47 protein-coding genes and 1 pseudogene (1 of these 48 cut by a window edge) are annotated in these 49,618 nt (G+C 33.0%); 19 read left to right on the top strand and 29 right to left on the bottom strand.

The genetic code is table 11. The features are described 5' to 3' along the window. Positions 1 to 98: 98 nt before the first annotated feature. The 4 genes and pseudogenes from BN863_RS11365 to BN863_RS11350 all read right to left on the bottom strand — a co-directional run bounded on the left by BN863_RS11365 (position 99) and on the right by BN863_RS11350 (position 4,969). A pseudogene (locus BN863_RS11365) lies at positions 99 to 1,296 on the bottom strand (IS256 family transposase). Positions 1,297 to 1,404: 108 nt separating this feature from the next. Then, a complete protein-coding gene (locus tag BN863_RS11360) occupies positions 1,405 to 1,995 on the bottom strand; it encodes a serine O-acetyltransferase (protein WP_038530662.1) in 591 nt (196 codons plus the stop codon). Between the two features lie 395 nt (positions 1,996 to 2,390). Further along, the gene (locus BN863_RS11355) at positions 2,391 to 3,626 is read right to left on the bottom strand and encodes an O-antigen ligase family protein (RefSeq protein ID WP_038530660.1); all 1,236 of its coding nucleotides are present in this window, start codon (positions 3,624 to 3,626) and stop codon (positions 2,391 to 2,393) included. A gap of 23 nt (positions 3,627 to 3,649) precedes the next feature. Beyond that, on the bottom strand, positions 3,650 to 4,969 hold the full coding sequence (locus tag BN863_RS11350; RefSeq protein ID WP_038530658.1) for a flippase: 1,320 nt from the start codon (positions 4,967 to 4,969) through the stop codon (positions 3,650 to 3,652). Positions 4,970 to 5,355: 386 nt separating this feature from the next. Between BN863_RS11350 and BN863_RS11345 the strand changes: the two genes are divergently transcribed. From BN863_RS11345 to BN863_RS11330, 4 genes are all read left to right on the top strand, one after another. Further along, positions 5,356 to 7,890 (top strand): hypothetical protein, encoded by a 2,535-nt coding sequence (locus BN863_RS11345; protein WP_038530656.1) that lies wholly within the window; start codon positions 5,356 to 5,358, stop codon positions 7,888 to 7,890. Beyond that, entirely contained in the window at positions 7,887 to 8,546 is a 660-nt protein-coding gene (locus BN863_RS11340) for a hypothetical protein (protein WP_038530653.1), read from the top strand. Before BN863_RS11345 ends, BN863_RS11340 begins: the two co-directional genes overlap by 4 nt. Positions 8,547 to 8,563: 17 nt before the next feature. Continuing rightward, on the top strand, positions 8,564 to 10,129 hold the full coding sequence (locus BN863_RS11335; protein WP_038530651.1) for a T9SS type A sorting domain-containing protein: 1,566 nt from the start codon (positions 8,564 to 8,566) through the stop codon (positions 10,127 to 10,129). Positions 10,130 to 10,352: 223 nt separating this feature from the next. Beyond that, positions 10,353 to 10,799 carry a protein-disulfide reductase DsbD domain-containing protein gene (locus tag BN863_RS11330; protein WP_038530649.1) on the top strand — a complete coding sequence of 149 codons (447 nt, stop codon included), beginning with the start codon at positions 10,353 to 10,355 and terminating at the stop codon, positions 10,797 to 10,799. A 103-nt stretch (positions 10,800 to 10,902) separates the two neighbouring features. Here BN863_RS11330 and BN863_RS11325 read toward each other — a convergent pair whose 3' ends face one another. The 6 genes from BN863_RS11325 to BN863_RS11300 form a co-directional block, all read right to left on the bottom strand. Further along, on the bottom strand, positions 10,903 to 11,979 hold the full coding sequence (locus BN863_RS11325) for a M28 family metallopeptidase (RefSeq protein ID WP_242404026.1): 1,077 nt from the start codon (positions 11,977 to 11,979) through the stop codon (positions 10,903 to 10,905). 10 nt (positions 11,980 to 11,989) lie between these two features. Beyond that, entirely contained in the window at positions 11,990 to 12,358 is a 369-nt protein-coding gene (locus tag BN863_RS11320) for a hypothetical protein (protein WP_038530647.1), read from the bottom strand. 143 nt (positions 12,359 to 12,501) lie between these two features. Then, on the bottom strand, positions 12,502 to 13,917 hold the full coding sequence (locus BN863_RS11315; RefSeq protein WP_038530644.1) for an efflux transporter outer membrane subunit: 1,416 nt from the start codon (positions 13,915 to 13,917) through the stop codon (positions 12,502 to 12,504). Between the two features lie 4 nt (positions 13,918 to 13,921). Continuing rightward, positions 13,922 to 17,065 carry an efflux RND transporter permease subunit gene (locus BN863_RS11310; RefSeq protein ID WP_038530641.1) on the bottom strand — a complete coding sequence of 1,048 codons (3,144 nt, stop codon included), beginning with the start codon at positions 17,063 to 17,065 and terminating at the stop codon, positions 13,922 to 13,924. 13 nt (positions 17,066 to 17,078) lie between these two features. Further along, positions 17,079 to 18,209, bottom strand: coding sequence for an efflux RND transporter periplasmic adaptor subunit (locus BN863_RS11305; RefSeq protein ID WP_038530639.1), 1,131 nt, complete (start codon positions 18,207 to 18,209; stop codon positions 17,079 to 17,081). Positions 18,210 to 18,232: 23 nt separating this feature from the next. Further along, positions 18,233 to 18,730: a GbsR/MarR family transcriptional regulator gene (locus BN863_RS11300; protein WP_038530636.1), complete on the bottom strand. Its 498-nt coding sequence runs from the start codon at positions 18,728 to 18,730 to the stop codon at positions 18,233 to 18,235. Positions 18,731 to 19,139: 409 nt separating this feature from the next. On the opposite strand from BN863_RS11300, the gene BN863_RS11295 reads away from it, so the two are divergent. The 12 genes from BN863_RS11295 (at position 19,140) to BN863_RS11240 (ending at position 30,162) form a co-directional block, all read left to right on the top strand. Beyond that, positions 19,140 to 20,207: an aldose epimerase family protein gene (locus tag BN863_RS11295; RefSeq protein ID WP_038530633.1), complete on the top strand. Its 1,068-nt coding sequence runs from the start codon at positions 19,140 to 19,142 to the stop codon at positions 20,205 to 20,207. Between the two features lie 108 nt (positions 20,208 to 20,315). Beyond that, positions 20,316 to 20,948, top strand: coding sequence for a Crp/Fnr family transcriptional regulator (locus tag BN863_RS11290; RefSeq protein WP_038530631.1), 633 nt, complete (start codon positions 20,316 to 20,318; stop codon positions 20,946 to 20,948). A gap of 140 nt (positions 20,949 to 21,088) precedes the next feature. Beyond that, complete coding sequence (locus tag BN863_RS11285) at positions 21,089 to 21,889, top strand: sulfite exporter TauE/SafE family protein (RefSeq protein ID WP_038530629.1); 801 nt, start codon at positions 21,089 to 21,091, stop codon at positions 21,887 to 21,889. A 57-nt stretch (positions 21,890 to 21,946) separates the two neighbouring features. Next, entirely contained in the window at positions 21,947 to 23,359 is a 1,413-nt protein-coding gene (locus BN863_RS11280) for an MBL fold metallo-hydrolase (RefSeq protein WP_038530627.1), read from the top strand. 126 nt (positions 23,360 to 23,485) lie between these two features. After that, positions 23,486 to 23,782, top strand: coding sequence for a thioredoxin (gene trxA / locus BN863_RS11275; protein WP_038530625.1), 297 nt, complete (start codon positions 23,486 to 23,488; stop codon positions 23,780 to 23,782). Positions 23,783 to 24,059: 277 nt separating this feature from the next. Continuing rightward, complete coding sequence (locus tag BN863_RS11270) at positions 24,060 to 24,278, top strand: hypothetical protein (protein WP_038530623.1); 219 nt, start codon at positions 24,060 to 24,062, stop codon at positions 24,276 to 24,278. Between the two features lie 8 nt (positions 24,279 to 24,286). Further along, entirely contained in the window at positions 24,287 to 24,577 is a 291-nt protein-coding gene (locus tag BN863_RS11265; protein ID WP_038530620.1) for a hypothetical protein, read from the top strand. Continuing rightward, complete coding sequence (gene mutL, locus BN863_RS11260) at positions 24,577 to 26,460, top strand: DNA mismatch repair endonuclease MutL (RefSeq protein WP_038530618.1); 1,884 nt, start codon at positions 24,577 to 24,579, stop codon at positions 26,458 to 26,460. The genes BN863_RS11265 and mutL overlap by 1 nt, the downstream gene beginning before the upstream one ends. A 21-nt stretch (positions 26,461 to 26,481) precedes the next feature. Further along, positions 26,482 to 27,240, top strand: coding sequence for a rhomboid family intramembrane serine protease (locus BN863_RS11255; protein WP_038530615.1), 759 nt, complete (start codon positions 26,482 to 26,484; stop codon positions 27,238 to 27,240). Between the two features lie 3 nt (positions 27,241 to 27,243). Next, positions 27,244 to 28,125 carry a rhomboid family protein gene (locus tag BN863_RS11250; RefSeq protein ID WP_038530612.1) on the top strand — a complete coding sequence of 294 codons (882 nt, stop codon included), beginning with the start codon at positions 27,244 to 27,246 and terminating at the stop codon, positions 28,123 to 28,125. Between the two features lie 2 nt (positions 28,126 to 28,127). After that, entirely contained in the window at positions 28,128 to 29,153 is a 1,026-nt protein-coding gene (locus BN863_RS11245) for an endonuclease/exonuclease/phosphatase family protein (protein ID WP_038530610.1), read from the top strand. 271 nt (positions 29,154 to 29,424) lie between these two features. Beyond that, positions 29,425 to 30,162 (top strand): hypothetical protein, encoded by a 738-nt coding sequence (locus BN863_RS11240; protein ID WP_038530608.1) that lies wholly within the window; start codon positions 29,425 to 29,427, stop codon positions 30,160 to 30,162. An 18-nt stretch (positions 30,163 to 30,180) separates the two neighbouring features. Here BN863_RS11240 and BN863_RS11235 read toward each other — a convergent pair whose 3' ends face one another. The 7 genes from BN863_RS11235 to BN863_RS11205 form a co-directional block, all read right to left on the bottom strand. Further along, positions 30,181 to 30,489: a DUF6122 family protein gene (locus BN863_RS11235; RefSeq protein WP_038530605.1), complete on the bottom strand. Its 309-nt coding sequence runs from the start codon at positions 30,487 to 30,489 to the stop codon at positions 30,181 to 30,183. Then, positions 30,489 to 31,109 (bottom strand): WbqC family protein, encoded by a 621-nt coding sequence (locus BN863_RS11230; protein ID WP_394331978.1) that lies wholly within the window; start codon positions 31,107 to 31,109, stop codon positions 30,489 to 30,491. Before BN863_RS11230 ends, BN863_RS11235 begins: the two co-directional genes overlap by 1 nt. Positions 31,110 to 31,123: 14 nt before the next feature. Continuing rightward, positions 31,124 to 32,704 carry a signal peptidase I gene (gene lepB / locus BN863_RS11225; RefSeq protein ID WP_038530601.1) on the bottom strand — a complete coding sequence of 527 codons (1,581 nt, stop codon included), beginning with the start codon at positions 32,702 to 32,704 and terminating at the stop codon, positions 31,124 to 31,126. A gap of 98 nt (positions 32,705 to 32,802) precedes the next feature. After that, positions 32,803 to 33,507 (bottom strand): 4-hydroxy-tetrahydrodipicolinate reductase, encoded by a 705-nt coding sequence (gene dapB / locus BN863_RS11220; protein ID WP_038530598.1) that lies wholly within the window; start codon positions 33,505 to 33,507, stop codon positions 32,803 to 32,805. 3 nt (positions 33,508 to 33,510) lie between these two features. Then, the gene (locus BN863_RS11215) at positions 33,511 to 34,170 is read right to left on the bottom strand and encodes a DUF5683 domain-containing protein (RefSeq protein WP_038530595.1); all 660 of its coding nucleotides are present in this window, start codon (positions 34,168 to 34,170) and stop codon (positions 33,511 to 33,513) included. Beyond that, entirely contained in the window at positions 34,160 to 35,074 is a 915-nt protein-coding gene (locus BN863_RS11210) for a ParB/RepB/Spo0J family partition protein (protein ID WP_038530593.1), read from the bottom strand. The genes BN863_RS11215 and BN863_RS11210 overlap by 11 nt, the downstream gene beginning before the upstream one ends. A gap of 8 nt (positions 35,075 to 35,082) precedes the next feature. Then, positions 35,083 to 35,847 carry a ParA family protein gene (locus BN863_RS11205; RefSeq protein ID WP_038530591.1) on the bottom strand — a complete coding sequence of 255 codons (765 nt, stop codon included), beginning with the start codon at positions 35,845 to 35,847 and terminating at the stop codon, positions 35,083 to 35,085. 578 nt (positions 35,848 to 36,425) lie between these two features. Between BN863_RS11205 and nirK the strand changes: the two genes are divergently transcribed. From nirK to BN863_RS11190, 3 genes are read left to right on the top strand one after another with little or no spacing between them, the layout of a single operon-like run. Then, positions 36,426 to 37,901 (top strand): copper-containing nitrite reductase, encoded by a 1,476-nt coding sequence (nirK, locus tag BN863_RS11200; protein WP_038530589.1) that lies wholly within the window; start codon positions 36,426 to 36,428, stop codon positions 37,899 to 37,901. A gap of 17 nt (positions 37,902 to 37,918) precedes the next feature. Next, positions 37,919 to 38,698, top strand: coding sequence for a formylglycine-generating enzyme family protein (locus BN863_RS11195; RefSeq protein WP_038530586.1), 780 nt, complete (start codon positions 37,919 to 37,921; stop codon positions 38,696 to 38,698). Positions 38,699 to 38,713: 15 nt separating this feature from the next. Beyond that, entirely contained in the window at positions 38,714 to 39,331 is a 618-nt protein-coding gene (locus BN863_RS11190) for an SCO family protein (protein WP_051774723.1), read from the top strand. Positions 39,332 to 39,433: 102 nt separating this feature from the next. On the opposite strand, the gene BN863_RS11185 is transcribed toward BN863_RS11190, so the two are convergent. The 12 genes from BN863_RS11185 to udk all read right to left on the bottom strand — a co-directional run. After that, the gene (locus BN863_RS11185) at positions 39,434 to 39,967 is read right to left on the bottom strand and encodes a disulfide bond formation protein B (RefSeq protein ID WP_051774721.1); all 534 of its coding nucleotides are present in this window, start codon (positions 39,965 to 39,967) and stop codon (positions 39,434 to 39,436) included. A 5-nt stretch (positions 39,968 to 39,972) separates the two neighbouring features. Beyond that, positions 39,973 to 40,125, bottom strand: coding sequence for a DUF5993 family protein (locus BN863_RS18480; RefSeq protein WP_158409003.1), 153 nt, complete (start codon positions 40,123 to 40,125; stop codon positions 39,973 to 39,975). Positions 40,126 to 40,164: 39 nt separating this feature from the next. Then, positions 40,165 to 40,449: a hemerythrin domain-containing protein gene (locus tag BN863_RS18820; protein ID WP_242404025.1), complete on the bottom strand. Its 285-nt coding sequence runs from the start codon at positions 40,447 to 40,449 to the stop codon at positions 40,165 to 40,167. A gap of 147 nt (positions 40,450 to 40,596) precedes the next feature. Further along, positions 40,597 to 41,406 (bottom strand): hypothetical protein, encoded by an 810-nt coding sequence (locus BN863_RS11175; protein WP_242404024.1) that lies wholly within the window; start codon positions 41,404 to 41,406, stop codon positions 40,597 to 40,599. Positions 41,407 to 41,889: 483 nt separating this feature from the next. After that, the gene (ric, locus tag BN863_RS11170; protein WP_038530580.1) at positions 41,890 to 42,603 is read right to left on the bottom strand and encodes an iron-sulfur cluster repair di-iron protein; all 714 of its coding nucleotides are present in this window, start codon (positions 42,601 to 42,603) and stop codon (positions 41,890 to 41,892) included. A gap of 20 nt (positions 42,604 to 42,623) precedes the next feature. After that, complete coding sequence (locus BN863_RS11165; RefSeq protein WP_038530578.1) at positions 42,624 to 44,870, bottom strand: nitric-oxide reductase large subunit; 2,247 nt, start codon at positions 44,868 to 44,870, stop codon at positions 42,624 to 42,626. Between the two features lie 74 nt (positions 44,871 to 44,944). Continuing rightward, positions 44,945 to 45,379 carry an RrF2 family transcriptional regulator gene (locus BN863_RS11160; RefSeq protein ID WP_038530576.1) on the bottom strand — a complete coding sequence of 145 codons (435 nt, stop codon included), beginning with the start codon at positions 45,377 to 45,379 and terminating at the stop codon, positions 44,945 to 44,947. 409 nt (positions 45,380 to 45,788) lie between these two features. Next, entirely contained in the window at positions 45,789 to 46,262 is a 474-nt protein-coding gene (locus BN863_RS11155) for a hypothetical protein (RefSeq protein WP_038530574.1), read from the bottom strand. Between the two features lie 8 nt (positions 46,263 to 46,270). After that, positions 46,271 to 47,686: a methylmalonyl-CoA mutase family protein gene (locus BN863_RS11150; protein ID WP_038530572.1), complete on the bottom strand. Its 1,416-nt coding sequence runs from the start codon at positions 47,684 to 47,686 to the stop codon at positions 46,271 to 46,273. Between the two features lie 12 nt (positions 47,687 to 47,698). Then, positions 47,699 to 49,075 (bottom strand): methylmalonyl-CoA mutase subunit beta, encoded by a 1,377-nt coding sequence (locus tag BN863_RS11145; protein ID WP_038530570.1) that lies wholly within the window; start codon positions 49,073 to 49,075, stop codon positions 47,699 to 47,701. Then, positions 49,068 to 49,391, bottom strand: a complete 324-nt coding sequence (locus BN863_RS11140) for an FtsB family cell division protein (protein WP_038530568.1) — start codon at positions 49,389 to 49,391, stop codon at positions 49,068 to 49,070. Before BN863_RS11140 ends, BN863_RS11145 begins: the two co-directional genes overlap by 8 nt. Before the next feature lie 2 nt (positions 49,392 to 49,393). Further along, positions 49,394 to 49,618 carry the 3' end of a uridine kinase gene (gene udk / locus BN863_RS11135; RefSeq protein ID WP_038530565.1) on the bottom strand. Its footprint extends 384 nt past the window's final position, so only the last 225 of its 609 coding nucleotides appear in the window; its start codon lies off the right edge, out of view; it ends in the stop codon at positions 49,394 to 49,396.

Raw genomic sequence — 49,618 nt, 5'->3', positions numbered from 1 at the left:
AAGTATTTTTTTTATTTTAATTGTTGGAATATGAAATAGTGTGAAAATCGATACTATCCTAAAAAGGGTGTAAGTTCAAAATTTCAGGGTTAGGTTATTTATAACTTAATCCTGTTTTCAAATATAGCTAAAAATTGATTTAGTATCACTCCCCAATTTCTGATTGGCATGGTCCATTTTTTAGTGCTTTCTCTCAAAGCTAAAAACACGGATTTCATAACTGCTTCATCGGTTGGAAACGAGAGTTTGTTTTTTGTGTATTTCCGTATCTTTCCATTTAGGTTTTCTATAAGATTTGTGGTGTAGATTATGGTTCTTATTTCAATAGGAAAATCAAAGAATACTGTAAGCTCATCCCAATTATTTTCCCAACTTTTAATGGCGTAAGAATATTTAGAATCCCATTTAGTTTTGAAGTCATTTAAAGCAGCTTTGGCAGCTTCTTTTGTAGGAGCAGTATAGATTTGCTTCATGTCACGAGTAAATTCCTTTTTGTCCTTCCAGACCACGTAACGACACGAATTTCTTATTTGATGCACAACACAAATTTGAGTCGTTGATTTCGGAAAAATAGTTTTAATAGTATCCGTAAATCCATTTAAATTATCGGTAGCTGTGATAAGTATATCTTGAGTTCCTCGAGCTTTAATATCGGTTAAAACACTCATCCAAAAGGCTGAAGATTCATTTTTACCTAACCATAATCCTAGGACTTCCTTTTTGCCATCTGTTCTCAGGCCTACTGCAATATAAATAGTCTTGTTTATGACTTTAGAGTTTTCCCTAACTTTTAAATACGATGCCATCCATCCAAACAATTAGGTAAGTGGCCTCCAAAGGCCTGTTCCGCCAAGCAATAACATCTTCTGTAATCTTATCTGTAATCCTTGAAATAGTGGATGTAGAAATATTAAAATCGTACAGCTCACGTATTTGTTCTTCAATATCACTGTTACTCATGCCTTTGGCATAAAGCGATATAATAATATTTTCGATGCCTTCTGTTGTACTTTCTCTTTTCTTTACAATTAAAGGATTAAAAGAACTATCACGGTCTCGAGGAACTTGAATCTCTGTTTCTCCTAAAACGGATTTTAATTTCTTTTTAGTGTAACCATTTCGAAGGTTGGCTGCTTTACTTTTTTTGTGCTTATCGTAGTCTAAATGGGCATCTAGTTCCCCTTCTAGTAACTTCTCAATACCACGTTTGTGCAACTGTTCTAAAAAGGATGTTAGCTCTGGTGCATTCTTGAATTGTTTTAAAAAGTCTTCGTTTAATAAATCTTCTGGTTTCATAAGTGTGTAAAAGTTAAAATTAATGAATAAAAAAATCTCAGATTAATATTTAACCTGAGATTTTAAAACTTACACAGTTTATGAGATACTGCCTGAAAATCACGTCAATTAATTGGTATCTATATATTGAATTACTCTATTTATATCAATTTTTTTTATTGCTTTAGCTGGATTACCGGCAATCATCATGTTTTCTTCAATAAATGATTTATTTACAACAGCATTTGCTCCGATAGCAGTATTATTAGCTATAGTAATATCACCATAAATTTTGGCACCAGGAGCTATATATACATTGTCTCCAATTTGTGGAGCTTTACTAGACCCGCCTGATGCTCCAATATTAGTACATACATGAATTCTACAATTCTTTCCAACTTTGGCAGCACTGTTAACTACTATAGTTCCATAATGAACTATAGATAAACCTGGTCCAAAAACGTTTATAGGTATTGAAAATCCTAATTTCTGAGAAAGGTTACGGTATTTGTATTTTAAATAAATATAATAAATTTTATAAACACCTTTATTTTTACAGTTATTATGATATTCTAGCTTTCGTAAAAGTTTTTGAAATTTCCAGTTGGGACTAGGAAATAAAGAATTCTTTAATTTATCTGTTATAGAATTAGAAGATATATTGAGCGCTTTTTTATCAGCAATTAAATATAAATTATATAATTTTTTAGAGGTAATCATAATTATTTCTAAATTTATTTTTTGTTGCTCATTGTTTACTAAAGGTCGTGAATTAATTGATATAATCTTATGGAACGTAACTTCGATAATATTTTTTTATTACTAAGTGAATTTAAGGTAGCATAAAATGTCTACCAAGATTACACATATTGTTATATTCATTTATTAAAGTAGTATGTTATTCTAATTATTTTTAATTTTTTTTGACAGCCCACTGCTATATACAGCTAAAAATTTCTATAATATAATACTATAATTAAGGCTAATAATCTTTGTTTGTTTATTGATAATATTTTTTAATTAAATTATATAATGAAGTTTTGTATTAATAGGCTTAAATATTTTTATGTTTTAAAAGATTAATTGAGATACAGATTTATAGAAAATATTTCTGTTTATAATTTTTCAATAAAATTTTGTTGATAATCTTCTTTTTGTTTAAAAATAATAACACTGTCAAAAAATGCAATACATATTATAACAGCCCTTATATATAGAAAATAGTGCGAAACAATACCTTCAAATAGTAATAACAGTACTAAAATGAAATAAAAAAAGTTATTCGATGTAAATGAAAGTTTTAAACTATAAAGTAAATAAATAAGATATATAATTAAAACAATAAACCCATAGTTTACACCTATAAACAGATAAAAGTTGTGAGTGTTTTGAGGAAATATTCTAATATCAGAACTATAAGCAGTCCCCTGTCCTAAGGGGTGGGACATAAATTCATTAGCAAATTTTATAACTAAATCACCTCTTCCATTACCAGAGCCAACATCGTCAGAAAGAGTCGTGCTATCACCTTTTCCTAATAAATAGTCTAATCGCTCCCCCGCAGATCCTGCGGCATAAATCGGAAACTTTTCTTTTATATAGTCTGCAAATACTAAAAGACCAATATATAAACTCGCAAGAACCATTATCATTTTAAATGTGTTTTTCATAAGCTTTTGAAAGTTTATGTTGAATTTCGTATCCCAATTATTTGTATAGCCTAAAATAATTATGAAAAGTATGGAAACTAAACCTCCCCTAGAAAAAGTAATAAATACAGAAGCAACCATTACCAAAATAAACATATTACGTTTTAGATTATTTCTCTGTAAAAAATATAGGGCACCAAGAGATAAAAATTTTAAACCAGCAGCGGCCCGATTTGGATTTGCACCAAACCCTCCTTTTCTTACAAGGTCTTCAAGAGCTTGAGTGTGTTTAGGTAATCCAAAGAAAAGATCATACCATATGCTAGAAGAAAGTATTAAGAATGATATAAAGAAAACTGCAAAAATAATTTTTTTGTTTTCTGATCTGAAAAACTGGACTGTAAAAATATAAATAAGTATTGTAATTATATTTAAAGTTATCTCAGTAATTATAGTATCGATTGGGGCGGAAGAAAAAGAAGTATATATTATTGAAAATAATAAGAAAATAAAAAGTAATTTAAAGGTATGTGTTTTGAAAACTTGAGTAAGCTCCTTTAAATGATATCTTAAAAGACATAATACAAAAAATAATGGAATTAAAAAATAAGCGGGTTCTACAGGTATAATACCTATTTGAGATAAAAAAATATCAGTAAATGATGCAAATAGGATAATAAGAAAAGCTATTATATACTTCATATTAGTTGGGGCTTTTAATCAAATTATTTAAAGCTAGTTAAAACTTGCTTATAATGAAGTGGGATTAAATATGATTTAAGATTTAGTTTTAATAATTCTAACATTTTTTTATTAAATACAGACATTAAAATCCAAGATAAAAAAGATGATAAAATTAAGGAATAAGCTGCAAACTTAACGCCCATTGTAGATAAGAAGAGGATGTTTAATAAAATATTAGATATAACACCAATAAATTTTATTTTGAATAAATAATTTTCTTCGTTTTCCACAATCATTAAATTAGTTGTTAAATTACTTTGAAAGGAAATTATTAAATTGAGACATAATATCTTTAATATGTCAAAGCTTTCAATATACTCTATACCATAAAGATAAAGAATTATATATTTTCCAAAAATGTAAATAAAAACAATTATTCCCATTGCTAAATAATTTAAAATTCCGTAAAGTGTGAAAATCAAATCATAATATTTCTTTTTATTTGTTTGGGTTTTTAAATCCGCAATTTTAGGAAAAATAATTGGAATAATTAGTGAGGGGATTACATACCAAATTTGAGAAAGAATTATACTAGTTCCATATAATCCTAAATCATAAGCGGTTAGGAAGTGTTTTATTAATACCTGGTCAAACCTCGCGTAAATAGCTGTTAATAAAGCTCCTAGTAATAAAGGCCAAGATTGTATAAGTAATTTTCTTAACAACCTTTTGTCGAAACTGAGAGATTTTAGTTTTATTTCAAAATTTAAAAAAATTAATAAACCGATTAATATAAATAATCTTTCTAGAGAATAAATAGTTATAAAATAAATTAAACCAAGCTCATAATAAATACCTGCTATTAGTAGAACAGATTCAATTATAAGTGTAACTAGTGTAATAGGAACATATATGTTTGCTTTCATTTTATATTGAAAATACGTGGTAATTACTTCTGACGATTGAAATATTATTGATAAACTAGCTATAACCACAGCCCAATAATGGGAATCTGTTTGATAAAAAAATATATAGGAAGATAGTAATATGATAATAAGAGAGGAAACGACTAATCTTGAAAGTAAAGCCGTACCTATTATTTCTTCTTTATTATAATTCTTATTTGACAGGTACTTTATTAAAAAGGAATATCCAAATCCTAGTGTAGAAAAAGAATATAATATTGTGAAAATAGATATCCCTAAATTATACCAACCAAATTCTGTTGCTCCTAATAATTTGGCAATTTTAGATACAATGAAAATAGTTATTAATGTTCTAATGACTAAACTCAATACAACCCAAATAGAGTTGGTTATATAAATTTTAAATTTCTGATAGTACAGTTTTAGTTGATCCATTGGGACATATAGTCAAATTTTGAACAAGGTATATAATTATGATATTCAATAGTTATTTTTTTGTTAAAAGACCAAATTATTCGTTTATCATTTAAAGATTTTAGGACTGTGTTTATTAGCTTTTTGAACTACATAGATAGATTTCTTTGGAAAGTAAATAGAGTTTTTAAAAATCAAATTGTTCTTTTGACGTCTAAATTGTGTATTTCATCGTAAATACTTTTGAGTTTAAATTATAGCTAATAGATGTTTTTAATAAATTAAAGTAAGTTTTTTCATTCAAAACAATACACTTTATCGAATAAATATGTATTTCATGATATTTATATATAAGTTTGATGAAGTAAAGTTGAAATAATCCCAATTGCCCCCAAATTTTTAGTACAATGAACTTAACCAAATCTCGCGTTTCAAGTAAAATTGAAGCGCTTCACATTATTATTAGATTATTTCTATTTATAATGTTAAGCAACTCTGCTGTTTATGCTCAGCAATATCCTAAAGAAACTGTTATGAGTAAAGTAAATTACACTCCTCCTAAGTCCTTACCAACTTATTTAGAGCCATTTCAGGATGAAAATTTCAATAACACTATTACACGTATATCCGATTTATCACTATTTGGAGGAGATGTAATTGGTTTAGTTCATTCATATTCAAAAAGACAAGCCTGGAATTCTGATCAGTCTTTAATTTCATTGAGTTCATCAAATATTTTAGATGGTAAGACTTATAAATTGCTATCTAATAATAATATAGGTAATTTAGGGTGGAGTAATACCAATCCATTGATTAATTATGGTACTTCAGTACGAAGTAATTTTCTTAAAATTTATAAGTTAGATCCAATAAGTTTTAAGAATAATCTAATTTTTACAAAAACTTTTAGTAATTATAATGTTTTATCACATTGGACTTCGGAAACTAATTTATCAACGGATGATAGATATATCTCATTATATGGGACTAGGCAGAGCTCAGGTACAGATTGTTGGGTTGTTATATACGATATAAAAAATGATTTAATTGTTACTGAAACAAATATAGGCACTCCATTATCAAATATTAATTGGATATCTATGTCTCAGAGTGGTGATTATGTTTTAATTCAATATAATACACGTGGTGGAGGTAAATTTGAAGGGACAAAATCCTACGATAAAAAATTAAATTTACTTCGACATCTTACAGATATCAATCCTCATGGAGATATTGGTTTCGATCAAAATGGGAAAGAAGTTTGGGTATCAAATGATGATAATTATATTAGAAGTATTACTTTAGAAGGGAATGATAAAGAAATTCAATATAGTTATGTGTCAGGTGGACATGTAAGTTGTCGAAATATAAATCGTCCAGGTTGGGCATATATAAATGATCATGGAGATATTTCTCAACCTCAAGACTATGCGGCGTTTAGGGAGATTTTTGCAGTGAAATTAGATGAAAAAGTAACAGGGAAAGTTATTGTTAATAGGTTTTCTAAAACATATGCAAAAACAAATAAAAAATACTATCATGAACCGCATGCCTCAGTAAGTCCAGACGGTACTAAATTAGTTTTTAAATCTAATATGGAAATTGATGAAGTAGAAGTACAAAAACATCCTTTTGCTTGGGTTGTTGAATTTTCTCAAGATTCAGATGTAGCAGTTAATATAGAAGTTAACGCCGGTGAAGATCAAACAATCTGCAAGGATGATGAAGTGACATTAAAAGCTACAGGTGCTTCAACTTACGAATGGAGTACAGGAGAAAAAACACAAAGTATTACTGTTTCACCAAACAGCACTACAACATATACAGTTACAGGAAAGGACGATTCTGGTAATTCAGATACAGATGAAGTGAAAGTTACTGTTCAAGATTTACCAACAATTGATGCGGGTGATGATGTTGAAGTTTGCGAAGATAGTTCTGTTCAACTAACAGCGAGTGGGTCTGGTGATTTTAAATGGAGTACAGGCGAGACAGCCAAAACAATAACAGTTAAACCCGATAAAACAACCACGTACACGGTTACTGCTTCAAACGGAACATGTTCAAGTTCCGATGAAGTTACAGTAACCGTGTCTCCCAGGCAAACGATAAACGCCGGGAGCGATAAAACAATTGATTTAGGAGAAAGCACTACGCTGTCAGTATCTGGAACAGGATCTATTAAATGGAGTACAGGAGAATCTACGCCTGATATTACCGTTTCACCAGAACAAACAACAACTTATACCGTTACTGTGTCTCAAAACGGATGTGAATCTCAAGACCAAGTTACCGTTACTGTAAATGCTAATAAAGTTGAAGTAATTGCCGATGCCGGAGACAATCAAACGATTTGTGAAGGCGAGACGGTTACACTTACCGCTAGCGGCGGAACAAGTTATAAATGGAGTAACGGATCAACATCATCATCAATTTCAGTATCACCAAATACAACAACAACGTATAGTGTTGAAGTTTCGGAAGACGGCGTATCGGATACTGCAGAAGTGACTGTAAATGTAAATGCATTACCAGTTGCTAATGCTGGCGCTAATAAAACAATTGATCAAGGCGAGAGCATCACTTTATCAGCGTCAGGTGGAACACGTTATATTTGGAATACCGGTGAGACAACTCAAAATATCACCGTATCACCAAATCAGACTAAAATCTATACTGTTGAAGTTTTCAATGAAGGTGACTGTTCAGATTCAGACCAAGTTACCGTTACAGTAAACATTCCACAAATAATAGTTAATGCTGATGCCGGAGACAATCAAACGATTTGTGAAGGCGAGACGGTAACACTTACCGCAAGCGGCGGAACAAGTTATAAATGGAGTAACGGAGCAACATCATCCTCAATTTCAGTATCACCAAATACAACAACAACCTATAGTGTTGAAGTTTCGAAGACGGCGTATCGGATACTGCAGAAGTGACTGTAAGTGTAAATGCATTACCAGTTGCTAATGCTGGGGCTAATAAAACAATTGATCAAGGTGAAAGCATCACTTTATCAGCGTCAGGTGGAACACGATATATCTGGAATACCGGTGAGACAACCCAAAATATCACAGTATCACCAAATCAGACTAAAACCTATACTGTTGAAGTTTTCAACGCAGGCGACTGTTCAGATTCAGACCAGGTTCGAGTAACAGTAAACATTCCACAAATAGAAGTTAATGCCGATGCCGGAGACAATCAGACGATTTGTGAAGGCGAGACGGTAACACTTACCGCAAGCGGCGGAACAAGTTATAAATGGAGTAACGGAGCAACATCATCCTCAATTTCAGTATCACCAAATACAACAACAACCTATAGTGTTGAAGTTTCAGAAGACGGCGTATCGGATACTGCAGAAGTGACTGTAAATGTAAATGCTTTACCAGTTGCCAATGCTGGTGCTAATAAAACAATTGATCAAGGTGAAAGCATCACTTTATCAGCGTCAGGCGGAGCAGATATATTTGGAATACCGGTGAAACAACCCAAAATATCACTGTATCACCAAATCAGACAAAAACCTATACTGTTGAAGTTTTCAACGCAGGCGACTGTTCAGATTCAGACCAAGTTACTGTTACTGTAAATGCTAATAAAGTTGAAGTGATAGCCGATGCCGGAGACAATCAAACGATTTGTGAAGGTGAGACGGTTACACTTACCGCTAGCGGCGGAAGAAGTTATAAGTGGAGTAACGGAGCAACATCCTCATCAATTTCAGTATCACCACATACAACAACAACCTATAGCGTTGAAGTTTCAGAAGACGGCGTTTCAGATACTGCAGAAGTGACTGTAAATGTTAATGCTTTACCAGTTGCTAATGCTGGCGCTAACAAAACAATTGATCAAGGTGAAAGCATCACCTTATCAGCGTCAGACGGAACACGATATATTTGGAATACCGGTGAGACAACTCAAAATATCACTGTATCACCAAATCAGACTAAAACCTATACTGTTGAAGTTTTCAACGCAGGCGACTGTTCAGATTCAGACCAAGTTACTGTTACTGTAAATGCAAATAAAGTTGAAGTGATAGCCGATGCCGGAGACAATCAAACGATTTGTGAAGGTGAAACGGTAACACTTACAGCTAGCGGTGGAACAAGTTACAAGTGGAGTAACGGAGCAACATCATCCTCAATTTCAGTATCACCAAATACAACAACAACCTATAGCGTTGAAGTTTCAGAAGACGGCGTTTCAGATACTGCAGAAGTGACTGTAAATGTAAATGCATTACCAGTTGCCAATGCTGGCGCTAATAAAATAATTGATCAAGGTGAAAGCATCACTTTATCAGCGTCAGGCGGAACACGTTATATTTGGAATACCGGTGAAACAACTCAAAATATCACTGTATCACCAAATCAGACAAAAACCTATACTGTTGAAGTTTTCAACGAAGGCGACTGTTCAGATAAAGACCAAGTTACTGTTACTGTAAATGCAAATAAAGTTGAAGTGATAGCCGATGCCGGAGATAATCAAACGATTTGTGAAGGCGAGACGGTTACACTTACCGCTAGCGGCGGAACAAGTTATAAATGGAGTAACGGATCAACATCATCCTCAATTTCAGTATCACCACATACCACAACAACCTATAGTGTTGACGTTTCAGAAGACGGCGTATCGGATACTGCAGAAGTGACTGTAAATGTAAATGCTTTACCAGTTGCTAATGCTGGAATCGATCAAACTATCGAAGACGGTGAAACAGTAACTTTAAGTGCCTCTGGAGGTACTGGTTATTTATGGAGTTCAGGAGAAACTACCAAAAATATTACTGTAAGTCCAAATGTAACTACAATTTATACTGTTACAGTATATAATGCTAGTGGTTGTTCTAGTACAGATGATATTATGGTAACTGTTGAAGCCTTTAAAGTTGAAGATACAGAAGTAGAGCCATTAGATTTTGAATTCAGTATGTATCCGAATCCTGCAACAGATGTTTTAAATTTAAAAATTGCAGGTTTAGAAGATAATACTCCTGTTAGAATTTACGATATGTCTGGTAAACTACTGTATAATGAAGTTATTGCTTCTGATGGAAGCTTGATGCACGAAACTTTAGATGTGTCTAGATATCCTAAAGGGGTTTATTTAATATCTATTCAACGCCGAGGGGTGCCTATTACTAAAAAATTAATTTTACAATAATAGAAAAGCAAAGTTTAAAAGAACCGTCTAAAATATTTAGACGGTTTTTTAATGCTTATATTTTTGAGCGGTTTTATGAAGGATAATAAACAACACAAAATGTTAAAAAATATATAAGTTTAAATCTATTTTAATGTGATAAATAGGATATTCACATATATTTGAAATCAGTGATACTGCCGTATTGCATCTATATCAAAATTTTAATGAAAAATAATTAATTATGAATAAAATAGTATTACTTCTTGTTTTTATGATTGTCGGTTCTGTAAATGCTCAAATTTTAGAGCCTGTAAAATGGTCGACTTCTGTGACTAAAGTTTCAGAAACTGAATATGAATTGGTGGCTACGGCAACTATAGATCAAGGGTGGCATTTGTATTCTCAAACAGTTCCGGAGGGTGGACCAATTCCTACAACTTTTACTTATAAAGGAAGTAAGGATTATTTGAAAAAAGGAAATACTCAAGAAGAGCAAGGTCATATAATCGACGATCCTATTTTTGAAATGAAAATAAAATATTTCGATGGTGAAGTTGAATTTAGACAACGTGTTAAAGTGAAGGGAGATATACCTTTTACAGTAAATGGTGTTGTAGAATTTATGGTTTGCGATGATTCTAGATGTTTACCACCTACAGAAGTTGATTTAGAATTTATTGTTAAATAGTACATCAGTCGTTACTAAAAAGACAAGTTTATAAAACGAAAAAAAACCTTCAATAGACTACTGTTGAAGGTTTTTTTATACGAATACTATTTATTCTACAGTATTAGTCTTCTAGTTTGACATCGTCATTTAATGCAGGACGATGCTCTTGATTAGCCAATTGCCATGCTGTAGCAAAAACAAGCTGAGCTCGTTTTTGTAGCATAGGGAAATTAATTTTATCTACGGTATCTGTAGCTTTATGATAATCCGCATGAGTACCATTAAAATAGAAAATTACAGGAACGTTGTGCTTCGCAAAATTATAGTGGTCTGATCTAAAATAGTAACGGTTTTTATCGTCTAAAGCATTATACGTATAGTCTAATTCTAGGTTGAAATAAGTATCGTTTGTTTTTTCAGATACTTCATGTAGGTCGTCACTCAAACGGTCAGATCCAATTAAATAAATATAATCAGGGTTGTCTTTGTGCTTATCGTCTACACGTCCTATCATATCAATATTTAAATTAGCAATGGTATTTTTTAAAGGAAATACAGGGTGCTCAGAATAATATCGTGAACCGTATAATCCTAATTCTTCTCCTGTAACATGTAAAAATAAAATACTACGTTTTGGTCCTTCACCATTCAAAGCAGCTTGTTTAAAAGCTTGTGCTATTTCCATAATAGCAACTGTTCCAGAACCATCGTCATCAGCACCGTTATAAATTTCACCTTTAATAACTCCAACGTGATCTAAATGTGCAGAAATTACAATAATTTCTTCTGGTTTTTCAGACCCTTTTATATAAGCGAGTACATTTTCTGAGTCTTCGATGTTTTCAGGTAAATAGGAGGCAGGCACATGCTGATAATATATGGTGTCCTCTATAGGAGAAGAGATTTGCTCCTTAATATAAAACGCCTTGATATAATTTGCAGCTTTCTTTTGTCCTGGAGTACCTGTGGCTCTTCCTTCAAAATCATCTGAAGCATAAATTTCTAAATGCTGTTTAAGATCTGTAGTTGTAATTGTGTTAGCATATTTTCTAACTAAAGTAGAATCTAATAACGAATTAGGATGTTGTTCTACGGTATTAGAATTTGTATTTGCACAAGCAGCAACAAAAAATAAGGAAGAAAAGGCTAAAATAAAATGTAAAGGCATCTGTTTTTTATTATAATGTTTATTGTTCATAGGTTACTTTTTAAAATTTAGATTTAACGGTTTCCAGCCCATTGTCTTCTGCTTCTAACTCCTCTAAATCATCAAGGGTATCGTCAGTTTCGTTTTCTAAGGCTTGCTGTTCTATAGTTTCTTTTTGTGGAGATACAATTTCTTTAGGAATAAAGATGAATTTATAAGCTAGCAGTATAAGTGCTAAACCACTAAGTAACATAGCAAGCTGCGCTGTTTTTTTAGATTTTATATTGTGCTTAGATAATTGTAAACCATAATACCCTAAAAGTATAGCTGTAATTCCTGGAATAATGGCAAATGTAAAAGCCGGTAAAGTAGCCCAAATAGTAGCTATAATGGCTAAAACTAATGCTGTTACGACACTTATTTTTCTCATGATTTAGTTTTTAATCTGAAGTCATTCTGATAATAGGGCGAAAAATACAATTTTTTCTAAATTAAAGATGAAGTTTAAAACCAGAAAAGCCCTTTTATAAGATAAAAGGGCTTTTTAAGGTTACTATATATAATATATTGTTCCTATTTCCATCCACCACCAAGGGCTTCGTATAAATCGACTACATTTAATAATTGTTGTAATTTACTATCTACCACACTAAGCTCGGCATTTAAAGCTGTAGCTCTTGCAGTTAGTAAATCTAAATAATTAGCATATCCATTATTTAATAGAATTTCAGAGTTTTCTTCAGCTTTTCTAAGAGCGACAACTTGATTTTCTATAAATACAATTTTTCGTTTTTCGGCATCGTATTTATACAAGGTATTAGAAACTTCGTTTCCTGCTGTAAGTAAAGATTTTTCGAAATTTAATAGTGCTTGTTCTTGTTGAGCTATCGCAACTTCATGTTGAGTTCTTATGCTACGTTTGTTTAAAAGAGGCTGTGCCAAACCACCAATTACATTGGCGAATATAGAATTGGCGCTAATCCAATCTTTTAAATCTAAACTTTGGAATCCTCCAGAAGCTGTTAAGGTTAAAGATGGATAAAACTGACTTTTAGCAACGTTTGTCAATTCGAAAGCATTTCTTAAAGCATATTCGGCAGCCATAACGTCTGGTCGGTTTCTTAATAAAACAGATGGTACACCAACTTTCATGTCTGTTTCTAAAGTCTGACTGTCTAATTCTGTTCTTTCAATTGTGTTGGCACTTTTACCTAAAAGTAAATTCAGAGTGTTTTCAGTTCTAAAAATAGCAGTTTCAATATCTATTTTTAATGCACTTGCATTATTAAACTGAGCAATACTTTGGTCTACGGCAACCTGATTAACCTGTCCAGCATCTTTTAATGCTTGTATGGTTTCAACACTTTTTTCACGTGTAGCAATAGATTCGTTAGTAACTTTTAATTGCGCATCTAAAGCTAAAAGTTGATAGTAAGTGGTAGCAATACTAGATACTAGCATGGTTTTTACAGCACGGTGAGCGGCAACAGATTGTAAGTAATTCGCGTCTGATGCACGTTTAGCACTTCTAATCTTTCCCCAAATATCTGCTTCCCATGATAGGTTTGCAGCTAATTCATATTGATCTATACCACCGTTAAATAATGAACCAAATTGGCTGTTTTTAGATAACTCCTGGTGTGTTGCCGTAGCGCCTACGCCTATAGTAGGTAAATATCCTGCCTTTCCTTGTTTTGCATAAGATTCGGCTGCAGCCATTTGCTGAATGGCCATTCTTATATCGATATTGTTTTCTAAACCTTCTTCAATATATTGATTTAGATAGGTATCGGTAAACAGGTCTTTCCAAGATACATCTGCCATAGATATACTATCTGTTGGCAGATTATCCGTTCTGTATAAATCTGGTGTTTCTTCAAATTCTGGTCGTTCATAATCTTTTGCAACAAAACAGCTTTGTAGTGTTAGCATAGCAAAAAGTAAGACCGCAACTTTACTAAATAGGTTATGTTTTATAATTGATATCATACGATTATTGTTCTATGTGTTGTTCGATTACTGCAGGTTTACTAGATACTTTTTCTTGTAACCATTGGAATAAAATAAATAAGATTGGTATAATAAATATACCTAAGAATGTACCGATTAACATCCCTCCAACAGCACCTGTTCCTATCGATTTGTTTCCTTCAGAACCAACACCTTTTGCTAAAACTAATGGCATTAATCCTAAGATGAAAGCTAAAGAAGTCATTAAAATAGGACGTAAACGTGATTTTGCGCCGTGGAAGGCGGCATCAACAATACTTTCTCCATTTTTCCGTCGTTGTAAAGCAAACTCTACTATAAGTATGGCATTTTTTGCGAGTAACCCGATAAGCATTATCAGTGCAATTTGGAAATAAATGTTGTTTTCTAAACCTAAGAATTTTGTACTTATATAGGCTCCAAAGACTCCAAAAGGAAGTGATAATACAACCGCAAATGGTAATAAATAACTTTCGTATTGTGCACTTAATAAGAAATACACAAATAAGATACTTAATATGAAAATAAACGTGGTTTGGTTACCAGCATTTACTTCTTCACGTGTTAACCCAGAATATGCAATAGAATAATTACTAGGTAATTTTGCAGCTTCTTCTTCAATAATTTTAATCGCATCCCCAGTACTAAATCCATCGTTGGTTGCACCAGTAATTGTTGTTGAATTAAATAAGTTGAATCTGGTTACAGACTGGGGACCGTACACACGTTTTAAATTTACAAACTGTGTAATAGGCGCCATTTCGCCAGAATCTGTTCTTACATACATACTGTTTAAAGCATCTTCATTGGCTCTGTCTTCTGGTAAAGCTTGAATGTATACTCTAAATTGCTTTCCGAAACGAGAGAAATCCGACGCATAAATTCCACCAATATACCCTTGAAGCGTCGAGAATATACTATTAATAGGGACTCCTTTTTCTTTCGCTAATGGCACATTAACTTCCATTTCGTATTGAGGATACTTGGTGTTAAAAGCAGATTGTGCATATTTAATTTCTGGATGCTTCATTAAAGCACCTGCAAACTCCTGATTCATTTTATCTAAATCGGTAAATTCTCCTCCAAATTTATCTAATAAGTTAATCTCGAATCCAGCAGAATTACCAAATCCTCGAATACTAGGAGGGGCGAAGAATATAATATTTGCTTCAGGAATGGCTGCAGCTATACCAAATAATTTTCCGGTAATAGCGTTCGACGATAATGATTCGCCTTCACGTTCACTCCAATCTTTAAGTTTTATAATTCCGAAACCAAAGTTACTACCTGCACCACTAATTAAACTTCGTCCTTTAATAAAGTTTACACCATCAAGACCTTCAACATCTTTAATTCGTTGGTATAAATCTTTAGACACAGCATCTGTTCTATCTAAAGATGAACCTGCTGGCAATTCGATGTTTGCGAAAATAATCCCTCTATCTTCATTAGGTACAAATCCTGTTGGCGTTGTTTTTGCCGCCCAGAAAATACCTGCAACAGCTAATACTAAAAGTAAAACAGGAATCCATTTTTTTCTATATAAAAATGAAAGTGATTTTCCGTAGCGATCTACGGTAGCATTGAATCCGCGGTTAAACAATGTGTAAAAGCGTTGTAATTTACTTTTGTTTTTTAAATCTTCATCTTCGTGATGTGTTTTCAATAATAAAGCACATAACGCCGGACTTAATGTTAAGGCGTTTACTGCCGAAATTAAAATGGCAATAATTAACGTGACACCAAATTGTTCGTAGAATACACCTGTTGGTCCCGTTACAAAAGTTACAGGAATAAAAACGGCTGCCATGACTAGAGTAATAGATATAATGGCTCCAGATATTTCATTCATGGCAACTAAAGTTGCTGTTTTAGGATTCTTTTCACCTTCATCCATTTTGGCATGAACAGCTTCCACAACAACAATAGCATCATCTACCACAATACCAATGGCGAGTACTAATGCAAATAGCGTAAGTAAGTTTATCGAATATCCGAAAACATTCAAGAAAAAGAACGTTCCAATAATTGATACCGGAACCGCTATGGCCGGAATTAACGTAGATCGGAAATCTTGTAAGAAGATAAATACCACTAAGAATACAAGTAAGAATGCTTCTAAAAGTGTATGTATTACCTTTTCTATAGATGCATTTAAAAATAAACTAGTATCGTAAGGCACGAAAACTTTTAATCCTTCTGGTAAATCTTTTTCAACCGTGGCTAAAGTCGTTTTAATATTCTCGATAATCTCTTGAGCATTAGATCCTTTGGTTTGGAAAATCCCCATAAACACAGCAGGATTTCCTAAACTCATGGCATTCGAAGAATACGATTGTGCATCTAATTCAATTTTAGCCACATCGTCTAATCTTAGAAATTCTCCATTTCCAAGCGCTTTAATAACAATATCTCCGTATTGTTGTTGTTCTTTAAAACGTCCGCTATATTTTAAAACATAAGAAAACGATTCTCCGTTATTTTCACCCAAAGTACCCGCTGCAGCTTCTAAATTTTGTTCTGCTAAAACGGCACTAATATCGGATGGTATTAAATTATACGCCGCTAATTTTTCAGGTTGCAACCACACACGCATGGCGTAATCTTGCTGAGAAAATACACTTACATCTCCAACACCGCTAATACGCTGCATGGCAGGAATAACATTAATTTTTAAGTAATTCTGAATAAATGTTGCGTCGTAATCTTCGTTTTCAGAGTACATAGAGATAAACATCAATGCACTTGTTTCTTGCTTTTGTGTGGTAACCCCAGTTGCAATAACCTCTGCAGGTAACAACGGATTTGCTCTAGACACACGGTTTTGAACGTTTACGGCTGCAATATCTGCATCCATTTCTTGGTCAAAATAAACAGTGATTTCTGCAGTACCATTATTAGATGCTGTAGAGGTAATGTAGGTCATACCTTCTACACCGTTAATTTGTTCTTCTATAGGAATAATTACACTCTCTAAAACGGTTTCTGCATTTGCTCCAGGATAAGAGGCTGCCACTTTAATTGTTGGTGGTGCAATATCTGGATATTCTTCAACGGGTAAGCTCGTGATGCTAATTACCCCAAGCATAACTATGATAATAGAAATTACCGTTGAAAGGACAGGTCTTTCAATAAATGTTTTTAACATATGTTCTTAATTTCTAGTTTTTAAATAAGGTTTCGATAGGCTTAGTTACTTCGTCGAAAGGGACGTCTTGAGGTGTAATTACCATATCGTTTCTAACTTTCCCAACACCTGAAGCTACAATCTTGTCGTTTGCATTTAGTCCAGATTCTAAAACGTATAAACCATCTATGGCAGCTTTAACTTTTATTAAGGTATTTTTTGTTTTATTATCTTCTCCTAATTTGTAAAGCATAACATTACCTTGTTGTTCATAGGTCGCTTTTTGTGGTACCACTATAGCATCTTCATAAATAATAGGGATTTGAACTTTACCACTGCTACCATTTGTAATTAAACGATTTGGGTTATCGAAAACAGCTCTAAGACTTACTGTCCCAGTATTTTGATTAACCTGTCCAGAACTGGTTTGTATTTTTCCTTTTATTGGGTAAATACTGCCATTAGCTAGAATTAAATTCACATCTGGATAGTGAGATAATTTCTCTTCTAAAGTTTTTCCTTCAGCATTTTGTAGAAAATCTAAATATTGTGTTTCGTTTAAACTAAAAAAGGCATACACTTTACTAATATCGCTAACTGTAGTTAATGGCGTTGGATCGCTAGGACTAATTAAAGTACCTTCTCTAAAATTAATGGCACCTACATAACCGTCTACCGGACTTTTAATGGTTGCGTAACCAATACTAGCATTTATACTGCTGTAATTTGCTTCAGCTTGTGCTAAATTTGCTTTAGCAGTTTGTAGTTGAACCTGACTAATAATACCTTGTTCTACTAAAGGCACTAATTTATCAACTTCAACTTTAGCAACGTTTACACGTGCTTTTGCTGCACCTGCATCTTGACTTAAAGATTGCGTTTCTAATCTAAATAAAACTTGTCCTTTTTTTACAGGTTCACCTTCATCAACCAATACTTTTTGAATGTATCCACTCACTTTTGCTCTAACTTGACTACTTACAATCCCTTTTATACTTGTAGGATAATTTTGGTAAGCGGTTACGGTTTTATTTTGTAATGTGGTAACAGGAAACGGTGGAGCTTGCTGTTGTTGCTGGGGTTGCTCAGATTTACTGTCTCCACAACTTATAAATGTTAGCGCTATTAGGGCTAGCGATACAATCATGTAATGTTTATTTTTCATACTATTTTTTTTTGATTTGACTATTAATTGGATTGATTGTGTTCTATTTTTTCTCTTAGTTTTAAGACGGACTTAGTAACTTCGTCTAAGAAAACAATGTAGTTGTTATGAAAATCTAAACTGAATTTTTCAGAATCATCTGTAATTAATTCGTTCATTTTATGTTTGTAAGATTTCATTTCTACATGTAATTGCTTTTCAGAAGTCCATGCTTCAACCATTTTTTCCATGTGGTTGACTATATGGCATTCACTTATCACGTAATACTTTTTTCGATCACCTTGCTTAGTGAAATATTCTAATTGCTTTAAATCTAATAGATGATTTAAATGTGTCGAGATTGTACTTTTACTTGCGCATAAGTTTATTACTAAATCTTCAAAAGTAGTCCCACCTTTTCCCGTAAGAATTACATAGGCAACAATACGGCTAGCAAGAGGAGCGAATTGATTCTTATTCTCTAAAATAACACCTAGCTTTTCTACAAGGTTATGTTTTTCTTCAAGAAGCTGTTTCTCCATAATTATTAAAATTTGGACAAATATAGTATTGGTTCGGAACTTTCCGAACTAATAGAAGTTAAAGTAGTGTTAAATGAATGTATCACAATTTTTATATTAATAAAATAAGTTATGGGAATTAAGACCTTGAATATAAGTGTGGTGATGTCAGTTAAAAGTTGTTTTCTATGACTTAGGTATAAAATAGAATTTAAAAAATTAACATAACTCACTAGAAAGTCGGATAATTAAAACATCTCTTACATTATAATTTACATGTATTGAATCTGAAAAAACAAAAGTGATTTTATAAATAGTATTGAAAATGAAGTGTTGTTAATTCATTATCCTTATTTTTAAACTTTTAAAAGGAGTCTAATTAGCAAACTTCTTTATGCTATTACAATCTATTTAAATTGAAATTATTTCTATGAAAAAAGCATCGATTACACAATCTGTATACGGAACACTTCCTAATGGTCAACAAGTAGATACGTTTAAGCTTAAAAATGGAAAGGGTATGGAAGTCGATATCATTACATTTGGAGGTATTATCACAAATTTAAAGGTTCCGAATGGTGAAGGTGTAAGCGAAAATATAGTTTTAGGTTACGATAAATTGGACTCGTATTTAGAAAACCCAACATTTTTTGGAGCCATAATTGGGCGTTACGGTAATCGCATAGCGCATGGAAAATTTACTTTAAATGATACGGTGTATAGTTTAGAAACTAACAATGGACCGCACCATTTACACGGTGGAAGCCAAGGATTTGATAAAGCAGTGTGGGATGCTAAAACTATTGAAACTGAAGAGACTGTTGCCTTAGAATTAGCTTACTTAAGTCCAGACATGGAAGCCGGATTTCCTGGAAATTTAAAGGTTACAGTATTATATACGTTAACATCAGAAAATGCTTTAGAAATTCAGTATAAAGGAATTACAGATAAGCCAACGTTAGTAAACCTAACGCAACATAGTTATTTTAATCTATCTGGAGATTTTTATAAATCTATAGAAAATCAGGAGTTAATGATAGATGCAGATTTCTTTGTGCCTATAGATGAGACAGCAATTCCGTTTGGGCATTTAGAATCGGTTAAAAACACGCCATTCGATTTTACAGTACCTAAACGTATTGGTCAGGATATTAATGCCGACAATCAGCAAATTAAAAATGGTTTTGGTTACGATCATACCTTTGTAATTAATCAAACCGAAAAAGGGTTAACACGTTTTGCAACGGTTTTAGATCAAGATAGCAAACGCTATATGGAAGTGTATACTACAGAACCTGGCGTGCAGTTATACACAGGGAATTTTATAGATGCTGCTTTGCCGTTAGCAAATGGCGAAATTTTTGCAAACAGAACAGGTTTGTGTCTAGAAACGCAACATTATCCAGATTCACCCAATCAAAATCAATTTCCATCAACGGTTTTACAACCCGGCGAATTTTATCATTCGGCAACAACTTATAAGTTTTCTGTGGTTTAGTTTTTTCCGTTTTATAAGGCTTTAACAGTCATTTTATTCTGAAATAGGCCTCCGAATCAATTCAGATTACCTGAGTAATTCTTATCTTTAAAATCTTAGATATAACTTATGATTGAAGCGTTGCAAAGACATTACGGATATTTATTTGAAAATGAATTACTTCAAGAGGTTAACCAATGCGGATTGTTTAAAGCCGTTCCCGAAGGATTCGTGCTTATGGATATTGGTCAGACTATTTCTCATATGCCATTATTAATAAGTGGTGCTCTTAAAATTTTAAGAGAAGATGAAGATGGAGACGAATTGCTATTATATTTTATTGAACAAGGCGATACCTGTACCATGAGTATATCTTGTTGTATGGGAAATTCTAAAAGCGAAATACGAGCAATTGCCGAAACGCCTGCAACACTTATTATGGTACCTGTAGAAAAAATGGGAGAATGGATGGGGAAATATAAAAGTTGGCAAAACTTTATTCTTCAGAGTTATCATGAGCGTACTGTAGAGTTATTAGAATCTATAGATACCATTGCCTTTTTAAAAATGGACGAGCGCCTGCTAAAATATTTAAAAGATAAAGCCATGGTTAATCATAATGAAATCATTTCGGTAACGCACCAAGATATTGCTCAAGATCTTCATACATCGCGAGTTGTTATTTCTAGATTACTTAAAAAGCTAGAAAACAATGGCCACTTAAAGCTTAATAGAAATCAGATTCATTTATTAGATTTATAAAATTAAAAGTACATTCTAAATTTTTTAGAGTACGTTTTTCACTACACAAAACAAGCTTAAGAAAAAGATTCTAAATTTCATTGTAACTAATGTTACTTCTATAACTTAAGCTTAGTATTACATTTGTCTAAAGTTTAGATATGGATATTGCTCAATTATTTGGTTTTATAGGCGCTTTGGTTGTTGGTTTGGTTTTAGGATTAACAGGTGGAGGAGGTTCTATTTTAACTGTTCCTATTTTGGTTTATCTATTAATGTTAAACCCTGTAACGGCAACAGCATATTCGTTATTTATAGTTGGAGTATCGTCTAGTTTTGGTGCGTTTAAAAATTTTCAGAAAGGTTTAGTCGATTTAAAAATCGCCGCTGTATTTGCAATTCCAGCATTTTCAATGGTGTATATAACCCGTAAATTTATAATTCCGGCCATACCAGAATCTATCTTTCACATCGGGAGTTTTGTAGTTACTAAAGACATTTTTATCATGGTCATGTTTGCTATCATGATGGTGGTTGCCTCTGTAAGTATGTTAAAACCGAGTAAAGATAAACACCATGATAACGGCCCTAGAAAATTAAGTAATATTTTAATTTTTAATCAGGCTATAGTTATTGGTTTCTTTACAGGAATAGTTGGTGCAGGTGGCGGATTTATTATTATTCCTGCGTTAATTATCTTAGGAAATTTAACCATGAAAAAAGCCGTAGGAACATCGTTGTTTATTATCGCAATTAATTCTTTAATTGGGTTTATTGGCGATATCGGGAATGTAGAAATCGACTGGGTATTCTTATTAAGCTTTACAGCAATAGCTGTGGTGGGGATTTTTCTAGGGAGTTATTTATCGAATTATATTCCAGGAAAAAAACTAAAAAAGGGCTTCGGATGGTTTGTACTAGCCATGGGGGTTTACATTATAATTAAAGAACTTGTTATGTAACATAGGTTACATCTAAAAATAAAAACATTAGTAATTTTAAATAAAATTATACACGAAATGAAAGTAGATCAAATATATACAGGATGTTTAGCGCAAGGCGCTTATTATATTGAGAGTGAAGGAGAAGTGGCTATAATAGATCCATTACGTGAGGTTGAACCGTATTTGGCGCGTGCAGAAAAAGAAGGTGCAAAAATTAAATATATTTTTGAAACCCATTTTCACGCCGATTTTGTTAGCGGACATGTTACGCTATCAGAATTAAGTGGCGCTCCAATTGTGTACGGGCCAACAGCAAATCCTACGTTCGATGCTATTATTGCAGAAGACGGTCAGGAATTTAAATTGGGTAACGTTGTTATAAAAGTATTACATACGCCAGGGCATACCATGGAAAGTTCTACGTACTTACTTCAAGATGAAAGTGGAAAAGATTATGCTATTTTTAGCGGAGACACCTTGTTTTTAGGAGATGTGGGACGTCCAGATTTAGCACAAAAAGGCGATATTACACAAGACGATTTAGCGGGTTTTTTATACGATAGTTTACGTACTAAAATCATGCCTCTAGCCAACGATGTTATTGTATATCCTGGGCATGGTGCAGGTTCGGCTTGTGGAAAAAACATGATGAAGGAAACGGTGGATACCTTAGGAAATCAGAAACAAATGAATTACGCTTTGCGTGCAGATATGACAAAAGCTGAATTTATTAAGGAAGTTACAGACGGTTTAGCACCGCCTCCACATTATTTTCCTTTAAATGTAAAAATGAATAAAGAAGGTTACGATAATATTGATACTGTGATTGAAAAAGGAACTAAAGCCTTAAATCCAGATGAGTTTGAAACCGTAGCCAATACTGTTGAGGCTCTAGTTTTAGATGTACGCCATCAAAACGATTATATAAAAGGACATATTCCACGTTCTATTTTTATTGGATTAGCTGGGGGGTTTGCACCATGGGTAGGGGCTTTAATAAAAGATACCAAGCAACCTATTTTATTGGTAACAGATCCAGGGATGGAAGAAGAAGCCGTAATTCGTTTGTCTCGAGTTGGATTCGATAATACATTGGGCTATTTAGAAGGTGGTTTCGATGCTTGGAAAACTGCAGGTAAGGAGTTTGATGCTATTTCGTCTATTACAGCAGAAACTTTTAAATCGAGATTAGAACAGGATACATTACATGTTTTTGATGTTAGAAAAGATTCGGAATATGCTTCAGAACATATCGATAATGCTAAAAATGCTTCTCTAGAGTTTATAAATGATTATTTATCTGAAATTCCAAAAGACGAACCGTTTTATGTGCATTGTGCAGGAGGCTACCGTTCGGTAATTGCAGCTTCAATTTTAAAAAGTCGTGGATTTCATAATCTAATAGATGTTGAAGGAGGTATGAAAGCTATCCGTGAAGTGGGAATTCCATTAACAGATTTTGTTTGTCCGTCTACCTTAAAAAAATAACAATATTATTGTATTCGTAAAGCATCAGAGGTTTTAAAAGTATATGTAAATAAATGTTAAATCGTTGTGTTGCAATTATATAAAGGTCGTATATTTGCACTCTCAATTTTAATAAAAAAATGACAAATGAGTCGGTTTTCAGAAATAATAAAACAAGATAAACCTGTATTAGTCGATTTTTTCGCCGAGTGGTGTGGACCATGTAAAATGATGGGACCCATTTTAAAGGAAGTTAAAGACAGTCTTGGAGAATCTGTTTCCATCATTAAAATAGATGTTGATAAAAACCAAGAGTTAGCGTCTCAGTTAAATGTAAAAGGCGTGCCAACTTTAATATTATATAAGTCGGGAAAACAAATATGGAGACAATCTGGAGTAGTCCAAAAATCGGATTTACTTCAAATAATAAAACGTGATAATTAAACCTTTGGGTTAATATCTAGTGTTGATTAATAGCAAGAAAAGCGTCCTTAAATAGGGCGTTTTTTGATTTTATACACTTGCGTGCTTCAATATTAATAAGATGTATTTAAGTTGTAATTATAAAATTTCTTAAGCGCTACAGGTGTAATACTGTATAATTTAAAACTTAACATCTACTGTTTACTAGACTTTTGTTAACATTTTTTTAGAATGCGAATTCGACTTTCTTCTCAATTTTAAGTACATTTGGTGATTAACAAAGACTAGTTTTTAAATAGTGAATTTATTTAATCAGCGTAAAAACAAATCGTTTAATTATAAGCCTAAATTTCAGGATGAAGAGGTGAAACCTTCCAACGAAATGTCTAATAAATGGGATGAAATTAAACAAACACGAAAGCATCAAAATAAAAACGGAATGCGTTTAACAGGATGGTTAATCATTTTTATTTTGGTGATTGTTTTATGGTATGTATTAAGTAATTATGAATTGTAGTAAGAATTATGGGGATTTTTAAAACCAGAAAAAATAAAAAATTTACGTACACACCTCGGCATTTTAAAAATGAAGGCGAGGGCAGTCCGTTTGAAATGAAACATAAGTTCGACGATTTTAGAAAAACCGTTGGGCCAACTGGAGGAATAAAATCTAAATTTGAAAATGCATTTGGAGAGTTAAAAGAATCTCCAGATCGCTCTGCAAATCGTCGTATCCTGATTATCATTGCTATTCTAGTTCTTATTTTTCTATTTATTATAGAATTCGATTTATCCATATTCCTTCCAAATACATAATGGCAGATATTATTCAACTTTTACCAGACCATGTTGCAAATCAAATAGCAGCGGGCGAGGTAGTACAACGGCCAGCTTCAGTAGTTAAAGAACTTTTAGAAAATGCTATAGATGCCAAAGCAGAAACCATAAAGTTATTGGTTAAAGACGCCGGTAAAACTTTGGTTCAAGTTATCGACGATGGTGTAGGAATGAGTGTTACCGATGCGCGTTTAAGTTTCGAACGTCATGCAACGTCTAAAATACGTTCGGCCGAAGATTTATTCCAACTCAATACCAAAGGATTTCGTGGAGAAGCTTTAGCCAGTATTGCCGCCATTGCGCATGTAGAATTAAAAACCAAACAAGCGCAAGAAGAAGTAGGAACAGCTATTACTATTGAAGGAAGTGAGATTGTAAATCAAGATGTTGTAGTTACTCCAACAGGCACATCGATAGCCGTAAAGCATTTATTTTTTAATATTCCAGCACGTCGTAATTTTTTAAAATCGAATACGGTAGAAACGCGTCATATTATTGATGAATTTCAGCGTGTGGCTTTAGCACATCCAAGCATTAGTTTTGTGATGTACCATAACGGTTCTGAAGTTTTTAATTTGCCACAAAGTAATTACAGACAGCGTATTGTTAATATTTTCGGAACGAAAACCAATGAAAAATTGGTACCTGTGAATGAAGATACCGATGTGTTGAAAATCTCTGGCTTTGTAGGTAAACCTGAATATGCAAAGAAATCTAGAGGCGAACAATTCTTTTTCGTGAACAACAGATTCATTAAAAGTGCCTATTTAAATCATGCGATTACAGCTGCTTTCGATGGTTTAATTAAAGATGGGACACATGCAAGTTATTTCTTAAATTTAGAAGTAAATCCGCAGACCATCGATATTAATATTCATCCTACAAAAACGGAAATTAAGTTCGACGACGAACATACTTTATATGCTATTTTAAGAGCCTCAGTAAAACATAGTTTAGGTCAATTTAATATTGCTCCCGTTTTAGATTTTGATCGGGACGCGAATTTAGATACACCTTACGATTATTCAAATAAATCGGCTAGTACACCAACAATTGAAGTTGATAGAACATTTAACCCGTTTGATACTGAACCTCGAGTAGAACCATCACGCACAACATCTTCGTCTTCATCATCACCATCATCATTTTCTGGACGTAAACCTGCCTCAACTTCAAGTTGGGAAAGTTTATACGTTGGTATGGAATCTAAGGGAACCAAATCACAAAACGATTTTAGTGAAATTCAATTTGAAAGTGTTGAAAGTACAGCGTCTTTGTTCGATGATTCTCAAATATCATCTAAACAGTCTTCGTATCAATTACAGAATAAATATGTGTTGAGTGCCATAAAATCGGGGATGTTGGTGGTCGACCAAAACCGAGCGCATCAACGTATTCTTTACGAAGATTTTTTAAGATACATTACAGGAAAAGATACCGTAAGTCAGCAGTTATTATTTCCACTTCAAATTCAATTATCGAAACAGGAACACGATATTGTATTAAGTCTAAAAAGTGATTTAGAATATGCTGGTTTTGTGTTTCAGAATTTTGAAAATCAAATGGTCGAAATAATTGGATTGCCAATTAATGTTCCAGAAAGCGAAGTAAGTATTATATTAGAGCAATTAATTAGCGACGTGGAGCACGAAGTTCCCGATGCTAATTTTAGTGCTGCCGATTTGTTGGCTAAATCTTTATCTAAAAGTTTAGCTATTAAATCTGGGCAGTCCTTAACACAAACAGAACAGGATCATTTAGTAAATAGTTTGTTTGCTTGTAAAGACCCTAATGTTTCGCCAAAAAACAAACCCACATTTATCACCATGACGGTCGATGAATTGGATAAAAAATTTATGTAAATTCATAGAAATATAGATATTATGAATAGAATTACCGATACAGTTAAACACCTTATAATCATAAATGTTATTATGTTTATTGGGACTATGGCCATTGGTGGAGGCGAATTGTTTTACGAATGGTTTGCATTGTATTTTCCTAAAAATGCAGCCTTTCAGCCATGGCAAATTTTAACACATATGTTTATGCATGGTGGTTTTATGCACATCGCATTTAATATGTTGGCCCTTTGGATGTTTGGTACGCCTGTAGAGCAGCAATTTGGAGGGAAGAAGTTTCTGTTTTTCTATTTGTCTTCTGGTTTAGGAGCCGCCATTTTAATGTTGGCCTATTATTATTATCAATATGCGTCGGGAATGTCAGCTTTAGAAGCCGCAGGATATAGCCCAACAGAAACCTTAGAAACGTTGCGTTCAGGATACGCCATGTACGATACCCGTTGGTCGCAAGTGTTAGATGCTGATCAATTAGGTAAGTTTGTAAGCGTGTTTAATGGGACTATGGTAGGAGCTTCTGGGGCTATAATGGGAGTTATGGTGGCATTCGGAATGTTATATCCAGAATCTAAATTAATGATGATTTTCTTGCCTATTCCTATAAAAGCGAAGTATTTTATACCTGGAATTATCGCGTTAGATTTAATTTCGGCACTTACCGGTCAGTCGTTTTTTAGTCCGAGTAACACAGCCTATGTTGCTCACGTTGGAGGGGCTTTAACCGGATTTTTAATTATGTGGTATTGGAAAAAAACACAATTCAATAAAAATCGTTGGGACTAATATATGAGCACACTCAATAACGATATTAAACAAAAATTAGCGCATTTAAATGTGTTAGAAAAGATAATAGCAGTAAACGTTATTATTTTTTTTGTGGGCTTTATTTTACAAGCACTAACATCTACTTTACCCTCGCATTCTAGTTTAAAATGGTTTGAATTATCAAGTCATTTATCAGAAGTTTTAGTAACGCCTTGGACGTTTATTACCTATGCTTTTATACACTACGATTTTATACATATGCTATTTAATATGTTGTGGTTGTATTTTATTGGGAAATGGTTTTTAAATATGTTTAGTAAAAAATTAACTATAAATATTTATTTTCTAGGTGCCATTTCTGGAGCTGTAGTTTTTCTTTTAGGCTATAATTTATTACCCAATGTCTTTCATTCAGGAAGTAGATTGGTTGGAGCTTCGGCAGCAGTACGAGCACTTTTAATATTTATGTGTGCGTATATGCCTCAAATGGATTTGCGTTTTTTTACATTTAATATTAAACTCTGGATTGTTGGAGCAGCTATGGTTGCTATGGATGTTTTAGGATTGTTTGGTACCAATGCTGGAGGAAATTTAGCACATATTGGAGGCGCAGCTTTAGGGTTTTTCTATGCCATGCAATATAAGAAAGGTGTAGATATTGGTAAAGGGTTTGAATCTATTGTAGATCAGGTTACAGGCTGGTTTTCTAAAACCAAGAAGTCGCCACTTAAAACCGTTCATAAAAAACAAGCCGATAAAAAGATGGCTGGGTTTAAAAAGGAGGAATTCGACGCTTTTAATAAGCAAAAACGTATTGATATTATCTTAGATAAAATTAGCAAAAGTGGTTACGATAGTTTAACAAAAGAGGAAAAAGCCTTTCTATTTAAAGCAGGAAAATAACTATGGCTAAGTTTAATGTTATTGATAAATTTATTTTTTTCATCAATTCAATTTTAGCTACGTTATTATTGCTATCCTACATTTTGCCTTTTTTTCCGCCTAAACAATTTGCACTTTTATCTGTTTTAGGACTTACAGTTCCATTCTTAATTATAATAAACGTATTATTCGTTTTATATTGGCTTTTAAAACTTAAGCGACAAATGGTTTTGTCTGCTCTGGTTTTAATTCTAGGTTATTTTTGTTTTGGGGCTTATTATAAATTCTCAAGTTCAACTTCAAATCCGTCTGAAGATAGCTTAAGTGTTATGAGTTATAATGTTAGGATGTTTAATGTCTATAATTGGATTCCTGATACAGATGTTGGTTTAGAGATTTCCAAATTTGTAGCAAAAGAACAACCCGATATTTTATCACTTCAAGAGTTTCACCCAAAGAATGCAAGTGTCGATTTCTCTTTTTATAAATATAAATACATACAATTAGCAGGTGAACAAAAGCAGTTTGGTCAATCTATTTATTCTAAACATCCTATAATTAATAAAGGCTCGGTTACGTTTCCAGATACTCCAAATAATGCCATTTTTGTAGATGTTGTAAAAGGTGCAGATACCATTCGTGTTTATAATATCCATTTACAATCTTTAAAAATAAATCCTGAAGTTGAAGAATTAAAAAAGCAAGATTCCGAACGTTTGTTTAAAAGTATTGGTCAATCTTTTGCGACACAACAAAGGCAAACCGAATTGTTTTTAGAACATAAGGCGCAGTGTAATTACAAAATGATAATTACAGGCGATTTAAATAATACAGCCAGTTCTTATGTATACCGAATGATTAAAGGTAATTTAAACGATACCTTTAAAGAAGCAGGAAGTGGTTTTGGAAAGACTTTTAATTTTAAATTTTTTCCTGTACGCATCGATTTTATTTTTACTGATGATGCTTTCAATATTAACGGATTTAAAATTTTTAATGATGCCGTGTATTCCGATCATTATCCGATTATGACTACTTTGAGTTTATAAATGAAAATTACTGGGTGTATTTAATGTTTAAAAATCTGATTAATCGTTTTAATTGATGCATCTTTCTTTGGGTAGGACGGGGATATACAATCAGGGGTTATATGATAAGTTTAAGAAAAGAAGCTCTAAAACGGACTAAATTAAATTGTAATAAGCACCATGCTTCAATATGAATAGCTAAATCCCCAAAAGACGTATAAATATAGAATATACTTATAAGTCCTTTAAATGATTTGATTACATCAATGATACATTAAATTCTATATGTCTAATGAAAAATTTTATTGCACTTTCTTTAATAACATTAAGTTTTTTTGCAAGTTGTAAAGACTCTGAGAAAACGCCAACTATTAAAGATGTTAACGTTGAAGAGCATGTTGTCGACACACCTAATACAAATGATTTAATTACTGATTACACGCATAAAATTGTGGTGCTAGAAGAATTGTCGTCTGCTGGATATGTATATCTTAAAGTCAAAGAAAATGAAAAAGAATATTGGATGTCTATACCGAGGAGACCCATAGAAATTGGAGCAACGTATTATTACGACGACGGCATGGAAATGAAGGATTTTAATAGCAAGAGCTTAAACCGAACTTTTGAGAGTGTAATTTTTGTTGAAGGCATTAGAGATAATGTAAAGGGGGCACCCAAAGTAAGAAAAAGTCATGTTCAAACCGGAAAGCCAAGTGTAGCACTGATTGATAAAATTCCAAATGGCATCCGAATTTCAGAACTTTTTGAGGATCCCAAGGCTTATGCAAACAAAAAAGTTATTATTAAAGGCGAGGTTGTAAAGGTAAATAATGATGTGATGCAGGTTAATTTCGTGCATTTACAAGATGGAACAATAGGACATGGAAAATATGACCTTACAATTACCACTAAAGACGACTTTAAAGTAGGTGAAGTTGTTACAATTACGGGAAACGTTATTTTGAATAAGGATTTTGGTTCGGGTTACGTATACGACATTCTTGTAGAAAAAGCAGTTAACGTATTGTAATTTAAGTAAAATGCAAACTTACATCATACTACAATCTACAGTATCTGCAATTATATGAATGACTAATCCTAAGCCTATAAGACGGGTTTTCTTCGGAATTAATAATAAAACATACACTGCAATCGCCCAATAGGAGTGGAGCGGATGAAAATTTATACTACAACGTCCAGGACTAAAAATGGGTGTGGCTAGCAGATGGTCTAAATCGATTAGCATACCGCAAATCATTATTAAATAAGCGTATTTCCAACGCGGTTTATAAAATAATAGAGCAACTGCCAAAGGACCTAAAAAATGAATGCTGTAATGTATAAACGATTGTAGCATTATAAAGAAAGGTCTTGATTTTCTAAATAATCTAAGGCATTTGGACCTTCATTAAAGAGTAAATCTAATACACTTAAATTGTTTATAAAACCATGTTTGTCGTCGAAGACTTGAGTGTATTTCTCGTTTTGAAAATTTAAATCTAATTTCGGGTTTACCAAGTGTCGTAAATCTGAAGCATCCTCAACCTCATGTTTAAATTCCTCTGTTTTTAGAATTGATTTTTCCAATTGAAGACATTCAGATATAACTTCGAAACATTTTAAATTATAATCTAAAATATAGTCTACTTTCATCTCAAAAAGCGGATGTAAATCATCTTCGTAATATTCAAAAAAAGGGGATGTTTTGTAAGCCGAAAGCAAAGATTTCCAATGTATACTTTGCCAATTTTCTGCATTCGAAACTTTTACATCACGATATTTCTGTCGATTTTTCTGTGTATAGACAACAGGAATATTAAGTAGTAATTTACCATTAGCACCATAAATATAAGTGCGGGTTCTGTAGGTTTGTTTTGCAAAATTATCATCCATTTCAAAAGTTACCACATCAGATTGCGCAATGGCAGCCATATGTGCAACATCTGGGAAATAGGTAGGATGTAATAGAATATTCAAACTCATTAACTTAATTAAGCGTTTGCTTTTTTACGTTTTCTATAGGTATTAAATCCAAACAATCCAGCAATTACAATTAAAGATGGAATTAAATAAGATACCGGTTTACCACTTCCGCCAACGGTTGTAAAGAAACGGTCCCAACGCGGTTTTCCATATTGATCCCAACTCATCCAAATAAACACAGGCTTCCCTACAACGTGATCATGAGGTACAAATCCCCATGCTCTAGCATCTTGAGAATTGTGTCTGTTATCTCCCATCATCCAATAGTAATCTTGTTTAAAAGTATACGAATCTGTAGCTACGCCATTTACAAGAATTTGATTGCCTTTAACTTGTAACGTATTGCCTTCGTATTCTGAAATTACACGCTTATATAATGGTAAAACATCCACATTTAAAGCAATAGTTTTTCCTGCTTTAGGAATGTAAAGTGGACCAAAGAAATCGTTATTCCAATTGTAATTTGGGTTTTGAGGAAAAATTCTAGGATCTCTAACACCTTTTTCTTCTTTAATAGGTGTAATACTTTCTACGTTCGGGTGGTTTTTAAATTGCTCCACAGCTTCGTCTGTAATAGATATAAACATGTAGGTGTTTTTATCATTAATAATACCAAAACGGTCTGTAATACCATAACGATCAGCTAATTCTTTAGCGTTAAATTGATGCGTTTTTGGTTGTACTAAATAGCTAAATTGAAGCTTAGCACGATCTGGTAATTGATTTTGTTTTCCGTTAATAAATACAATTCCATTTCTAACTTCAAGAGAGTCTCCAGGTAAGCCAACACAACGTTTTACATAGTTAGATTTTTTATCGACAGGCTTCCAGTGATTACGATCTGGTGTATTAAAAAAGTCTGTTACAGTATCTACTGGCCAGTTAAATACTACAATATCGTTTTGTTTTATTTTTTGAAACCCTGGTAATCTTAAGTAAGGTAATAAGGTTTTATTTTTCCAAGAATGTTCTTTAGTTTTTAAATTATCGTCTGCTACATAAGACTTCATTTTAGTCTTAGGAATAGAATCGTGGACCATTGGTAAAGCTAAAGTAGTTTGTGGTATACGCGGACCATAATTTAATTTACTCACAAACAGAAAGTCACCTATAAGTAATGTTTTTTCTAATGAAGATGTAGGTATTGTAAACGGTTGTATAATATAAGTATGTACAATTGTTGCAGCAACCACAGCAAATAATATAGAACTAACCCAATCTCCAACACTTGTTCTAGGTTCTAAACTACGGTCTTTAATATATTCTACATCGGCGATATAGTTTAAATAATAATTATAAAAACCAAGAGTAACAATAGCGAGTAGGGTATCTATGGTCGAGTTTTTTCCGAAACTTCTTGCTGTTTCAACCCAAACTACAGGAAACATAATTAAGTTAACAATAGGTAAAAATAGAAGGATTGTCCACCACCAAGGTCTGTTAATAATTTTCATTAATACAATAGCATTGTAAACAGGAATAAAGGCTTCCCATGCTTGTCTACCTGCTTTTACATAAAGTTTCCAAGTTCCTAATCCGTGTAGAATTTGGATAATAATAAAAAAAATGAACAGTTGAGTTAAGGTCATAATCTACTTTGTATTGCTAAACGTCTTTGCGACACCTATTTAATCTAATTTTAGTATAAGTATAAATAAAGGTTTTAATGTAACAGAATTTTTAGTTATTAACCAATATTTAACACATCTTTCATGGTAAAAACACCTGTTTTACCTAATAACCACTCGGCTGCAACAACAGCTCCTAAAGCAAATCCTTCTCTGTTATGTGCTTTATGCTCTATAGTAATTGCATCTACAGTACTGTTATAAGTTACCACATGTGTTCCTGGTACCTCTGGAATACGTTTTGCAACTATAGGAATCGTATCTGTTTCGGGGGTATTTAAAGCCCATTTTCCATATGTGTTGTGTTCAGAAATAATATCGTTTGCTAAAGAAATTGCAGTTCCGCTTGGTTCATCTAGTTTTTGTGTATGATGAACTTCTTCCATAGAAATGTTATATTGATCTAGGTTGCTCATCATTTTTGCTAGCGTTTTATTCAATTCAAAAAAGATATTTACACCTAAACTAAAGTTAGACGCATAAATAAATGCACCTTGTTTTTCTTTACATAAATCAGTCACTTTATCAAAATCGTCTAACCAACCTGTTGTTCCAGAAATTACTGGCACACCGTTATTAAAACAATTGGTAATATTACCTACAGCGGCATTTGGCATACTAAAATCGATTGCAATATCTGCATCTTTAATATTGTAATTAGGATTTTCTATACTCGCTTTAATTACTATTTCGTGGCCACGTTTAAGGGCAATTTGTTCTATGGTTTTACCCATTTTACCGTATCCTAGTAATGCAATTTTCATGTTTTAAAATTTAAAGTTAAAGGTAAGTCCGAGATTTGTAGTGTCTTCCATCTCGTTGTAATTAAAATGCGGCGAAAGTGTTAGATTATCATCAATATTAAACTGTAGTAAATGCGCATCGACGTTGGCATCTACTATGTTTAACACATATAATCCAACGGTAATAAGTAAAGACATTTCTTTATTACTACGCAATTGTTCTTGTGCATTTATTAAACCATCGTCAGACACGCGGCCGTAATATTCATCGTCGGTAAATCCTGCTAGTCTACGTTTATAGGCAGCACGATAGCGGTTATACGCATTATTATTATCGATATAAAAATAGATACCTGTACCAATAGCAGCATATACGATTGGGATTTTCCAATATTTTCTATTGTAAGCCTGACCTAAACCTGGCAGTATTGCAGAATAAAATGCAGCACGGGCGGGTGCTAAAGGATCTATAAATCTAGAATCTATTTTAGCCTCTTGAACGGCAAGAGTATCACTTACTTTTAGAGTGTTTTGGGCTTCTGTTGTTACCAATGTATTACCCACCAATAAAGAATCTACAGTTTTTACAGCGTCTGCAGATGTTTCTTTACGGTCTTCTTGCGCAAGGCTATTTAAGCAGAACAAAAATGAAAGTAAGGTGATTATAAAAAGTTTACTTTGCACTCTGTACAAGTTTTTTTATGCGATTAAAATCTTCTTCGGAATGAAAAGGAATTGTAATTTTTCCTTTACCGTTTTTGGCTACTTTAATATCTATTTTATGTCCGAAATAATCAGAAAAATCTTGAATACTTTTTTTTACAAAAACGGGTGTTTCTGGTTCTGCTTTAGCTTCGGCCTTAGGGTCTTCTAAAGCTTTAGACTCGTTATAGTTTCTTACTAAAGTTTCGGTATCTCTAACCGACATTTTATCTTGTAAAATGCGTGTATAGATATCTAGTTGTGTGCTTTGATCTTCAATATTAATAATGGCACGACCGTGTCCCATAGAAATAAATCCGTCTCGCATTCCTGTTTGAATTATTGGATCGAGTTTTAAGAGACGTAAATAGTTTGCGATAGTAGAGCGTTTTTTTCCAACGCGTTCGCTCATTTGTTCTTGAGTTAAATTAATCTCATCAATTAAACGTTGGTAGGATAATGCTATTTCTATAGGGTCTAAATCTTGACGCTGAATATTTTCAACCAAGGCCATTTCTAGAGATTCCTGATCGTTCGCAATACGAATATAAGCTGGGATAGTTTTTAACCCTAAAGATTCTGATGCTCTAAAACGACGTTCACCAGATACTAATTGATAAGTGTTAAAGTTTAATTTACGAACGGTTATGGGCTGAATTACACCCAACTCTTTAATAGACGATGCTAATTCTCGCAGCGATTCTTCATTAAAGTTAGTACGCGGTTGAAATGGGTTCATCTCAATTGCGCTTAAGTCTAACTCTACAATATTTCCAATAACTTTATCCGCATTTTTATCCTGAACGGAATTAATATCGTTTGTAGGGTCTTTTAATAATGCAGATAATCCTCTTCCTAATGCTTGTTTTCTTACTGCCTTCGCCATAGTCTCTTCTAGGAGTTTTTGTTTATTACTTCTTTTGCTAAACTTAAATAGTTTATTGCACCTCTGCTGCTTGCATCAAAATTAATAATGCTTTCACCAAAACTAGGAGCTTCACTTAAACGTACGTTTCGTTGTATAATAGTTTTAAAAACCATGTCGTTAAAATGTTTCTGAACTTCTTCTACCACTTGGTTAGAAAGTCTTAAACGCGAATCGTACATCGTTAATAAAAGTCCTTCAATATCTAAATCAGGATTATGTATTTTCTGAACACTTTTAACGGTGTTTAATAATTTTCCTAAACCTTCAAGTGCAAAATATTCGCACTGAATAGGAATAATAACAGCATCTGCAGCTGTTAATGCATTAAGTGTTAACAGACCTAAAGATGGCGCACAATCTATAATTATAAAATCGTAATCGTCTTTAATCTCTGCTAATGCACGCTTTAGCATATATTCTCTATCGTCCTTATCTACAAGCTCAATTTCAATAGCAACTAAATCTATATGAGATGCAATAATATCCAAATTGGGCGTTTCTGTTTTCAAGATTGCCTCCTTAGCAGAATTTGTGTGTTCTAAAAGTTGATATGTTCCAATTTCTACAGTTTCAACATCTATACCTAATCCAGAAGTGGCATTGGCTTGAGGATCGGCGTCAATCAGCAATACTTTCTTTTCAAGCACCCCTAACGAGGCTGCTAAATTCACAGAAGTCGTTGTTTTTCCAACACCCCCTTTTTGATTTGCAATTGCAATGATTTTACCCATTAATAATTTGGTTTTAGTAGCTGTAAAAATACAACTATTTATGAGTTTTAAAAATGTAACTTGTTAACAAATGTTAAGCCTTATTTCTTTTTAGTTAAGGATGCGACATATACCGTTAATTCATAGTTATTATTTAATAAAATTGGCATCGATTTTTACACCTATTTTAACTCCGTTTTCTCACTCTTTTTTTTACGATAATAAATATGAGAGGGCTGCTAAAAATTGAGTAGTTTTATTTGCCTTTGCTAACTCTTGTTCTTTTAGGTGTTTATATATTTTATTTCGAAATTGTTAATACAATTTAACTCGGTATATTATAATTTACCTGCTTTTAGTAATGCTATAGAATTAAAGATTCTAAACTAGTAATGAATATTTATATAATGGTATAATACCAATACTTTTAATTAATTTAATACGGAATATGAATAAAATTATATTCATGGTTGATGAATCTTAATTTTTTATAAACTGATATTTATCATATATTAACATAATTGTTAGTTTTATTTTTGTGAAACTAATTAGGACAAAATTATCTTTTATCTTAAAGCTTTTAAATTAAAACTGAAAATATGAATACTAAACTAAACTTTCTAAATGTACGTTCTTATTGGAGGCAATCCATAATAGCGTTGGCGTGTATTACCATCGTATCTTGTGCTAACAAAGAAGACAAAACTGAAAAGGTGAATACCGCAGATATTGAGGTAAGCCAAGTTATGCAAGCCGAATTAACAGCGCCGCCACATGTACCAACTCCTGTAGGAAGACGTCAAGCCAAAAAACTAATCGTAGACATGGAAATCCTTGAAGAGGAAGGCGAAATGCTTAACGGTGTCAGTTATGTGTATTGGACTTTTGGAGGTTCTGTGCCAGGTAGTTTTATAAGAACGCGCGTAGGAGACGAAGTTGAATTTCATTTAAAGAATCATCCAGATAACAAATTACCACACAATATCGATTTACATGCTGTAAACGGTCCAGGTGGAGGTGCAGAATCTTCTTTTGTCGCTCCAGGACACGAAAAAGTGTTTTCGTTTAAGGTGTTAAACCCAGGTTTATATGTTTACCATTGTGCAACGGCTCCTGTTGGAATGCATATTGCAAACGGAATGTACGGACTTATATTAGTTGAGCCAGAAGGCGGATTACCTCCAGTAGATAAAGAATACTACATTATGCAAGGTGACTTCTATACCAAAGGAGCGCATGGTGATCGTGGTTTACAATCTTTCGATATGCAAAAAGCAATTGATGAAAAACCAGATTATGTTGTTTTTAATGGTAAAGTAGGCGCATTAACAGGCGATAATGCTATTACTGCAAATGTAGGAGAAACAGTAAGATTATTTGTTGGAAATGGCGGGCCAAATTTAGTGTCTTCTTTTCATGTAATCGGAGAAATTTTTGATAAAGTGCATGTAGAAGGTGGGGATTTAGTTAACGATAATGTACAAACTACATTAATTCCTGCTGGTGGAGCTTCAATAGTTGAGTTTAAAGTAGATGTGCCTGGAACGTTTATTATGGTAGACCACTCTATTTTTAGAGCCTTTAACAAAGGTGCTTTAGGAATGCTTAAAGTAGAAGGTGAAGAAGATAAGAAAATTTATAGCGGAGAGTTAAGAGACGATATCTATTTACCTGAAGGAGGTGGAATTCAAGCTATGCCAGAATCTGATGAAGTTGCAGCAAAAGATATTCCTGCACAATCGTTAGAAGAGCAATTAAAATTTGGAAAGCAAGCGTATCAACAAACATGTTTTGCATGTCATCAAGCAGAAGGACAAGGAATTCCTGGAGCATTTCCTCCATTGGCAAATTCAGATTATTTAAATGCTGATGTTGATCGTGCTATTGGCGTAGTGTTACATGGTTTAACTGGAGAAATTACTGTTAATGGTGAAAAATATAATAGTGTAATGACGCGTCAGAGTTTATCACCAGACGAAATTGCAAATGTTTTAACCTATGTATACCACAGTTGGGGGAATTCTAAAAAGGTGATTACTCCAGAAATGGTTAATAAAGTTAGAAATCAAAAATAATATAAAATAAAACGGTTATGCTAATTAGAACATTATTAATGTTTTGCATAGCATTCACATTACAAAATGCGATGTATTCGCAATCCAGCGAAGAGATGTCAGAAATTAAAGGGGGAACTTATATCCCCCTTTATGGTAGAGATTCTGCTGTAGTTAAGGTGAATGATTTTTTTATGGATAAATATCCTGTAACCAATAAGCAATATCAAGCGTTTGTAATTAAGTATCCAGAATGGCAAAAATCTAAAGCAAAAAAATTGTTTGTAGATGGCACCTATTTAACAAACTGGAAAAATGATACCGAGCTAAATGATTCCGAAAACCCAAACAGCCCGATTACTTATGTGTCTTGGTTTTCTGCTAGAAAGTATTGCGAATGTCAGGGTAAACGTTTACCAACAGTAGACGAATGGGAATATGTAGCCATGGCCGATGAAGACATTGCAGATGCTCGGGTTAAGGAAACTTATAATCAACAAATTTTATCTTGGTACGAAGCGCCTAGAACTAATACGTACGAAGTTGGACGCAATCCTAAAAATTATTGGGGTGTTTACGATTTACACGGATTGGTTTGGGAGTGGACTTCAGATTTTAATTCGGTATTAATTACAGGTGAATCTAGAAAAGATGTAGATAAAGATTCTAATCTGTTTTGTGGAGCAGCTGCAGTTGGCGCAACAGATTTAATGAATTACGCAGCCTTTATGCGCTATGCATTTCGTGGTAGTATAAGTGCGCGTTATGGTATAAAAAACTTAGGATTTAGATGCGTAAAAGACGTCGCTATAGAATAAGTAAACAACAATGTTATGAAAAAATATATAGTAGTTTTTAGTTTAATGTGCTTAGGATTGGTTTCATGTAAAAACGAAACAAAGGAAACTGTAAAACCGGAAACCACAGCGTCTAAAAAGGTTTCTGATGCTATTTCCGATATGTCTATTTACAATTTGCCTTCAACTTGGACGAATCAAGACGGAGCAGATATTCACTTAAAAGATTTAAAAGGCGATGTGCTAGTGATGGTTATGATCTATACGACCTGTAAAGCGGCTTGTCCGAGATTGGTAGCCGATATGCGTAATATTGAAACACGCTTACCAGAAGACACAAAAGACAAAGTAAAAATGATTTTTGTGAGTATTGATCCCGAAACAGACACGCCAGAACGTTTAAAGGCCTTCGCTAAAGAAAATTTTATGGACGAAGATCCTTGGATGTTTTTACGGTCTTCAGTTGAAAACACACGTGAATTTGCAGCGGTTTTAGCAGTAAAATACAAAGAAATTTCTCCAATGGATTTCTCTCACTCAAATATTATTAGTGTGTTTAATGAGGCCGGAGAACTTGTATTTCAACAAGAAGGTTTGGGTGTAAACTCAGATGAAACTATAGAAAATATAGAAAAAGCAGTTAGCGAAATGTAAAATACGAGTAGACTGTATTATAATAAAAAACCATCAATTCTATGTGGCATTAGGCTAACTTTGAGAATTGATGTTTTTTTTTGTAACGTTATAATCTATGCTTTAAAGGCAAGGTCCATCATCGCAACACGGTCCTAATTGGCATTCAAATAAGGTTGCAATAACATTTATAAGAATTAAAAGCACTGCAAGATATACTGCCGATTTTTCAAAAAGAGAAATTTTCAAGTCTGTTCTCGTTACTGCCGCCTTAGGAATAAAGAATAATAAAATAGCCGAAGCTAAAATACTTGCCGCAAATATAACAACACCCCAACTGTATAAATACATACCAAAAATAGGAGAACCATACCCAGCAGCTTCGCCTGGAACAGGGCAAATATGAAGTAGAACTTGACGTGTAGAAATGGTAATACCTATTAACGCAGAGATAATAATAATTCCAAAATGTTCTGCTTTAAATCCGAAATAAGTGTTTAGACATAGGCCAAATATAACGGCAATCATGGCTATACGTTGTAATAAACATAAGGGACAAGGATCTTCATGTAAACCAAATTGAAAATAAAATGCTCCAATTAATATGGAACAAATAATTAAAATGGCCGAACTATTTATAATTTTTAATGCGTTCATATCTATTAAAAATTAAGTTGAAGTGACGATGTGGTGTGGTAAAAAAACATGGCAACAGTACATACCAATCCTAAAGAAAATACCGCTAAGGCTAGTTTCTTTTTTTGTTTTATTAATAAGATAAATGCTGTTAGAAAAATTAAGAAAATGAGGCTCATAGGTATAGTTTTAGTTAGTTTATTAGGTGATTTTTTTAATTACTTCCAGAATTCGTCGGTTGTGTTTTCTTCAAGGTTTTGTTCGTAATGTATGTCATCTATATGAGTCATCTCTTCTGTAGTGGCTATAGCTTGAATTTCTGGAAACATTACACGTTCTTCAAAGCGAATGTGTGCTTCTAAAACATCTGCAAGCGTACTCAAATTAGCTTCTAAATCTGTGGTTTTATTAACGAGTTTTTTAATTTGTTTGTGTTCGTTTATGGCTTGTATTCTCAACGGATGGTCTTCAGCTAAAATAGAAAACACATGAGCTTCTTCCATTTCAAAATGAGGAACTAAATGCGACGTGTAAAACCAATCGGTATAGACTTTTATGCGATCTACTTCTATATCTTTCTTAAATCCGCTCTAATTTTCCAAGCCAATAGTAATCCGTGATGATGATCTCTGCTTAAAGGTTGTAACGATTTATGGCGCTTTAATGGTTTTTTGTCTGTCATAATAGTTTGTTTTTGAGGTTGATATGCTTATAAAGATAAAGGATATTCCTAGGACTAGAAAAGAACTTAGTATAAATAGTAAAAGATAATAATTAGGGATTAATCCTATTCCAAATACAAAGCGTAAACCTTGAAAGAATAGTACGAATTCGGTGCCTAAAAATCCTAAAGTAAAGGAGTAGATACCAGATTTAAAAAGTGAGATTTTATAGTCTATTTTAGATTGAATTATAAATGCAAATAAGAATCCAGAAACTACGCCAAGCATTGTTAAATGAATAAATCCAATTACGAAATTATGATTTTGTTTGGCAATGTTTGCAATTTCAGGAACTAGCGATGTGCTTTGAAATAGTATTTTTAATGCAAATGAAATGAGTGCAAATACATAACAAAATTTAGCTTCTATAGAAATCGTTTTTAAATGACTTGTAATGTTAGGTTTTGCAATTTTAACGAAAAACATAAAACACAAGATTTGAGCCAATATACCAAATCCATTAATCCAAATTAAAATAGGAGTAGGGGCAAACCAACTAATAGGTAAGGCCAAAGTACAGACTGTTGCCAGCACTAAAGTGGTATGAAAGTGTTTAAAATAAGGATGGTCTTTAATGTTGAAATAATGAAAAAATAAAGCCAGTATACCAATTAAAAACCAACCATTAAACTGAAAGTGTAAAAAGAATTGGATGGCGATTTGATAAAAGGCAGAAGCCTGACCTAAAAGCCCAACAGCTGGACCTAAGCACCACACACCTATAGTAGAAATCAGCATAAATATAAGCGCTGTTTTTAGTAATATTCTAGTTGGTGCAGATTTTATATTTTGATGTTTAAAAATCAGATATACAAAATAATAGCTACAGAATATATGTAAAAGTAGAAAACATAATGGAAATTGCGGCATAGCCTTGAAACGGGAAACTAATCATCATTCCTAGTACGGCAATTTCTGTAACCCAAAATAAACGATTAGCTTTTGTTTTTTGGGAACAAAATAATGTACAATAAGCACAAAGAGCATTAAATACACCCAGCCTAACATGGCCGTATGCGAATGCGCATGCGTTAAATTCCGATAATTAAAATCGAGAGCAGATATAAAGGCAAATCGCATGGTTAGTCCCATTATTCCTGCAACAAGGAAATTAAACAGACAAAAAAGGACAAGTTTTTTTTGCATCATAAAAGTGTGAAATAAAAATTCCGAAACCTTAAAGATATAAGATTTCGGAATTTAAACTATGTCATTGAGTTTTTAACAAAATTCACTTTCTAATTTTTCTGCAGCAGGGAAAAGAATATTGTTTTCAAGATGTATATGTAAATGTAAATCTTGTTCAAATTCTTGAAGCATTGCAAAGGTTACTTTATACGTGTTACACCCATCGGCAGGTGGCGTATAGTCGTTTGTAATTTCGGCAATTTGTCTGAAACGCACACCTTCGTTATCATGTTCTTGCATCATGGTTGCTATTGGGTTTTTTACTGTTCCGAAACCTGGAGCTTCAATAGGTGTGTTGGTTGCTTTAGCTTTTAATAAACGTTTAACGAATGGGAATAAAATTAATTCTTCCTTTTTTAAATGTTGCGCTAATTCTCCCGCAGATGCTGTAAATAATTCATTTATTTCAAATAATTCTGGATGTCTTTCACCGTGAACTTTACATAACTTGTCTAAGAATTGTTTAATTATAGGCGATTTTTCTTCTACATAACGGTGGTGTTTTTTTTCTATATAATCTATTAATAAATCTAAAGGCCAAGATTTATAATCTATAGATTGGTCTGCTTTAGAGTTAAGTACATGTTCTAAACTATCGACTAAATCACTTGTTAAAATTCCGTTTTTTTCGCATACTTCTTCTAACGATCGGTTTCCTCTACAGCAAAAGTCGATTCCATATTTTGTAAAGACGGCAGCAGTTCTAAAGTCTTCAGCAACAAATGCTCCTACATGTTTTTGTGTTATAGCTTCGATAATATTTTGTTTTAATTATTTTTAGTTATTTTATTTTTCAGTGTTAAGTCGAATACAAACCAGCAGATGGTAACAATTCCTATTGCGAAGATGACATCGCCTATAGTTCGCATCCATTTTAAGGTAATCATTGTTGGGTCTTGCATTAATTCCGAAGAACGGGCATACCACATACCGTGTTCTATACTTTCAATAGCTTGCCATATTCCTATAGGCATTAAGCTTAACAAGGCCATAGCTAGTAATCCTATGTTTAACGACCAGAAAGAAATTTTAATAAGTTTATTATTCCAAGTCACATTTCTATATAAGCTACGTAATACAAACAGCATAAGTCCAATTCCTAACATACCATATACTCCAAATAAAGCCGTGTGGGCGTGTAATGGTGTGGTATTTAAACCTTGAATGTAATACAGTGCTATTGGCGGATTAATAATGAATCCGAAGATTCCAGCGCCTAAGAAATTCCAAAACGCAACGGCAATCATAAAGTAAATGGGCCATTTGTAGTCTGCTATCCATTTAGTTGCTTTCGATAATTTGTAATTGTGATAAGCTTCGTACCCAATTAAGGTTAATGGCACAACTTCAAGAGCACTAAACGTAGCTCCTAAAGCCATAATAGCTTTAGGTGTTCCAGAGAAATATAAGTGGTGGAAGGTTCCTAAAATACCACCAGACATAAATACGATGGTTGCTAGTAAAACGTTTAAAGTCGCTGTTTTAGTTTTTAATAGGCCAAGTCTTACAAATAAAAATGCAATAACTACAGTGGCGAAAACTTCAAAGAATCCTTCAACCCATAAGTGAACAACCCACCATCTCCAGTATTCGGCAATTGCAAGGTTAGTATGTTGTCCCCACATTAATCCTGAAGCGTAAAATAGGGCAATAGCGGTACACGAAATTAAGAACATAATAATAAGGTTCTTCTCTTCGGTTTTACGTTTTAAGACCGGTAATAAAGGTCGTACCATTAACGCTAGCCATAAAATAAGACCTACGAAAAGGAATATTTGCCAAAAACGACCTAAGTCTACATATTCGTAACCTTGATGACCAAACCAGAAGTTTTCTAAATAGTTTAGTTTTTGCATCACGCCAAACCATTGGCCAATCATAGAGCCAAGCACGATAATAAGTAGTGCAAAGAATAAAAAATTAACTCCAAATTTTTGAAATTTAGGATCTTTACCAGATACTGCAGGAGCAATGTATAAACCTGTCGCTAACCATGCTGTAGCAATCCAGAAAATAGCTAGTTGTGTATGCCAAGTTCGTGTTACTGAATAGGGTAAAATCTGATCTAAAGCAAAACCGTAGAATCCGTCGCCTTCTACACCATAATGTGCAGTTACTATTCCTAATAACATTTGAATGACCATTAACAAGGTAACCACCCAAAAGTATTTTTTTACCAAGTGCATGCTTGGTGTCATGCCTTGTTTTAGTAAAGGATCTTCGGCAGGTGGTGGCATTTCTTCGTCTTCACCAGATTTTACATGATAGAATACAAGAATTCCAATGCACAGAATTAACAGTATAATACTAACTCCAGACCATACCATTAAATCCATTGTTGGAGCATTTCCAACAAGTTCGTCTGCAGGCCAGTTATGTGTGTAAGATACTTTACTGTTTGGGCGTTCTGTAACTGTTGCCCAAGTGGCCCAGAAGAAAAAGGCATTCATTTTTTGCATTTTAGCATCATCCTTAATCGTGTTTTTCGGGATGGCGTAATCTGCTCTTAACTTATCGAAAGACGGATCGTTTGTAAATAATCCTTTGTAGTATTCACTTAAGTGATTTATTGCTGCAACACGATTTTGGCTGATGGTAATCGTATTAGACGAGGCATTAAACGTGTTTTTTCGAACATCGTTTTGTAATCTAATTTTTAGTGCAGCTTGTTGTTCATCTGTAATATCGTCAAAGGATTTATTAAAATCGTTCTTAGCATAAATATCTAGAATATAAACCGCTTCTCTGTGTAACCAATCGGCAGTCCAATCTGGTGCAACATAAGCGCCGTGTCCCCAAATAGAACCTAACTCTTGGCCGCCTATACTTTGCCAAATATTTTGTCCGTCTTGTATGTCATCCTTGGTAAAAATTGTTTCACCAGTATCCGAAACTACAGCTTCAGGAATAGGAGGGGACTGTTGGTAAATTTCGAAACCATAATATCCTAATACGCTAAAGGAGCATATGACTACGGCCGCAAACAGTATCCAGAGTTTTTTTTCTTTGTTCATAATAATTAAAATAGTTAGTTGATTAATTTTTTTATTAATTCGGATAAATTTGTCTTATTTAATGGTAAATTTTTTTAACGTTTTAAAAAGGTTTCCCCTAATTTAATATCTAAAGCTAAAGCTTCTAAATCTGTAGATTCTAACATCAATCTTAATTCATCTCGAACCGATTTAAACTTGTCGTGCATTGGACATGGTTTGGTTTCATCACATTCTTTTAATCCTAAACCGCAACCTTTATATATATTATCGCCATCTATAGCATCTACAATATCAGATAACTTTACTGTTTTAATTTCATCTTTATTTATTTCAAAACCACCATGAGCTCCTTTTATAGAATTTACAACATTATTTCTGGCTAATGCTTGTAAAATTTTTGCTGTAAATGCTTCTGGAGAATCAATCTCTTTTGCAATTTCTTTCGGACTTACGCGTCTTCCTTCCATAGAATTTAAGGCTATAAAAATCGATGCTCTAATACCGTACTCACATGCTTTTGAAAACATATAGTTAATTGTTATTGGCAAATATATAAACAAATTTTAATTCAGACAAAATTATCTTAATTAAAAAGCGTCTATAATTTACGCATTGGGTTAGTAGTAATAATTGCGATAAACGCAGGTTGTTTTTTATTTTTAAAGATAAAAAATAATAAAGCATACATAAAAATTTTATTTCCGATTTATTTTAGTGGAAGTTGTAGGCCTAAAAGTGAGTAATACTGATGTTTTAAGAGAAAATAAAGTATAGTAATTTATAAGCTATTACACGCCTAACTTTATCTAAAAAGCCTTTAAGTGGTTTTCTAAAATAATAATCTTTTTAGTGTATACGTATCGAAAGAGATGCTTATTTTTTAAATATATAAGGTGTTGATATTTAGCGATGTAATGATTGGTTGTGAAGCAATTTTTATGCAACTAAGTAGTTTAATATACGAATTGCAACTTCAGGAACTAACATGGTTTCATTAAGAATGATATGCACTCCAGAACTGGATAATAATGCCGATTCGTCTTCAGTGATGGATGTACCATCCACCACAAGTAAAATGTATTCGGAACCATAATTCGTTAACGATACTATAATTTCAAGAATTTGAGGTAAGGATTTTTTTGAAATAGAAGTCAGATAAAGCGCAGATACATCATTTTCTATCGCTTGTTTTGAAAGGTCTTGAGACGAATGAAATACAGGAGCAAGGTCGACATCGAAACCTAAATCGGCATAGGCAGAAGCAATAATTTTTACATCATGTTCGTGCTGTTCGTCTTCAATATTCGATAGTAAAATACGTGGTCTGCGTCCTTCTTGTTCAGCAAAAGTGTCTACTAAAAGTTTAGCTTTATTATTTAAATGGTTGTCTGATGTGCTTGGCCTTTTCATACCGAAGATTAGTTTATAGACTTTACAATCTCATTTAATGTCGCTTGTAATTTAACAGCTTCTATAGCTAAAGTTAAAAGATTTTCTTTGTTATGACGATAATCAAGACGCAATTTTTGAAGGGAACGTGTTACTGCATCTTCATCACGATTGATATGTGTTAACGATGAGGTTGGAGTAGAATGTAGCTTTTCTAAAGTATTTATCTCTACGTGCGATAGGGTTTTTAAAAGCTCTTCAGGAAGTCTTTTTGTATTTTGGAAGGTTTCAAACATATCCCAAACTTGTTTGGCAATTTCAGAAGTACGAGTTTCAACAACATAACTTCCTGCCCAAGGATCAACCGTTCTAGAAATTTGTGTTTCTTTTTGTAAAAACAATTGCATGTTATTGTTTAAACGTTCAGAATCTAGCGTTGAGGTGTTGGTCGTTTGGGTCTGTATACTTTGGGTGCCTCCAAAGACAGCCGCAGTTGCTTGTATTACCGATTTTGATACTGAATTATCGCGTTTATTAAGTTTAACTTGTTTGGTGTTTATGTTAGACTGAATATGTAAAGCCTGCGATTGTTCATGTTTAGGGTGGTAAGACTTAATAAGCTTGGCCCATAGTATACGTGCTGCTCTCAGTTTTGAAATTTCGGTAAAAAGATTTAAGCCCGATACAAGAGTGAAGGACAATCGAGATGCCATAGTATCTATATCTAACCCAGAATTCAATCCTGATTTTAATAGTTTATCACCACTTATCAGCATAAGTGCTAATTCTTCTTGTGGACTTAAATTTAAATGATGTAACGATTCATTAGAAATTGAATACGCAATAAAATTTGGTAAATGCCAGAGCGTGTCACTAAATAACTCTGAGGTCTCTTTTTCAGAATTCTGATTTGTATTTTTAATATTTAAACCTTGTAAAGTATCTATGTTTACAACTCCATTTAAGGTCTTTTTAGGTAATCCTTGTGATTCTGAAACTACTGTGTAAAAAGCTAATAAAGCAATGCTATCACAAGTATAGGGCAGTGAAATAGTAATTTCATTTAAAGGAATATCTTTAAAAAACGATTTAAAATCTTCAAGAGTTTGCGGAGAATATGCGCTAGAATTTACATTGAAAGTAAAATGGCGTTGCCCATTTTTATATAGACGTTTATAATAAGCATTACAGTCATCTACAGTGTTGAAATTTGAGGATTGACTTGTAGTCCACGGTGCTGTAATATACATAGTAGATAAAATTCCTCTTAAAAAAGGAGGTATTCCCGCAGCAAAATTTAAATCATGTAAACCTTCAGTTTCAACTAAAGTATTATTTGAATCTATAGCATAACTATCTGATGAAGCTTTAAGATTATCCTTAGATAACCTCGCAGACGCTTCAGTCGTTTTTAGTGTGATATGTTGTAGATTTTTTCTACTCATGGTTTAGGTTTTCTATATTTCAGATTTTAATCTGTGTTGTTCTAAAGTCTCAGCGAGTCGTTTAGGGATGATAGGTTCAATTAATGTTTTTCTTGGATTCTGTTTAACAAAAGGATATAATTCTAATTCAGCTTTCATCCGGTTTTCAGAATGTATACAGGCGTTAGCTCCAATTAGAGTTAGCTCTCCAGAATCGAATTGTTCTTGTTCTTTAAGAGCACTTTCTTTAATTTTTTTTTGAATTGTTCCTGCCTTCAGTAGTTTTAAATATCCACCTTGTGCTTCAATATCCTTAAAAATAACCAGAGCTTTTTCTGCCAACTGAACGGTTAAATATTCGATGTAATACGAACCTTCAGCAGGATTTTTTTCATAACCAATGTTAAGAGCTGCTTTTAGAGCCGCTAATTGATCTTTTGCATGTTGTTCGCCAACAGTATGCTTTTTATGAAATAATGAATCGTAAGCTGTATTACATATACTATCTGCACCGCCTAGAATAGCACTCATACATTCTGTAGTTGTACGGAATATGTTTGTTTTATACTCGTAAAGTGTTTTATTACGCTTAGTTGGTGCCGCAATAATATGGCACGATGGTTCTAGATTATATTCGGTAGCCAAAGTATGCCATAATGTGCGTAAGGCACGAAACTTCGAAATTTCGAAAAAGTAATTAGATCCTACGGCTAGTTTAAATGTAATTTCTGTTTTAAATAGATTTGGAAACTGATTTAAATACTCATTTACGTGAGCTAAGCCATAAGCCAATTGCTGCGTTATTGTGGCTCCAGCATTTTGGTAACCGTCTAGGTTTACACAAACATTGCTTTTTAGATTATTGCAATTTTTTAATACAGTTTCTAGCGCAGTAAAATCAGATTGAAGTGTATTATACCAATTTCCATCTTTAGTAAGGTGACCAATAATATCGAAATTCACATAAAAATAAGCTTGTGTTTTTAAGGCTAATTGATTTAGTTTTTCAACAAATTCAGAAGAACAAAACTGTAAATCAAAATAGATTGGAATTATTGAAAGATTAATATTCTGTAATAATTCATCTAAATCGCAATGTTCGTTTGTAATGATAAAATCTATGGCTTCTGCACCATCTAATATGGCATTATTAGCTAACGAATTCGATTTATTTTCAGAATTTACATAAATAGATTGCGTAATTTTAAAAGAACCTATTGGCGATTTAAATTTTAAATTTCGAGTATTTAAATCGTCTGGAGTATAAAATGGTTTTACATTAATATCGTCATTAGAATGCCAAATAAGCGTCTTATTATAGTCGGCACCATTTAAATCGAATTGAATTTTTTGTTTCCACGCCTTTGCCGATACCGAATTAAATTCTTCAAACAAATTTGTGTTACTCATCAGATTCTATATTTAAACTGTCTTCATATTCAATAATGTAAATATCTTCATTTTCACGTTTTAAATAGTAAGTTTCTCTGGCAAATTTTTCTAAACCTTCTTCAGTATTTAACTTTTTAAACGCTTTGCGGTCTTTGGTAATCTCGTTAATGTAATACTCTTTTTGTTCGTTAAGTTCGTCGATATCGTTATTTAATTCGTTGTGAATTAAATACGAATTACTATCGAAGAATAACATCCAAATAGCAAAGCCAATCCCAGGAATAACAAAGGGATTTTTAAAAGGTTTTATGTATTTATGATTGAAAAACTTCAACGTTATAATAATTTTTCATTAATAATGGTACGTACAATATTTATTGCTACTGTATTGAATTTATTATTCGGGATTATAATGTCTGCATACTCTTTCATTGGCTCAATGAATTGCTGATGCATAGGTTTTAAAGTCGTAAGGTAACGGTTAAGAACTTCATCCATATCACGTCCACGTTCTGCAATATCACGCTTTAACCTTCTAATTAATCGTTCGTCACTATCGGC

The organism is Formosa agariphila KMM 3901 (genome assembly GCF_000723205.1).
Lineage (GTDB): Bacteria > Bacteroidota > Bacteroidia > Flavobacteriales > Flavobacteriaceae > Formosa > Formosa agariphila.
This window is presented reverse-complemented; position numbering and strand designations above follow the sequence as displayed.

Excerpts from the sequence above, each read along its gene's own strand:
- BN863_RS11360 (WP_038530662.1), bottom strand. The coding sequence starts at position 1,995 with ATGATTACCTCTAAAAAATTATATAATTTATATTTAATTGCTGATAAA.
- BN863_RS11355 (WP_038530660.1), bottom strand. The coding sequence starts at position 3,626 with ATGAAGTATATAATAGCTTTTCTTATTATCCTATTTGCATCATTTACT.
- BN863_RS11350 (WP_038530658.1), bottom strand. The coding sequence starts at position 4,969 with ATGGATCAACTAAAACTGTACTATCAGAAATTTAAAATTTATATAACC.
- BN863_RS11345 (WP_038530656.1), top strand. The coding sequence starts at position 5,356 with ATGAACTTAACCAAATCTCGCGTTTCAAGTAAAATTGAAGCGCTTCAC.
- BN863_RS11330 (WP_038530649.1), top strand. The coding sequence starts at position 10,353 with ATGAATAAAATAGTATTACTTCTTGTTTTTATGATTGTCGGTTCTGTA.
- BN863_RS11325 (WP_242404026.1), bottom strand. The coding sequence starts at position 11,979 with ATGAACAATAAACATTATAATAAAAAACAGATGCCTTTACATTTTATT.
- BN863_RS11320 (WP_038530647.1), bottom strand. The coding sequence starts at position 12,358 with ATGAGAAAAATAAGTGTCGTAACAGCATTAGTTTTAGCCATTATAGCT.
- BN863_RS11315 (WP_038530644.1), bottom strand. The coding sequence starts at position 13,917 with ATGATATCAATTATAAAACATAACCTATTTAGTAAAGTTGCGGTCTTA.
- BN863_RS11310 (WP_038530641.1), bottom strand. The coding sequence starts at position 17,065 with ATGTTAAAAACATTTATTGAAAGACCTGTCCTTTCAACGGTAATTTCT.
- BN863_RS11305 (WP_038530639.1), bottom strand. The coding sequence starts at position 18,209 with ATGAAAAATAAACATTACATGATTGTATCGCTAGCCCTAATAGCGCTA.
- BN863_RS11300 (WP_038530636.1), bottom strand. The coding sequence starts at position 18,730 with ATGGAGAAACAGCTTCTTGAAGAAAAACATAACCTTGTAGAAAAGCTA.
- BN863_RS11295 (WP_038530633.1), top strand. The coding sequence starts at position 19,140 with ATGAAAAAAGCATCGATTACACAATCTGTATACGGAACACTTCCTAAT.
- BN863_RS11290 (WP_038530631.1), top strand. The coding sequence starts at position 20,316 with ATGATTGAAGCGTTGCAAAGACATTACGGATATTTATTTGAAAATGAA.
- BN863_RS11285 (WP_038530629.1), top strand. The coding sequence starts at position 21,089 with ATGGATATTGCTCAATTATTTGGTTTTATAGGCGCTTTGGTTGTTGGT.
- BN863_RS11280 (WP_038530627.1), top strand. The coding sequence starts at position 21,947 with ATGAAAGTAGATCAAATATATACAGGATGTTTAGCGCAAGGCGCTTAT.
- trxA (WP_038530625.1), top strand. The coding sequence starts at position 23,486 with ATGAGTCGGTTTTCAGAAATAATAAAACAAGATAAACCTGTATTAGTC.
- BN863_RS11265 (WP_038530620.1), top strand. The coding sequence starts at position 24,287 with ATGGGGATTTTTAAAACCAGAAAAAATAAAAAATTTACGTACACACCT.
- mutL (WP_038530618.1), top strand. The coding sequence starts at position 24,577 with ATGGCAGATATTATTCAACTTTTACCAGACCATGTTGCAAATCAAATA.
- BN863_RS11255 (WP_038530615.1), top strand. The coding sequence starts at position 26,482 with ATGAATAGAATTACCGATACAGTTAAACACCTTATAATCATAAATGTT.
- BN863_RS11250 (WP_038530612.1), top strand. The coding sequence starts at position 27,244 with ATGAGCACACTCAATAACGATATTAAACAAAAATTAGCGCATTTAAAT.
- BN863_RS11245 (WP_038530610.1), top strand. The coding sequence starts at position 28,128 with ATGGCTAAGTTTAATGTTATTGATAAATTTATTTTTTTCATCAATTCA.
- BN863_RS11240 (WP_038530608.1), top strand. The coding sequence starts at position 29,425 with ATGAAAAATTTTATTGCACTTTCTTTAATAACATTAAGTTTTTTTGCA.
- BN863_RS11235 (WP_038530605.1), bottom strand. The coding sequence starts at position 30,489 with ATGCTACAATCGTTTATACATTACAGCATTCATTTTTTAGGTCCTTTG.
- lepB (WP_038530601.1), bottom strand. The coding sequence starts at position 32,704 with ATGACCTTAACTCAACTGTTCATTTTTTTTATTATTATCCAAATTCTA.
- dapB (WP_038530598.1), bottom strand. The coding sequence starts at position 33,507 with ATGAAAATTGCATTACTAGGATACGGTAAAATGGGTAAAACCATAGAA.
- BN863_RS11210 (WP_038530593.1), bottom strand. The coding sequence starts at position 35,074 with ATGGCGAAGGCAGTAAGAAAACAAGCATTAGGAAGAGGATTATCTGCA.
- BN863_RS11205 (WP_038530591.1), bottom strand. The coding sequence starts at position 35,847 with ATGGGTAAAATCATTGCAATTGCAAATCAAAAAGGGGGTGTTGGAAAA.
- nirK (WP_038530589.1), top strand. The coding sequence starts at position 36,426 with ATGAATACTAAACTAAACTTTCTAAATGTACGTTCTTATTGGAGGCAA.
- BN863_RS11195 (WP_038530586.1), top strand. The coding sequence starts at position 37,919 with ATGCTAATTAGAACATTATTAATGTTTTGCATAGCATTCACATTACAA.
- BN863_RS11190 (WP_051774723.1), top strand. The coding sequence starts at position 38,714 with ATGAAAAAATATATAGTAGTTTTTAGTTTAATGTGCTTAGGATTGGTT.
- BN863_RS11185 (WP_051774721.1), bottom strand. The coding sequence starts at position 39,967 with ATGAACGCATTAAAAATTATAAATAGTTCGGCCATTTTAATTATTTGT.
- BN863_RS18480 (WP_158409003.1), bottom strand. The coding sequence starts at position 40,125 with ATGAGCCTCATTTTCTTAATTTTTCTAACAGCATTTATCTTATTAATA.
- BN863_RS18820 (WP_242404025.1), bottom strand. The coding sequence starts at position 40,449 with ATGGAAGAAGCTCATGTGTTTTCTATTTTAGCTGAAGACCATCCGTTG.
- BN863_RS11175 (WP_242404024.1), bottom strand. The coding sequence starts at position 41,406 with ATGCTGATTTCTACTATAGGTGTGTGGTGCTTAGGTCCAGCTGTTGGG.
- BN863_RS11165 (WP_038530578.1), bottom strand. The coding sequence starts at position 44,870 with ATGAACAAAGAAAAAAAACTCTGGATACTGTTTGCGGCCGTAGTCATA.
- BN863_RS11160 (WP_038530576.1), bottom strand. The coding sequence starts at position 45,379 with ATGTTTTCAAAAGCATGTGAGTACGGTATTAGAGCATCGATTTTTATA.
- BN863_RS11155 (WP_038530574.1), bottom strand. The coding sequence starts at position 46,262 with ATGAAAAGGCCAAGCACATCAGACAACCATTTAAATAATAAAGCTAAA.
- BN863_RS11150 (WP_038530572.1), bottom strand. The coding sequence starts at position 47,686 with ATGAGTAGAAAAAATCTACAACATATCACACTAAAAACGACTGAAGCG.
- BN863_RS11145 (WP_038530570.1), bottom strand. The coding sequence starts at position 49,075 with ATGAGTAACACAAATTTGTTTGAAGAATTTAATTCGGTATCGGCAAAG.